43 protein-coding genes and 1 pseudogene are annotated in these 49,870 nt (G+C 41.9%); 18 read left to right on the forward strand and 26 right to left on the reverse strand.

Going from position 1 to position 49,870, the window contains the following annotated elements:
• Positions 1-794: 794 nt before the first annotated feature.
• Together CHX27_RS08335 and dprA are read right to left on the reverse strand one after the other, a co-directional pair.
• Positions 795-1,175 (reverse strand): GxxExxY protein, encoded by a 381-nt coding sequence (locus CHX27_RS08335; protein WP_094486309.1) that lies wholly within the window; start codon positions 1,173-1,175, stop codon positions 795-797.
• A 10-nt stretch (positions 1,176-1,185) separates the two neighbouring features.
• Positions 1,186-2,286, reverse strand: a complete 1,101-nt coding sequence (gene dprA, locus CHX27_RS08340; protein WP_094486310.1) for a DNA-processing protein DprA — start codon at positions 2,284-2,286, stop codon at positions 1,186-1,188.
• A gap of 82 nt (positions 2,287-2,368) precedes the next feature.
• Here dprA and CHX27_RS08345 point away from each other — a divergent pair, with 82 nt between their 5' ends.
• Together CHX27_RS08345 and CHX27_RS08350 are read left to right on the forward strand one after the other, a co-directional pair.
• Positions 2,369-3,322, forward strand: a complete 954-nt coding sequence (locus tag CHX27_RS08345; RefSeq protein ID WP_094486311.1) for an HU domain-containing protein — start codon at positions 2,369-2,371, stop codon at positions 3,320-3,322.
• Between the two features lie 89 nt (positions 3,323-3,411).
• Entirely contained in the window at positions 3,412-3,924 is a 513-nt protein-coding gene (locus CHX27_RS08350) for an acyl-CoA thioesterase (protein ID WP_094486349.1), read from the forward strand.
• On the opposite strand, the gene CHX27_RS08355 is transcribed toward CHX27_RS08350, so the two are convergent.
• Genes CHX27_RS08355 through CHX27_RS08375 form a run of 5 tightly spaced genes read right to left on the reverse strand, consistent with a single transcriptional unit; the run spans position 3,921 to position 8,687 of the window.
• Positions 3,921-4,703, reverse strand: coding sequence for an enoyl-CoA hydratase/isomerase family protein (locus CHX27_RS08355; protein WP_094486312.1), 783 nt, complete (start codon positions 4,701-4,703; stop codon positions 3,921-3,923). The genes CHX27_RS08350 and CHX27_RS08355 overlap by 4 nt on opposite strands.
• Complete coding sequence (locus tag CHX27_RS08360) at positions 4,700-6,124, reverse strand: sensor histidine kinase (RefSeq protein WP_094486313.1); 1,425 nt, start codon at positions 6,122-6,124, stop codon at positions 4,700-4,702. The genes CHX27_RS08355 and CHX27_RS08360 overlap by 4 nt, the downstream gene beginning before the upstream one ends.
• Positions 6,125-6,180: 56 nt before the next feature.
• Positions 6,181-6,729 (reverse strand): CopD family protein, encoded by a 549-nt coding sequence (locus tag CHX27_RS08365; RefSeq protein WP_094486314.1) that lies wholly within the window; start codon positions 6,727-6,729, stop codon positions 6,181-6,183.
• Positions 6,729-7,796, reverse strand: a complete 1,068-nt coding sequence (gene hemH, locus CHX27_RS08370; protein ID WP_094486315.1) for a ferrochelatase — start codon at positions 7,794-7,796, stop codon at positions 6,729-6,731. Before hemH ends, CHX27_RS08365 begins: the two co-directional genes overlap by 1 nt.
• Before the next feature lie 15 nt (positions 7,797-7,811).
• Positions 7,812-8,687 (reverse strand): helix-turn-helix transcriptional regulator, encoded by an 876-nt coding sequence (locus CHX27_RS08375; RefSeq protein ID WP_094486316.1) that lies wholly within the window; start codon positions 8,685-8,687, stop codon positions 7,812-7,814.
• A gap of 226 nt (positions 8,688-8,913) precedes the next feature.
• Here CHX27_RS08375 and hemA point away from each other — a divergent pair, with 226 nt between their 5' ends.
• The 11 genes and pseudogenes from hemA (at position 8,914) to CHX27_RS08430 (ending at position 18,644) form a co-directional block, all read left to right on the forward strand.
• The gene (hemA, locus tag CHX27_RS08380; protein WP_094486350.1) at positions 8,914-10,203 is read left to right on the forward strand and encodes a glutamyl-tRNA reductase; all 1,290 of its coding nucleotides are present in this window, start codon (positions 8,914-8,916) and stop codon (positions 10,201-10,203) included.
• 11 nt (positions 10,204-10,214) lie between these two features.
• The gene (gene hemC, locus CHX27_RS08385; RefSeq protein ID WP_262494585.1) at positions 10,215-11,129 is read left to right on the forward strand and encodes a hydroxymethylbilane synthase; all 915 of its coding nucleotides are present in this window, start codon (positions 10,215-10,217) and stop codon (positions 11,127-11,129) included.
• A gap of 4 nt (positions 11,130-11,133) precedes the next feature.
• Positions 11,134-11,826, forward strand: coding sequence for a uroporphyrinogen-III synthase (locus CHX27_RS08390; RefSeq protein ID WP_094486317.1), 693 nt, complete (start codon positions 11,134-11,136; stop codon positions 11,824-11,826).
• Complete coding sequence (gene hemE, locus CHX27_RS08395; protein ID WP_094486318.1) at positions 11,819-12,844, forward strand: uroporphyrinogen decarboxylase; 1,026 nt, start codon at positions 11,819-11,821, stop codon at positions 12,842-12,844. The genes CHX27_RS08390 and hemE overlap by 8 nt, the downstream gene beginning before the upstream one ends.
• 25 nt (positions 12,845-12,869) lie before the next feature.
• A complete protein-coding gene (locus tag CHX27_RS08400; protein ID WP_094486319.1) occupies positions 12,870-13,703 on the forward strand; it encodes a BRO-N domain-containing protein in 834 nt (277 codons plus the stop codon).
• The gene (hemF, locus tag CHX27_RS08405; RefSeq protein WP_094486320.1) at positions 13,704-14,606 is read left to right on the forward strand and encodes an oxygen-dependent coproporphyrinogen oxidase; all 903 of its coding nucleotides are present in this window, start codon (positions 13,704-13,706) and stop codon (positions 14,604-14,606) included.
• A 93-nt stretch (positions 14,607-14,699) separates the two neighbouring features.
• Positions 14,700-15,011: pseudogene (locus CHX27_RS08410) on the forward strand (four helix bundle protein); the annotation flags it as partial.
• A 54-nt stretch (positions 15,012-15,065) separates the two neighbouring features.
• A complete protein-coding gene (gene hemB, locus CHX27_RS08415; protein WP_094486322.1) occupies positions 15,066-16,058 on the forward strand; it encodes a porphobilinogen synthase in 993 nt (330 codons plus the stop codon).
• Positions 16,055-16,438, forward strand: coding sequence for a c-type cytochrome (locus tag CHX27_RS08420; protein WP_094486323.1), 384 nt, complete (start codon positions 16,055-16,057; stop codon positions 16,436-16,438). The genes hemB and CHX27_RS08420 overlap by 4 nt, the downstream gene beginning before the upstream one ends.
• Positions 16,439-16,452: 14 nt before the next feature.
• Positions 16,453-16,923 (forward strand): methylated-DNA--[protein]-cysteine S-methyltransferase, encoded by a 471-nt coding sequence (locus tag CHX27_RS08425; RefSeq protein ID WP_094486324.1) that lies wholly within the window; start codon positions 16,453-16,455, stop codon positions 16,921-16,923.
• 122 nt (positions 16,924-17,045) lie between these two features.
• Positions 17,046-18,644 (forward strand): Ig-like domain-containing protein, encoded by a 1,599-nt coding sequence (locus CHX27_RS08430; RefSeq protein WP_094486325.1) that lies wholly within the window; start codon positions 17,046-17,048, stop codon positions 18,642-18,644.
• Here the strand turns inward: CHX27_RS08430 and CHX27_RS08435 are convergent.
• The 6 genes from CHX27_RS08435 to CHX27_RS08460 form a co-directional block, all read right to left on the reverse strand.
• Positions 18,641-19,405 carry a nitrilase family protein gene (locus tag CHX27_RS08435; protein ID WP_094486352.1) on the reverse strand — a complete coding sequence of 255 codons (765 nt, stop codon included), beginning with the start codon at positions 19,403-19,405 and terminating at the stop codon, positions 18,641-18,643. The genes CHX27_RS08430 and CHX27_RS08435 overlap by 4 nt on opposite strands.
• An 84-nt stretch (positions 19,406-19,489) precedes the next feature.
• Positions 19,490-20,002 carry a discoidin domain-containing protein gene (locus tag CHX27_RS08440; protein ID WP_094486326.1) on the reverse strand — a complete coding sequence of 171 codons (513 nt, stop codon included), beginning with the start codon at positions 20,000-20,002 and terminating at the stop codon, positions 19,490-19,492.
• 18 nt (positions 20,003-20,020) lie between these two features.
• Positions 20,021-20,860, reverse strand: a complete 840-nt coding sequence (locus CHX27_RS08445; RefSeq protein ID WP_094486327.1) for an endonuclease/exonuclease/phosphatase family protein — start codon at positions 20,858-20,860, stop codon at positions 20,021-20,023.
• Between the two features lie 108 nt (positions 20,861-20,968).
• Positions 20,969-21,712 carry a succinate dehydrogenase/fumarate reductase iron-sulfur subunit gene (locus CHX27_RS08450; protein WP_094486328.1) on the reverse strand — a complete coding sequence of 248 codons (744 nt, stop codon included), beginning with the start codon at positions 21,710-21,712 and terminating at the stop codon, positions 20,969-20,971.
• Positions 21,713-21,749: 37 nt separating this feature from the next.
• Positions 21,750-23,750 carry a fumarate reductase/succinate dehydrogenase flavoprotein subunit gene (locus CHX27_RS08455; protein WP_094486329.1) on the reverse strand — a complete coding sequence of 667 codons (2,001 nt, stop codon included), beginning with the start codon at positions 23,748-23,750 and terminating at the stop codon, positions 21,750-21,752.
• Positions 23,751-23,762: 12 nt separating this feature from the next.
• The gene (locus CHX27_RS08460) at positions 23,763-24,428 is read right to left on the reverse strand and encodes a succinate dehydrogenase cytochrome b subunit (RefSeq protein WP_094486330.1); all 666 of its coding nucleotides are present in this window, start codon (positions 24,426-24,428) and stop codon (positions 23,763-23,765) included.
• 218 nt (positions 24,429-24,646) lie between these two features.
• Between CHX27_RS08460 and CHX27_RS08465 the strand changes: the two genes are divergently transcribed.
• Both CHX27_RS08465 and CHX27_RS08470 read left to right on the forward strand, forming a co-directional pair.
• Complete coding sequence (locus CHX27_RS08465) at positions 24,647-25,939, forward strand: aminopeptidase P family protein (RefSeq protein ID WP_094486331.1); 1,293 nt, start codon at positions 24,647-24,649, stop codon at positions 25,937-25,939.
• A complete protein-coding gene (locus CHX27_RS08470; protein ID WP_094486332.1) occupies positions 25,936-26,730 on the forward strand; it encodes an alpha/beta fold hydrolase in 795 nt (264 codons plus the stop codon). Before CHX27_RS08465 ends, CHX27_RS08470 begins: the two co-directional genes overlap by 4 nt.
• Positions 26,731-26,917: 187 nt before the next feature.
• Here CHX27_RS08470 and CHX27_RS08475 read toward each other — a convergent pair whose 3' ends face one another.
• From CHX27_RS08475 to CHX27_RS08490, 4 genes are all read right to left on the reverse strand, one after another.
• The gene (locus tag CHX27_RS08475) at positions 26,918-29,677 is read right to left on the reverse strand and encodes a PD-(D/E)XK nuclease family protein (RefSeq protein WP_094486333.1); all 2,760 of its coding nucleotides are present in this window, start codon (positions 29,675-29,677) and stop codon (positions 26,918-26,920) included.
• A 365-nt stretch (positions 29,678-30,042) separates the two neighbouring features.
• The gene (locus CHX27_RS08480; RefSeq protein ID WP_094486334.1) at positions 30,043-31,455 is read right to left on the reverse strand and encodes an OmpA family protein; all 1,413 of its coding nucleotides are present in this window, start codon (positions 31,453-31,455) and stop codon (positions 30,043-30,045) included.
• A 102-nt stretch (positions 31,456-31,557) separates the two neighbouring features.
• Positions 31,558-32,751, reverse strand: a complete 1,194-nt coding sequence (gene kbl, locus CHX27_RS08485) for a glycine C-acetyltransferase (protein WP_094486335.1) — start codon at positions 32,749-32,751, stop codon at positions 31,558-31,560.
• A gap of 101 nt (positions 32,752-32,852) precedes the next feature.
• Positions 32,853-35,975 carry a UvrD-helicase domain-containing protein gene (locus tag CHX27_RS08490; protein WP_094486336.1) on the reverse strand — a complete coding sequence of 1,041 codons (3,123 nt, stop codon included), beginning with the start codon at positions 35,973-35,975 and terminating at the stop codon, positions 32,853-32,855.
• Positions 35,976-36,104: 129 nt separating this feature from the next.
• Between CHX27_RS08490 and CHX27_RS08495 the strand changes: the two genes are divergently transcribed.
• Positions 36,105-36,713 carry a superoxide dismutase gene (locus CHX27_RS08495; RefSeq protein WP_094486337.1) on the forward strand — a complete coding sequence of 203 codons (609 nt, stop codon included), beginning with the start codon at positions 36,105-36,107 and terminating at the stop codon, positions 36,711-36,713.
• 252 nt (positions 36,714-36,965) lie between these two features.
• Here the strand turns inward: CHX27_RS08495 and CHX27_RS08500 are convergent, their stop codons facing one another.
• The 6 genes from CHX27_RS08500 to CHX27_RS08525 all read right to left on the reverse strand — a co-directional run bounded on the left by CHX27_RS08500 (position 36,966) and on the right by CHX27_RS08525 (position 44,716).
• Complete coding sequence (locus tag CHX27_RS08500; protein WP_094486338.1) at positions 36,966-37,523, reverse strand: OmpH family outer membrane protein; 558 nt, start codon at positions 37,521-37,523, stop codon at positions 36,966-36,968.
• A gap of 214 nt (positions 37,524-37,737) precedes the next feature.
• Positions 37,738-38,571, reverse strand: coding sequence for a class I SAM-dependent methyltransferase (locus tag CHX27_RS08505; protein WP_094486339.1), 834 nt, complete (start codon positions 38,569-38,571; stop codon positions 37,738-37,740).
• Complete coding sequence (locus tag CHX27_RS08510; RefSeq protein ID WP_094486340.1) at positions 38,568-39,053, reverse strand: hypothetical protein; 486 nt, start codon at positions 39,051-39,053, stop codon at positions 38,568-38,570. The genes CHX27_RS08505 and CHX27_RS08510 overlap by 4 nt, the downstream gene beginning before the upstream one ends.
• 17 nt (positions 39,054-39,070) lie before the next feature.
• Positions 39,071-40,942 (reverse strand): tRNA uridine-5-carboxymethylaminomethyl(34) synthesis enzyme MnmG, encoded by a 1,872-nt coding sequence (mnmG, locus tag CHX27_RS08515; protein ID WP_094486341.1) that lies wholly within the window; start codon positions 40,940-40,942, stop codon positions 39,071-39,073.
• A gap of 29 nt (positions 40,943-40,971) precedes the next feature.
• Complete coding sequence (ybeY, locus tag CHX27_RS08520; protein ID WP_094486342.1) at positions 40,972-41,391, reverse strand: rRNA maturation RNase YbeY; 420 nt, start codon at positions 41,389-41,391, stop codon at positions 40,972-40,974.
• Positions 41,384-44,716 (reverse strand): hypothetical protein, encoded by a 3,333-nt coding sequence (locus tag CHX27_RS08525; protein WP_094486343.1) that lies wholly within the window; start codon positions 44,714-44,716, stop codon positions 41,384-41,386. Before CHX27_RS08525 ends, ybeY begins: the two co-directional genes overlap by 8 nt.
• A 223-nt stretch (positions 44,717-44,939) precedes the next feature.
• Between CHX27_RS08525 and gltX the strand changes: the two genes are divergently transcribed.
• A complete protein-coding gene (gene gltX, locus CHX27_RS08530; RefSeq protein ID WP_094486353.1) occupies positions 44,940-46,454 on the forward strand; it encodes a glutamate--tRNA ligase in 1,515 nt (504 codons plus the stop codon).
• Positions 46,455-46,502: 48 nt separating this feature from the next.
• The gene (locus CHX27_RS08535) at positions 46,503-47,483 is read left to right on the forward strand and encodes an SPFH domain-containing protein (protein ID WP_094486344.1); all 981 of its coding nucleotides are present in this window, start codon (positions 46,503-46,505) and stop codon (positions 47,481-47,483) included.
• 218 nt (positions 47,484-47,701) lie between these two features.
• Here the strand turns inward: CHX27_RS08535 and CHX27_RS08540 are convergent, their stop codons facing one another.
• From CHX27_RS08540 to CHX27_RS08555, 3 genes are all read right to left on the reverse strand, one after another.
• On the reverse strand, positions 47,702-48,250 hold the full coding sequence (locus CHX27_RS08540) for a hypothetical protein (protein WP_133063442.1): 549 nt from the start codon (positions 48,248-48,250) through the stop codon (positions 47,702-47,704).
• 305 nt (positions 48,251-48,555) lie between these two features.
• Positions 48,556-48,915, reverse strand: a complete 360-nt coding sequence (locus tag CHX27_RS08545) for a hypothetical protein (RefSeq protein WP_094486346.1) — start codon at positions 48,913-48,915, stop codon at positions 48,556-48,558.
• Positions 48,916-49,226: 311 nt separating this feature from the next.
• A partial coding sequence (locus CHX27_RS08555) for a hypothetical protein (protein WP_207758950.1) occupies positions 49,227-49,870 on the reverse strand: 644 nt, incomplete at its 5' end.

Genomic DNA, 49,870 nt, shown 5'->3' on the forward strand with positions numbered 1-49,870 from the left:
TTCGGTGTTTTCTGTGCGCAGTGTTTGCTCACAGAACACGCAGATGCACATAGACGTGCAAGTAAAATTCTGTGTGTCTCGGTGCTTTCTGTGCGCAGTGTTTGCTCACAGAACACGCAGATTTACACAGACAGGCAAGTAAAATTTCGTGAGTTTCGGTGTTTTCTGTGCGCAGTGTTTGCTCACAGAACACACAGATTCACACAGACATGCAAGAAAAATATCGTGCGTTTCGGTGCTTTTTGTGCGCAGTGTTTGCTCACAGAATACACAAATTCACACAGACATGCAAGAAAAATTCAGTGCGTTTCGGTGTTTTCTGTGCGCAGTGTTTGCTCACAGAACACGCAGATTTACACAGACAGGCAAGTAAAATTTCGTGAGTTTCGGTGTTTTCTGTGCGCAGTGTTTGCTCACAGAACACGCAGATTTACACAGACATGCAAGTAAAATTCGGTGCGTTTCGGTGTTTTCTGTGCGCAGTGTTTGCTCACAGAACACACAGATTCACACAGACATGCAAGAAAAATATCGTGCGTTTCGGTGCTTTTTGTGCGCAGTGTTTGCTCACAGAATACACAAATTCACACAGACATGCAAGAAAAATTCAGTGCGTTTCGGTGTTTTCTGTGCGCAGTGTTTGCTCACAGAACACGCAGATTTACACAGACAGGCAAGTAAAATTTCGTGAGTTTCGGTGTTTTCTGTGCGCAGTGTTTGCTCACAGAGTTCGCAGATTCACACAGACATGCAGGGAAAACTCCGTGGGTTTAATTATTTTCTGTGCGCAAGCGCTAAACGATGATTCTTATAAGTGATTCTTTATCGACTAGATAGCCCGCGTTAAAATTCACCAGCAAACCAACTTTACATCCAGAAAGTCGCAGATACGTCATCAACTGCTTTTTATGGACGTTTTGTAAATTTTCTACCGATTTTATTTCAACAATCACCTTGTTTTCAACGAGTAAATCAATCACATAGGCTTCGCCTAATAACTCTCCCTTGTACATTAATGATTTTGTGTACTGCCGGCTAACCGACAATCCCAAATCCTTTAACTCACGCGCCAAAGCGGCTTCATAAACGCGTTCAAACAATCCCGGTCCGAGTTCTCTATGAACTTCAAAAATAGCAGACCGAACTATATACGTAATTTGATTAATTTCTTCCATGATGTAAATTTTAAATGGCTTCGAAAAATTTTCCTGGCAGCGGCAGCACCAATCCTTTGAGTTCTAGTTCTAAAAGCAATACCGCAGTTTTATGCACAGGTAAATCGCAGTGAATAGCTAAATCGTCGAGCTGCAACTTTCCTGTTTTGTAGAGTGTATCGTACAGCGTTTGTTCGTCGGGTTTTAGCTCAACAAACAGTTGTTTTTGAACAGCCGGTGCGTTCTTTTTTTGTTCCCAATTGAGCAAATACACCAAATCGGCAACCGATGTAAGTAAAGCTGCTTTCTGACATTTAATTAAGTGATTACAACCTGCGCTGAATTTATCGTTTAAACGACCCGGAACTGCAAAAACATCGCGACTGTAATCAAAAGCGAAGTTTGCCGTTATCAACGAACCGCCGCGATCGGCCGATTCAATTACAATGGTAGCGTCGGCCAAACCTGCAACAATCCGATTTCGACGAACAAAGTGCTCTTTGTCGGGCGCCACATCGCTGAAAAATTCGGTTACTAAACCTCCGTTTTCTGAGATTGGTCGAATAAATTTCTTGTGAACTTTTGGATAAATATCGGCAAGCCCGTGCGCTAAAACGCCAACGGTTTGTAAACTGTTTTGTACAGCAAACTGATGTGCTGCAATATCAACTCCATAAGCAAATCCGCTAACAATCAATGGGTTGTATGGAACAAGCTCTTGGATAAATTCTTTTAAAAATCCGCTCCCATAATTGGTCATGCGTCGGGTACCCACGATACTGATAACTTTTTGTTCGTTTAAATTCATTTTCCCTGAAGTAAACAGCAAAACTGGTGCATCCGAACATTGCCGAAGTCGATTCGGAAATGCTTCGTCGGAAATAAACAGTGGAGTTACGGCGGTTTCTTGCATGTAAACAAGCTCTTTTTCGGCTTGTTTTAAAAGCGATTTGTTTTTGAGGGCTGAGATTCGGAAGTTGCCGATGCCGTGAATTTGGGCAAGATCTTTCGCTTTCGCGGAAAAAATATCGGACGGATTTTCGAAGTGCGAAAGCAACTTTCTGGCGATGACATTACCAATGCCTTCGGCCTTTAGCAAAGCTAAAACGTAGAGTAATTCTGAATGGCGCATAGTAAAATATTGAAGCACAAGATACAAAAACAAAAACAGTTGTTAATAAGATTTTGAAACAAAATAGCACATCAATTCTCGAATGCGTATTTTTGTTTTTATGAAGATTGAACGATTTATTTCTGAGTTGTTGTACCGCTACCAGTGCGTAACCGTACCTGGTTTTGGTGGTTTTATTGCCGAAATCCAGTCGGCAGTGATCGATCCTGAAAAAGGCTTGTGCATTCCGCCCAAAAAGACAATTTCGTTTAATGTTAACTTGCGTCATAACGACGGATTACTAGCAAGTCATATCGCTAAAGCAGAAAAAATTAGCTTCGATACGGCACTGAATTTAATTCGCGCTGAAGTAGCTTTCGTGGAAGATCAATTAGCTGCGAAACAACGCGTTGAACTTCGAAATATTGGCACTTTAGAACAAACAAATTTCGGAGCGATTCGTTTCGAACCGGCAAACGACGTAAATTACTACACCGCCGCATTCGGACTTTCAAACATTCGAATTCCGCAGCGATATGTTGAAGAGATTCAAAACGCTTCGACAATTGTCCTCGAATCTCAACCGAAAGTAATCGAATTAGAACGGCAAAGTCGCTCACACTTCAACGCTTGGAAATACGCCTCGGCTGCCGTGCTACTTTTAGGAGTAAGCGGTTTCTTTGGCAACCAAGCTTACGACACTTACGTGGAAGAAAAAACCGCGGAAGTTCGCGCCTCCGTTCAACAAAAAGTAACGCAAGAAATCCAAAAAGCAACCTTTGTAATTGCGAGTCCGTCGGAAACATTATCGCTTCCCGTGTCGACTCCCGATTTTAAATATCACGTAGTTGCAGGTGCTTTTCGCGACCAGAAAAATGCAAATGCCGTTTTAAGCGACCTGAAATCAAGAGGTTTTGAAGCACGTTTGCTTCCAAAAAATCGCTTCGGATTAACACCTGTTTTATTTGGAAGTTACACCAAATACGGCGAAGCAAAAGCTGCATTAACGCACATTCACCAAACGCAAACGCAAGATGCGTGGTTATTGGTAGAATAAACCAAACCTCTTCGATTATCCAAACTTAAACCTTTCTTAAAGCAGCCTTTGAGAAAGCCTACATTTCTATACTTTTGCCGAAAAAAACAGTGGTAGCTAAAACACCTTCCGAATCGTTAACGGTATTAACCGACCTTGTTTTACCGAGCGAAACCAATCCGTTGAACAATCTTTTTGGTGGCGAATTGTTGGCGCGTATGGATCGCGCTGCGAGTATTGCCGCCCGACGTCATTCGCGTAGAATTGTCGTAACAGCATCGGTAAATCACGTGGCTTTTAACCGCGCCATTCCGTTGGGAAGTGTGGTAACTGTAGAAGCTAAAGTTTCGCGTTCGTTCAAATCGTCCATGGAAATTTTCATCGACGTATGGATTGAAGATCGCGAGTCTGGACAACGCAACAAGGCGAACGAAGCTATTTACACATTCGTAGCCGTAGACGACACAGGACGTCCGGTTGAAGTTCCACCAATCAAACCTGAAACCGAATTAGAAATTCAGCGTTTTGAAGCCGCTTTACGCAGAAAGCAATTGAGTTTAGTGCTTGCTGGGAAAATGAAACCCTCTGAAGCTACGGAACTGAAAGCTATTTTCAACGACTAATTTCCAGTAAACACCGCTTTTCTTTTTTCAAGAAAGGCTGATGTTCCTTCCTTAAAATCTGCTGTTCCAAAACAGGTTCCAAACAACTTTATCTCTGTTTCGAATCCGTTCTGGCTGTTATCATAGCCGGCATTTACCGCTTGAATAGCTGCACGAATGGCCGCAGGAGAATTTGCTGCAATTTTAGACGCAAGTGCTTCTGCCTCGACGAGCAACTCCGATTGATCGACTACTTTATTCACTAAACCTAATTGATGGGCCGCTTGTGCATCAATCATCGAAGCCGATAGAATTAACTCCATTGCTTTGCCCTTCCCTACTAATTGAGCCAAACGCTGCGTTCCTCCGTAACCAGGAATTACACCTAAAGTAACCTCCGGCAATCCCATTTTGGCGTTGGTCGAAGCGATACGTATGTGTGCCGACATAGCCAACTCCAAGCCACCGCCCAAAGCAAAACCGTTTACGGCTGCAATTACAGGTTTCGACAAGCGTTCAACAAAATCAAACAACAAACGCTGACCTTCGGCTGCCAATGCTGCACCTTCGCTCACATTAAAATCGGCAAATTCCGAAATATCTGCACCAGCTACAAACGCCTTTTCGCCGCTTCCGGTTAAAATAATTACACGAACATCTGCTTTTTGTTCTGCGTAAGCGAAAGCCTCGTGCAGTGCTTGAATCGTCGCTTTATTGAGTGCATTAAGTTTTGATGGTCGGTCGATGGTAATGCGAAAAATAGCGTCGGTTTGACTAGTTTGTAAGTTTTCGAATGTCATAGCTTTACGAGTTTTGTGATGGGTAAACGCACGTAAAATGTGCTTCCGTGTCCCAATTGTGTTTCAAAAGTAATGGTTCCTGAATAATTTTCGATAATGTTTTTGATGATGCCCAGTCCGAGTCCCATGCCACTGGTTTTGGTGGTAAATTTGGGTTCAAAAATACGGTCGCTGTTTTCGGGCGGAATGCCGGTTCCGTTATCTGAAACCGAGATTTCAACCTCGTTACCCGCACGCCGTATCCGCACTTGTATTTTCTTTTCGGATTGTTCTTCGGGTATGGCCTGAATGCTGTTCTTAACCAAATTCGTGATGATGCGAATAAGCTGCGTTCGGTCCATTCGAGTAATGATTTTCTCGTCGGGCAGTTGCAATTCGATGTAATCTTCATTAAAGATATCGAGCGCCAACTCCACGACTTTTCCAACATTTAACGTCTCATTCTGTTGCGCAGGCATCGAAGCAAAATTGGAAAAAGCCGAGGCAACCGAACTCATGATGTCGATTTGCTGAATCAGTGTTTTCGAATAATCGTCCATTTTCTGACGAATATCTGGGTCGTTCGGGTCGAAACGTCGCTGAAAACTCTGTACCGTTAAACGCATGGGCGTAAGCGGATTTTTAATCTCGTGCGCAACTTGCTTGGCCATTTCGCGCCAGGCTTGTTCGCGTTCGCTTTGCGCTAATTTGGCCGCGCTATCCTCTAATTTGTCGACCAGCGTATTGTATGCGTTTATGAGTAGCGAAATCTCTCGACTGGAATCGTCCAAATCAATTTTCTCGTTTTTCTGATTCAGATTAGTCTCCGTTATTTTATCTGAAATCCGCTTCAAAGATTTTGTAATGAAACTCGACAAAAAGTAAGCCAACGCAAAGGCAATCAGCAACATAAACGAATAAACTTGACTCAAACGAATCAAGAAGTTTTTCAATTCGCGGTCGTAAAAACCGTCGTCTTCGATATACGGCAGGTTTAAAATACCCAGTGGTTTGAATTTCAAATCTTTAATCTGACTATACGACGAACGGTATTTTTTTCCTTCAATAGTACGTACATCTACATAGCGTTTTTCGAGCGAAGCACGCATGATACGAAGAATGTAATCGGGTATGGGTGGCGAAGCTTGATCGACCGAAAACGCACCTTTCGACGACTTTAGTAACTTTCCGTCGAGGCTGTAAATGTTGATTTGCAGCGCATGAATGTTACTCAATTCGTGAATCTTATCTTTAAAAATCAGTGCTAAATTTTCTTCGGTAAGCGGATACGTCGTGTTGGCTAAAATGTAGTTGATGTGTTCTTTGATGGCATTTTCTTTCCGTTCCAAACGCTCGCGGTGATAATCTTTTGCCTCGCGTTTAAACTGAAAAATAGAGATCGACGCCATAAGAACTGAAGCAATAAGCGTGAGTACGATCATCGAAAGAAAGATTCGAATCCGTAGCGACACCCTTTTTATCTTCACCGACTTTAGCATTAGGTTCCTCGTTTTGCGCGCAGATTTTTATAAAATTTGAATCCTAACATCAGCAAAAGCGATACCACAATAATACCAACTACTCCAAAAATCCAGTTAAAAGCGTTTTTCAACACCACTAGAAATACAACGGCAAACAAAATAAGTGTTGCTACTTCATTCCACAGTCGCAAAAAATTCGAAGAATGGGGTTTTTCGCCGCGCTGAAGCTTGCGATAAATCTGATGGCATTTTAACTGATAAGCATATAAAAGTGCTACAAACCCAAGTTTTACTTGCATCCAATCGGTTTCTAACCAAGCTCGTCCGACGGGAGTGAAAAACAGCATCCAAAAAGCGAAAATCGATGCTAAAACTGCCGAAGGCCATGTTATGATATACCACAATCGATACGCCATTAATTTATATTGTGGTTGCAAAATTTGACGTTCTATTTCCGATTTATCGAAAACTTCGGTCTGGTACACAAAAAGCCGAACAATGTAGAACAACCCAGCGAACCAGGTTACCACAAAAATGAGATGCAATGCCTTTAAATACTCGTACATTAGGCCGTTACTTCAGCGGTTCTTGGAGCAAAAACTTTCCCTGTTGCTGCCCAATCATTTATCCATTCGGCAACCGTAGCACACCAAGTATCGTCGTCGTTTAAACACGGAATTGCCATGAATTCTTCGCCGCCGTTTTCTTTGAATTCGTGATTGGCTTCCATTGCAATTTCCTCCAATGTTTCCAAACAATCCGATACAAAAGCCGGCGTAACTACCGCTAATTTCTTGATTCCTTTCGCCGGCATTTTATTGATTTCAACGTCGGTATACGGATCCAACCACTTGTCGCCCGCCAAACGCGATTGAAACGACTGGCTGTATTTGTCTTTCGGAAGTTGCAGCAATTCGGCTACCTGACGCGTAGTTTCGTAGCATTGGTGACGGTAACAAAACTCGTGCGCTGGCGATTTTGTGGCGCAGCAACTGCTGTCCATTTTACAGTGCGATTTCGTAACGTCGGTTTTGCGAATATGACGCTCCGGAATGCCGTGGTACGAAAACAGCAGATGGTCGTATTCAAAACCTGCTAGTTTTTCGCGAATACTTCTTGCTAAATTTTCGATGTAACTTCTTTGGTTGTAGAAAGCCGGAACGTGGTGCAGATGCAAATCCGGATACTTTTCAGCAACCAACTTCTGCGCTAATTCTACGATGGTTTTGGTGCTTGCCATCGCATATTGTGGATACAACGGAAACAGCAAAACTTCGGTTACGCCTTGATCGCGAAGTGCTTTCAAGCCAGAATCAATCGACGGCTGACCGTAGCGCATCGCCAAAACAACGGGAACCTCGGCTTGTGCAGAAACTTTCTTGTGCATTCGTTCTGAAAGAACAATTAGTGGCGAACCTTCATTCCACCATATTTTTTTGTATGCTTCCGCAGAACGTTTCGGACGCGTTTGCAAAATAATTCCACGAACTAACAACGCACGCAGTAAAAACGGTACGTCGATAACATATTTGTCCATTAAAAATTCGTCTAAGTATGGCTTCACATCCTTAGGCTCTGGGCTTTTTGGAGATCCCAGATTTACCAATAACACCCCTCTTTTAGATTGTTGCATTGTATATGATTTTTATTAAGAAACTGTTGGATTAATCGACATTAAATATTTCTTGGGCGTAGTAGCGAATTTCTTTTTGAAGGCCGCGATAAAATGACTTCCCGTGCTGTAACCAATCTTCAATCCTACTTCGTTTACATTGTACGAACCCGAATCTAGAAGTTGGCGCGCATAGTCCATTTTATAATCAAACAAATAGCCGTAAACGGTGTCGCCGTAAATTTGCTTGAAGCCGAGTTTTAATTTCTTTAGCGTAAGACCAACTCGATCGGCAAGTTCTTGCAATCCGGGCGGCTCGGCCATGTTTTGGATTACAATATCTTTCGCTTTTTTTATTTTCATGACGTTCTCTTCGTCGAGTAAAAACGGACATTGTTCTGCCGAAGGATCTTCCGTTTTATTGAAATACAAACTCAGCAATTCAAACGCTTTACCGCGATAGTACAAATTTTTAATCGACGGATGTAAGTTGTAATGAAAAAGCTGGCTGAGTACGATAGCCATCGACGGACTCACACGCGACTCGCCGTAATATTTCTTATCCCGATTTTCGACAGTAAGAAAGTTAATGTGTTGTGCATCGGTAGAAAACAGCGAGTGGAATTTTTTTATGGAGAGAAACGCCGATAGAATCCAGCTGTCTGGGGATATCTTCAAATGCAAAGGCAATTCTTTTTGTGGATTATACAGTAAATACGACTGTTCTTCCACTAAATTCAACTGATAAGAACCTTCATTAAAGTGAAGCACAGCCGTTCCCTTCAAACAAAAATGAAACTGAATAAATCCCAAAGGAATGGCTTTTTGTTCTATTACGGTTTCAGTGGAATGATTCTGAAATCGCAATAGAAAAAAATCGTTCTCAATTTTTATCTCTTCAAATGAACCCATAGCGATGTTTTTTCGTAAGTAGCCTTAAAATAGAACAAGTGGTTTATTTAGAATAATTCTACATAAAGCGTTTTAAAAGGCTTGTTACTGCTGCAAAGTTAGTTGAATTTACGATAAATATTGCGATGTGGTTTTGAAAGGCTACCAGCGATTAAAATGGAACTTGCAGCGTTATTTTTTAGATTTTGATAAACTTATTTTTGTAACCGAATTGCGTAAACTATTTATGGAGCAGATTCACACACCGAAACATTCATCATTCTATGTTGTTGGCCTAAACTACAAAAAAGCCGATGCAGAGATCCGCGGTCAGTTTACCGTTCCTGCCGATGCGCAGCCCCTGTTGTTGGCGCAAGCGAAAGCCGCTGGTATCGAATCGTTGATGATTAATTCTACCTGCAACCGGACCGAAATTTACGGCTTTGCAGAACATCCGTATCAGCTCATAAAACTCATTTGCGACCATTCTAACGGTACCGCCGAAGCCTTCCAAAAAGTAGGTTACGTATATAAATCTAGCGATGCCGTAACTCATGTTTTTCGCGTTGCAACTGGCTTAGATAGCCAGATTTTAGGCGATTTCGAAATCATTTCTCAAATTAAATTCGCTTGCAACCAGTCGCGTTCTTTCGGATTAATCAATACTTTTCTCGATCGTTTAGTAAATGCCGTCATTCAGGCGTCGAAACGCATCAAAAACGAAACCGATCTTTCTACAGGTGCAACATCCGTTTCTTTTGCAGCAGTTCAGTATATATTGCGCAATGTTCCCGAAGTAAGTCAGAAAAATATTTTGTTGTTCGGAACAGGGAAAATCGGTCGAAATACCTGCGAAAACCTCATCAAACACACAAAAAATAAGCACATTACGCTTATTAATCGCACTAAAGAAAAAGCCGAGCGTATTGCCGGAAAATTCAACCTTACGGTTAAGGATTTTAGCGAACTACAAGCGGAAATTCAACAGTCCGACGTGCTTGTTGTAGCTACTGGAGCCCAAAACCCGACTGTAGATGTCAATATTCTAAACCTTAGAAAACCGTTACTGATTCTGGATTTATCCGTTCCGAAAAACGTCGATGCCAACGTATTGCAAACCCAGGGTGTTTCTTTAATTCACATGGATGAATTGTCGAAAATTACCGATGATACTTTAGAAAAAAGACGCGCTCAAATTCCAGCTGCTGAACGCATTCTAGAAGAAGTTAAACAAGAGTTTTTGGAATGGACAAAAGTGCGAAAGTTTGCGCCAACCATCAGTGCACTCAAACAAAAATTGCAAGAGATTAAAAATTCGGAAATCGATTTTCAATCCAAAAAATTAAACGGATTTAACGAAGAACAAGCCGAAATCATCAGCAATCGCATTATTCAAAAAATTACCACGCATTTTGCTAACCATTTGAAAGACGACGACACTTCCGTGGAAGAAAGTATCTTCTTGATCAACAAAATTTTTCAATTAGAACAAACCCCAGAAACTGAACAAAAAGCTTCTGTTTCGTTTTCAAATTAAAATTTAGAAAATTGCCCGAATCAAAAACCATCAGAATAGGCACTCGCGACAGTAAATTAGCGATGTGGCAAGCACAAACCGTACAAGAAAAACTGCACAAACTCGGGTACAAAACCGAAATTGTTGCCGTAAAATCGGATGGCGACCTAAAGCTCGACAAACCGCTGTACGAACTCGGAATTACCGGAATTTTTACGAAAACACTAGATGTTGCCTTACTTCAAAACACGGTGGATATTGCAGTACATTCCATGAAAGATGTACCAACCGCACTGCCGCAAGGCATAAGCACATTTGCCGTTCTCAAACGCGCGCAAGTGCACGATATTTTTGTGGGAAACCCGAATGCAAAATCAAATACTATTGCTACAGGAAGCTTGCGCCGACGCGCACAGTGGTTGCATAAGTTCCCGAACGACAGCACAACCGACCTGCGCGGAAATGTAGTTTCTAGATTACAAAAATTAGAGAATTCCGACTGGAAAGGTGCCATTTTTGCCCTCGCCGGACTCGATCGCATCAATGTACTTCCCGAAAAATACGAAATCCTTGATTGGATGTTACCCGCTCCTGCACAAGGCGCAATGGTAGTTTGTGGCCGTTCCGACGATGATTTTTCGCGCGAAGCACTCCAACATCTAAACGACGAAAACACCGCTTTGGCTACTAAAATAGAACGCGATTTTTTAAGAACACTCGAAGGAGGTTGTACGGCTCCTATTGGCGCTTACGCAGAAATTCAAGAAAATACGGTTGTTTTTCACGGAAATTTAGTTTCTCTCGACGGAAAAGAAAAAGTGGAAATTCGGAAAACTATTTCTCGAGACGAAAGCAATCATGCCGGTTCGCTTTTCGCAGAAGAACTTTTGCAGTTGGGCGCTAAAGAACTGATGCAACGCATTAAACAACAACTTTCTAAATCGTAATTCGATGATAAGTGTGTTTTCTACCAAAAAACTGTCGGCTGCGCAAAAGAGCACTTTGCTGGCTTGCAATATTACGTTGGTAGAAGCCGATCTTATCCAAATAACCTATCTGCAAACAGCAGTAAATACGGTAAATCCTGCGGTTATTTTTACGAGTCAGCATGCGGTTCAAGCTTTGATTTCTCAGAATTTAGTCGACAAATTAAATGGAAAAGTTATTTTCTGCGTAGGCGAAAAAACCGCGGAAAAACTCAATCATTTAGGTTTTAATGTTGCAAACGTTTCACATTCTGCGGCAGCTCTAGTCGAATCGTTGAAGTTATTATCGTTTCAATCTTTCACTTTTTTCTGCGGCAAACAACGATTGGATACAATTCCCGAATTTCTGGCAACACAAACCGAAAATTCTAATTTTTACGAATTATACGAAACCACCGAATTTCCATTAAAGGTAAACCGCAGTTTCGATGCCTTATTGTTTTTTAGTCCGAGTGCGGTAAAATCGTTTTTGCAATACAATCCCATTTCCACGGAAGTGTGCGTTTGCATTGGCGAAACCACCGCAGCTGCTTTGGAAAACCGAACTGATAAAATTGTACTTGCCAAGGTGCCAACAATCGAAAATACGATTTATGCGCTTTTAAAATATTTTAAACTAGCGCCGTCAAGAGCGGCAAAAAACCAGATTCATGATTAAAAACGACTTATTTCTACGAGCACTTAACGGTGAAACGGTAAATCGTCCGCCGGTTTGGATGATGCGTCAAGCGGGAAGATATCTGCCAGAATTTATGGCTTTACGCGACAAATACGATTTCTTCACACGCTGTCAAACCCCTGAATTAGCTGCAGAAATCACCGTTCAACCTATTCGCCGATTTGCGCCTGATGCGGCTATTTTGTTCTCCGACATTCTTGTGGTTCCGCAAGCGATGGGTATCGAAGTATTGATGAAAGAAAGCGTGGGTCCGTTTTTACCAAATCCAATTCGAACACAAGCCGACGTTGATCGTGTATTTGTTCCCGATGCAACCGAAAGTTTGGGTTATGTTTTGGAAGGAATCAAACAAACGAAAGTACTGCTTCAGGATGAAATTCCACTGATTGGTTTTGCGGGTTCGCCATGGACCATCTTTTGCTATGCTGTTGAAGGTCGCGGATCGAAAAGTTTTGATCAGGCGAAAGGATTTTGCTTTACCAACCCTGCCGCTGCGCACGAATTATTACAAAAAATTACAGATACAACCATTGATTATCTGAAGGCAAAAGTTGCCGCCGGCGTAAATGCTGTACAAATTTTCGATTCGTGGGGCGGGATGTTATCGCCAACCGATTATCAGGAATTTTCTTGGCAATACATCAACCAAATCGTTGAAGCGCTTGCTCCGCTTACGAAAGTTATCGTTTTTGGTAAAGGCTGTTGGTTTGCTTTGCAGGAAATGGGACGCAGTAAAGCTTCGGCTTTGGGTGTTGATTGGACATGCTCGCCGAGAAACGCACGTTATTTGTCTGGCGGAAATATCACTTTGCAAGGAAACTTCGATCCATCGCGATTGCTTTCTCCAATTCCAACAATAAAAGCTATGGTGAAACAGATGATCGACGAGTTTGGTAAAGACAAATACATCGTAAATCTAGGACACGGTATTTTACCAAACATTCCGATTGAACACGCTGGTGCTTTTATAGAAGCTGTGAAGGAATACGGTAATTAAGCAATTGTAGTTAAACATCGCAATCATGACCAGAGAAACCGCTATAAAACTATTTGAACAAAAGCAAATTCGTTCGCTGTGGAATGAAGAAGATGAAAAATGGTATTTCTCAATTGTTGATGTTATCGAAGTACTAACTGAAACTGCAAATTCGCGTAAGTACTGGAGCGTTTTAAAACTCCGTTTGAAAAAGGAGGGAAGTGAGTTGGCTACAAATTGTAGTCAACTGAAAATGATGTCTGCCGATGGTAAATTCTATAAAACAGACGTCGCCGATACCGAGCAGTTATTTCGGTTAATACAGTCGGTGCCGTCCAAAAAAGCAGAACCATTTAAGCTCTGGTTAGCACAAGTAGGTCGGGAACGGATTGACGAAATTGAAGATCCAGAGTTAGGGTTTGATCGATTAATGGAAACCTATCTAAAAAAAGGTTATTCAAAAGAATGGATTAATCAGCGTCTTAAAAGTATTGAGGTAAGAAAAGAGCTCACCGACGAATGGGCTGAACGTGGTGTAAAGAAAGGGCAAGAGTATGCAATTTTAACGGACGAAATCACTAAAGCTTGGAGCGGGCTATCAGTTAGGGATTATAAAAGCTTCAAAGGCTTAAAAAATCAAAATCTTCGCGACAACATGAGTAACTTAGAACTTGTGTTAAACATGCTTGCTGAAGCTACAACAACCGAAATTAGTAAGGAGAAGAAGCCTAAATCGTTTGCAGAAAATAAAAAAATAGCTAAGCAAGGCGGAACTATTGCTGGGAATACAAGAAAAGAGATTGAATCGAAAACAGGAAAGAAAATCGTTACCGCACAGAACGCAACAACCGCATTAAACAAAAAGAAATCATTGGAATAAATGAAAGACCAATTTTACCAATACATTCAAAAACTACAAGATCAAATTACGGCTAAATTAGAGGAAGTCGATGGTTTGGCGCGCTTTCGCGAAGACATTTGGTCGCGCCCGGAAGGTGGTGGCGGACGTTCGCGCATCATCGAAAACGGAGCGGTCTTCGAAAAAGGGGGCGTAAATATTTCGGCTGTACACGGCGAATTGCCCATTGCCATGCAGCAGTATTTTAAAGTTGGCGATGTAAATTTTTTCGCTTGCGGACTCAGTTTAGTGTTACATCCCAAAAATCCGTTGGCTCCAACAGTCCACGCAAACTGGCGGTATTTTGAAATGTACGACAAAGAAAACAACGTAGTCGATTCTTGGTTTGGCGGCGGACAAGATTTAACGCCGTATTACCTCTTCGATGAAGATGCGATACATTTTCACCAAGTTTGTAAAAACGTGTGCGATCAATTCGATGCCGAATTTTATCCCAAATACAAAAAACAATGCGACACGTATTTCCGTAACACACATAGAGACGAAGCGCGTGGCGTTGGAGGATTGTTCTTTGATTATTGCAAACCAACCGAAAATAGGACCCTTTCCGATTGGTACAATTTTGTTACCGCAGTCGGGAACTCGTTTTTAGAAGCTTATGTTCCGATTGTTGAAAGACGAAAGAATATGCCTTTTAACGCGGAACAACGTACTTGGCAGGAAATCAGACGTGGTCGCTATGTAGAATTTAATCTCGTTCACGACAAGGGAACGCTTTTTGGCCTAAAAACCAACGGACGTATCGAAAGTATTTTAATGAGCTTGCCGCCGCATGTACAGTGGGTTTACGATCACCATCCCGAACCAGGCAGCGAAGAAGAGCGTTTGCTTTCGGTTTTACAAACGCCTATTGATTGGGTGTGAGCGGTTAGCAGTTGGTAATTTGATAGAAATAAAAGAATATAAGCCAAAATCATGCGAGATTATAAAACACTTCATGTGTAGAAAAAATCTCCCGAACTTGTAAACTCTATCTATGCGATTTACACAAAATTTCCTAAAGAAGAACTCTACGTACTAACAATTCAAAAAAAGCGATCTGCTACTTCGATTCCAACGAATATCGCTGAAAGTTGCGGAAGAAGCACGGATAAGGATTTTTGTAGATTTCAGTATCTTGCGTTTGGTTCTGCAAATGAGTTGGAATACCAAATTATGCTATCTGCGGAATTAAAATTTATAGACAACACCGAAAGCCAACACTTGTCGGAAAAAATTGAAGAAATTAAAAAAATGCTCAGCTCTTTGATTAGAAAAATTAATAGTTAGCGGTTAGCTAAAAGCTGTATGCTGAAAGCTGTATGCTAAAAATAAAACTAAAATATGTACCCATTACATAGAGGTAGAAGATTACGAACCAACGAATCACTCAGAAGCATTGTACGCGAAACCAGCTTATCGCCAACTGATTTTATGTTGCCGATGTTTATCGCCGAAGGAAAAGACGTGAAATCGCCCATTCCTTCAATGCCTGGAATTTTTCGACACTCGTTGGATTATACTTTAGATGAAGTTAAGAAGGCATACGACCTAGGCATTCGAGCCGTAAATATTTATGTAAAAGTTTCCGACCATCTTAAAGACAATACCGGAAAAGAAGCTTGGAACGACAACGGACTCATGCAAGAAGCAATCAAACGCATTAAAGACGCGGTTCCGGAAATGGTGGTTATGCCCGATGTAGCACTAGATCCGTACTCTTCATACGGACACGACGGAATCATCACCAAAGGAAAAATCGATAACGATGCCACCAACGATGCCTTGTGTTTAATGGCCGTTAGCCACGCAAAAGCCGGTGCCGATTTCGTGGCGCCAAGCGATATGATGGACGGACGCGTACTCCGACTCCGACAAGCGCTCGACCAAAATGGTTACCACGACGTAGGAATTATGAGTTATAGCGCTAAATACGCCAGTTCTTTTTACGGACCGTTTCGCGATGCCTTAGATTCAGCACCTGTGAGTACAGAAGAAGCTCCACGAGATAAAAAAACCTATCAAATGGATTACGCCAACCGACTCGAAGCCATTAGAGAAGTGCTCAGCGATGTGGAAGAAGGCGCCGATATGGTGATGGTTAAACCCGGAATGGCGTATCTGGATATTGTACGTGAAGTTCGAAATGCCGTACTAATTCCGGTGTCGGTTTATCAGGTTTCGGGCGAATACGCCATGTTAAAAGCGGCTGCCGAAAAAGGCTGGGTTGATCACGATGCCGTAATGCTCGAACAATTGTACTGCATTAAGCGCGCCGGAGCTAATCTGATTTCCACTTATCACGCATTACACGCTGCAAAATTGCTCAACAAATGAAAAACTTATTATTAGCTAGTGCGCTATTATTTTTGGTTTCCTGTAATGAAAAGGCTTCTAAAACCAATTCAAATTACCCAGCCGGAACCGAACCTGAAGTAAACATCGTAGAACAAGGAAAGGTTCTTTTTGAAGGTCGCGGAAATTGTACGGCTTGCCATAAAGAAGATCAAAAAGTAATTGGGCCAAGCATTCGCGAAATGGCACAGATTTACAAAACCGAAAAAGCTGATATGCAGGCTTTTTTGCGCGGTGAAACGCCCGCAATCATCGATCCGGAAAAGTACGAAATCATGAAGGTGAATTTAGAAATCACCAAAGCCATGACCGACGAAGAGCGCGCCGCCCTAGAAGCATACATTTACAGTTTCGCTCCTTAACCTAAAGCTCTTTAATGCAACATGCTGCCATTTATAAGGCTCCGTGGGGAAATTTGTACGTTCAAGAAACGAACGGACACTTACAACAAATACGAACTTTTTCAGGTACCGATTCGGTTTCCGAACCCAACTCATTTCTGACCGCTGTTTTTCAGCAATTAGACGAGTACTTTGCTGGAAAACGACAAACATTCGATCTTCCATTAGATTTACAAGGAACCGAATTCCAAATGCAAGTCTGGAAATTGTTGAAGCACATTCCGTACGGAAAAACACTGTCGTACAACCAGTTAGCCACCGCTTACGGCAACCCCAAAACGATTCGTGCGGTGGCAGCGGCAAACGGAGCTAACCCAATTCTAATCGTAATTCCTTGCCATCGCGTTATTGGAAGTAACGGCCAATTAGTGGGCTACGCCGGAGGCATGACCGCTAAAAAGCAATTGTTGTTGTTAGAAGGCGCCCTACCACCGGAGTTGTTTTAATTTTAAAAGAATTTTAATCGCTGATCTCCTACTATTGAATTGTTGCAAAGTCTAAAGCGCGGAAGTGAGACGCTTCTTGAAAAATAGTCGTTACTTTGCCTTCCTGAAAAGGCGTTATCACCATGAAGAAAATCGCAGAATTAACCGCAATTGTTCTCTTATTGCTTTTGATTTTTAGCCGTTGTGCGAAAGTGGGCACCATTAACGGCGGACCTTTAGATTCGATTCCTCCTGTTTTAGTTTCGGCCTCTCCGAAAAACTTTTCGACCAATTTCAATAGTCAGGTTATTAAAATCCGTTTTAGCGAATACGTTAAATTCAAAGACGTTAGCAAACAATTGGTGGTTTCGCCGCCACTAAAACAACAGCCCACCGTTACACCTACCGTAGCTGCAAAAGAATTTACCATACGCTTTCGCGATACGCTAAAACCGAACACCACCTATTGTTTAAATTTCGGAAACAGCATCCAAGATAACAACGAAGGCATTTCGCTAGAGAATTTTAGATACGTTTTTTCAACCGGCAGTACCATCGATTCGCTTACGCTGGAAGGTCGTGTTTCCGATGCACTCGAACGCAAACTCGATCCCGGAATTAGCTTACTCCTTTACGATGCAAACGAAAGCTATAACGACTCACTTGTGTACAAACAAGCACCGCGTTATGTAACTACCACGCGCGACAGTTTGAACAACTTTAAGTTCGAGTATTTAAAAGCCGGTTCCTACAAACTTATTGCACTCCAAGAAAAAACTGTAAACTACAAATTAGAACCCGCTTCGGAGAAAATTGGATTTAGCAGCACTTTTATCGAAGTTCCTAATACAGAAAGTCAGCAACTACGCGTATCTAAAGCTAAAAGCACTTTCAAAGCTGTAAACGCATCGTCGGCTTCGGCAAACCGCCTACTTATTGGATATTCCGGAACGGCCGATCAAGTTCAAGCCGAAATTTTATTTCCAAAAACTGATTTAAAACCCGTGGTTACAAAAATTCCGGGCAAAGATTCGTTGCACGTTTTTATTCCGCAGGGCAAAAAAGACTCCATCGGCGTACGCATCCGTTCAGGTGCCTATCAAAAAGACTTCACGGTCAAGTCGAAACTCCAAGCATCCGATAGCCTATCTATCTCTGCTGTAAAAGCAGGTACTTTGGCGTGGCGAGAAGATTTCGAACTACTTTCTTCGACACCAATAGCGCGTATCAACAAAGAGCTCATCTCGCTTACGCAGAATGGAAAACCGATTGATTTTAGCTTAACGGAAGACTTCGCTAATTTGAAAACCACTGTAAAGTTCAAAAAGGAGGAAGTTGCCAAATACGTTTTACAAATCCTTCCAAAAGCCGTTCAAGACATTTACGGACAAGAAAACGATAGCCTTAAATTTAGTTTTGGAACTCGTGCTTTATCCGAGTTCGGAAATCTGACGTTATCGCTTAAAAACGCCCCTAAATCGCCGCTGCTGCTACAATTAACCAACGATAAAGGAAAAGTTCTCTACGAAAGTGTGGTTTCGGAAAGTCAACAAGTGTTTTTTGAAGGCCTAGAACCCAATAAATTTTATGTTCGCGTAATTGTCGACACCAACGGAAACGGCGTTTTTGATTCGGGAAATATTCTTGAAAACAAACAACCCGAAGAGGTCATTTACTTCCCCGAACTTCTCGACGTACGCGCTAATTGGGATGTTAATCAAGATTTCGATCTGAGGCGTTAGCGCAAGTCAAAGGCGTCGGCATCGTTTAAAAACCCAAGTTTTTCCCTTTGCTGTCGCTGAAATTCAAAATCGATTTCCACGATTTCAGTACGATCGTCGTTCAATACCTGTACTTGGGTATTTCCCAAACAATCGATAACCGCACTATGGCCGGGATACGACAAGTTTTTTCCATCAACACCAATCCGATTTACGCCAATAACTGCGCTCATATTTTCAATAGCCCGTGCTTTCAAAAGCGTGTCCCAAGCGGTAATACGCGTTTCGGGCCAATTCGCTACGTAAATCAATAAATCGTAGTCGTTGTTATTTCTGCTAAAAACTGGAAAGCGCAAATCGTAGCAAATCTGCGGCATGATACGAATTCCTTTGTACAGAATAATTTCCCGACGATTGCCCGCTTCGAAATTTTGCTGCTCGCCCGCTAGCGTAAACAAATGGCGTTTGTTGTAGTGTTGAACCGCGCCGTTGGGAAATATAAAAACCAATCGGTTGTAGAATTTTCCGTGTTCTTCGATAACTAAACTTCCTGTAATGGCGCAATTTTTCGCCTTTGCTAACTGTTTTAGCTCCATTATCGTTTCGCCATTCATGGTTTCGGCAACCGCTGTAGGGTTCATGGTAAAACCGGACGAAAACATTTCGGGTAGTACGATTAAATCGACGTTTGCGGGTAAATCGTTAATCTTTTGCGTTATATGCCGCCTGTTTTCGGTTGGGTTTTCCCAGAATAATGTGGTTTGTATTAGAGCTGTTTTCATTTTTTTAAATTGGATAAAATTCATTTAACCCTTCAAGAGTTTAAAACTCTTGAAGGGTTTACTTGGATGAATAAAATTAAAAATCTATTTTATTGTTATTTCATCAATAAAAATAAAAGCATCGCCACCAAAACCTGTGTGCCATTCGGGTAGTTTGCCAAAGTTATAGGCTTTGATTTTTACATATCGCGCATTTATTGGTGTTGAGATACATCGGAAATCTTTAATGCTGTTTTCTTCTTGTTTAGGATTTACGTCATTACTGCTAATTCCAAGTGAAGTAATATTGACATTATCCACGGAAGTGTAATATTCCACTTTTGTTGGCATTAAAATCCATGAACGTTGGTCTTGCAGATAATTGGAATGAATTTCGGAGATGGATTTAATTTCCTGCAAATCGACAACGGCTTCAAAATCCTGACTGTGGTAACCTTGCCAATCGCCTTTGCACCAATTGGTTGTGCCGAAAATGCCGTCTAGTAAACCGTTAGTACCACCCGCATGATACTGCGGATTGTATTTGGACTTAATGTCAATTGTGTACTTGTTGGGTTTTTTGAAGAAGGTTGCCGAGATGGTGTCGCTAGTTTTCATCAAACTTAAAGACTGCAATTAATTAAACGTCAATTCAACATAAACCGGCAAGTGATCTGAAGGGTATTTTAAATCTTTAGAGTCGCTCAAAACAGCATATTTATTCACTTTAAACGAATTTCCCTTTGATAAAAAGATGTAATCAATGCGTTTTGTGACTGCTTCATTATGTTTAAAAGCGTTGAAAGTACCACTTGGACCAAAAGGTTTTTGATCGGAAATATCTTGACTGTCGATCATCAATTTCTTTAAATTGATAATTCGTTCTTCTGTAGGTTCTGAATTGAAATCACCTAATAAAACGACAGGATAATTTTTGGTGTTGAGCGCTTTGATTTTTAAGAGAATTACTTCTATTCCTTTGGTTCTGGCTATATCGCCTTGATGGTCTAAATGAGTGTTGAAAACCCAGAAGGTTTGCTTTGTTTCTTTATCTTTTAATAGAACGTAAGTACAAATTCTATTGAGTGCTGCATCCCAACCTTTTGAAATAATTTCGGGAGTTTCAGAAAGCCAAAAGGTATCGCTGGTAAGTACTTCAAATCGGTTTTTCTTAAAGAAGATATTAGACGATTCGCCTTTTCCGTTGCCATCACGACCTATTCCAACATAGTTGTATTCTGGCAAAGCCGATTTAATATCGATAACTTGATTGGGCAACGCTTCTTGAATTCCGAAAATATCGGGGTCATAAAAACCCAATTGTGAACAAAGAAATTCTTTTCGGTTTTGCCATTTGTTTTCTCCGTCAGATTCGAGATCTAAACGAATGTTGTAGGTTATTAGTTTTAAGTCTTGCGCAAAAAAAAGCCCATTACAAAAAATAATGAGCAGAATTGAAAAGGATAAATTTTTCATTGACTTTCAATGTTCGTGTTGGATTTGTAAAGATCGAATCTTTAGTTATTTACAATAAAAAACGCACCCAAACTAATGGATGCGTCTCAAAAATGTACGTTGTAAATCTTATTTTAAACTTGCCGCTAGGTATTCTCTGTTCATTCTTGCGATGTTCTCAAGCGAAATCCCCTTCGGACATTCCACTTCGCAAGCGCCTGTATTGGTACAGTTTCCGAATCCTTCTTCGTCCATTTGGCGCACCATGTTTAATACACGATCCGTGGCTTCTACGCGTCCTTGTGGAAGCAAAGCAAACTGACTTACTTTTGCAGACACAAACAGCATAGCTGACGAGTTTTTACACGTTGCTACACAAGCGCCACAACCAATACAAGTTGCCGCATCAAAAGCGCGATCGGCGTCATGTTTTGGAATTGGAATCGCGTTCGCATCAAGCGTATTTCCAGAAGTATTTACCGAAATAAAACCACCCGCTTGTTGAATTCGATCAAAAGCCGAACGGTTTACAGCCAAATCTTTAATCACTGGAAACGCTTTCGCGCGAAACGGCTCGATGAAAATCGTATCGCCGTCTTTAAACTTACGCATGTGCAACTGGCACGTGGTTACACCGCGGTCGGGTCCGTGTGCTTCGCCATTGATGTAAAGCGAACACATCCCGCAAATTCCTTCTCTACAATCGTGATCGAAAGCAACAGGATCTTGGTCTTTTTGAATAAGATCGTCGTTTAAAACGTCTAGCATTTCCAAAAACGACATATCAGGCGATACATTATCGATCGCATAATCGACCATCTTGCCTTGATCTTGTGCGTTTTTCTGCCTCCAAATTTTTAGATTAAGTTTCATATCTTATCTTTTTTGCCTTGCGGCTGTTTGGTATCAATTATTTGTAGCTACGAGTTACGAGTTTTACGTTGTCGTAAACTAATGGTTCTTTATGTAAAACGGCATCAGCTGGTTTTCCTTTGTATTCCCATGCAGCTACGTATGCAAAATTTTCATCGTCGCGAAGTGCTTCGCCGTCTGGAGTTTGATACTCTTCACGGAAGTGACCACCACACGATTCGTTTCGGTGCAGCGCATCTTTCGCGAAAAGCTCGCCCAATTCAAGGAAGTCGGCAACACGCATCGCTTTCTCTAACTCTTGGTTAAAGCTGTCGAGTGTTCCAGGAACTTTCACATTCTTATAGAAATCTTCACGCAATTCGGCAATTTCTTTGATGGCTTCGTTCAAACCTTTCTCGTTACGAGCCATACCAACTTTATCCCACATAATTTTTCCTAAACGTCTGTGGAAATGATCAACCGGTTGCGTTCCTTTGTTTGAAACGAATTTCTCTAATTGGTTGCGAACCGATTTCTCTGCTTCTTCAAACTCCGGTGTATCTGTTGGGATTTTTCCTAGCTTAATGTCTGGCGCCAAATAATCCCCGATAGTGTAAGGAAGAACGAAATAACCGTCGGCTAATCCTTGCATCAAAGCCGAAGCTCCCAAACGGTTTGCTCCGTGATCAGAAAAGTTAGCTTCACCGATGGCGAAACAACCTGGAATCGTGGTCATCAAATTGTAATCTACCCAAACGCCACCCATAGTGTAGTGTACCGCTGGATAAATCATCATCGGTGTTTCGTACGGATTCTCATCTACGATTTTCTCATACATCTGGAATAAGTTCCCGTATTTAGCTGCGATTACTTCTTTTCCAAGTTTTAGAACTAATTCTTTGTTGTTTTCGTCGAGGTGGCGAATACGCGCTTGATCTTTGCCGTAACGCTCGATGGCAGAAGCGAAATCAAGATACACAGCTTCACCTGTTTTATTAACTCCATAACCGGCATCGCAACGCTCTTTTGCTGCACGCGAAGCAATATCACGCGGAACTAAGTTTCCAAACGCTGGATAACGTCTTTCCAAGTAGTAATCTCTTTCTTCTTCAGACAACTGCGTTGGTTTTTTGCGTCCTTCGCGAATAGCTTTTGCGTCTTCCAGTGATTTTGGAACCCAAATACGTCCGTCGTTTCGCAACGATTCCGACATCAAAGTAAGTTTCGACTGGTGATCACCTGAAACCGGAATACAAGTTGGGTGAATTTGCGTGTAGCACGGATTTGCGAAGTATGCTCCTTTTTTGTGCACTTTCCAAGCAGCGGTTACGTTTGAACCCATAGCGTTGGTCGACAAGAAAAATACGTTTCCGTAGCCACCACTTGCAATAACAACTGCATGTGCTGAGTGGCGTTCGATCGCGCCAGTCATTAAGTTTCTTGCAATGATACCACGCGCTTTTCCGTCAATTACTACCAACTCAAGCATTTCATGACGCGCGTACATTTTTATTTTTCCGCGTGCAATTTGGCGGTTCATGGCCGAGTAAGCACCCAGTAGCAATTGCTGTCCGGTTTGTCCTTTAGCATAGAACGTACGAGAAACGAGCGTTCCACCAAACGAACGGTTGTCGAGTAATCCGCCGTATTCGCGAGCTAGTGGCACACCTTGCGCAACACATTGGTCGATAATGTTTGTAGAAACCTCAGCTAAACGATATACGTTAGCTTCGCGAGCGCGGTAATCGCCGCCTTTTACCGTATCGTAAAAGAGTCGGAACACCGAGTCACCGTCGCCCATGTAATTTTTTGCCGCGTTGATACCGCCTTGTGCTGCGATAGAGTGAGCGCGACGTGGCGAATCTTGAAAACAAAACGCTTTTACGTTGTAACCTAATTCGGCTAGAGTGGCCGAAGCCGAACCTCCTGCCAAACCTGTTCCAACCACGATAATGTCTAGATTTCGTTTGTTGGCCGGGTTTACAAGGTTGATTTTATTTTTGTAGTTCGTCCATTTCTGATCAATTGAACCTGCGGGTATTTTAGAATCTAAAGCCATAGCAAAAACTGATTAAATGGTGAAATGATGATATAAAGCAATTAGCGCAAAGCCCGCTGGTACCAAAATGGCAAAAGCGTATGCAAATCCGCGCAAACTGCGGCTGTATTTATTGTTGAATCCGATAGATTGGAACGACGACATAAACCCGTGGAGCAAGTGAAGTGCCAGCAACACAAAAGAAACCACGTAAATACCTACTCGAACCGGATCAACGAATTTCTGACGAAGTTCTTCGTAATAACGCGTCGGATCTTCTGGTTGCACATTGATGTACTTCACGTTCATTTCGTGAACCCAGAAATCGTAAAAATGCAAACCTAAGAATGCCAAAACAACAATTCCGGTGATGACCATATTTCTAGACATCCAGGAAGCGTTCGCGGCGCCGTTGTTCTTCACATATTTTATCGGACGAGCTTTTTTGTTTTGGTAGTCGAGATATAATCCCATGCAGAAGTGAAAAATTACACCGAAAATCAAAATCGGTTGCAATACAAATTGCACTACGGGGTTGTAACCCATGAAATGAGAAATCTCGTTAAAAGTATCTGGCGATACTACCGACATGGAGTTGATAAAAAAGTGTTGTCCTAAAAATAATATCAAAAATAATCCGGAAAGCGCCATGGCTACCTTTCGAGCTATCGACGATTTGAGCATACCATTGTTTGACATCGTGGGTCAGTTTAGTGTTAAAATCGCACAAAAGTACTGCAAGCCGACCTATACTACAACGTTTACTTTGTTATTTATACCCGTTTTAAAATGATTTTAGCTTTTGTTGAACGCATTTCGAAAAAATATCTGCTCACTACTGCGAAATCGTTGGCTTGGCAACGCCTGAATCGAGATTTTTGGGTAAGTTTACAACCCTATTCTTACACGTAAACGCTATGAAATATCTACCTATCGACAAGAACTTATTTGTAAAGAACCGCCGCAAGTTTACCAGCCAGATGAAACCATCGTCGGTAGCGGTATTTAATTCTAATGATATTTATCCGGTTTCGGCCGACAGCACCTTGCCCTTTGCGCAACACCGCGATATTTTTTACCTCACGGGCGTTGATCAGGAGGAAAGTATTTTACTCTTGTGTCCGGACGCTCCATATGAACACCTGCGCGAAATTTTGTTTTTGCGCGAAACCAACGAACATATTGCCGTTTGGGAAGGCGAAAAGTTAACCAAAGAACGTGCGTACGAGGTTTCGGGAATCAAATCGGTTTTTTGGTTATCGGATTTTGAAAAGGTATTGAAAGAAGTGATGACCTATGTGGAAATCATGTACATAAACACCAACGAACACTACCGCCAGAATGTGGAAGTTGAAACCCGTGAAGACCGTTTTGTGAAGTGGTGGAAAGCAAAATATCCGGCACATCAGGTGGCAAAAAGTAATACGATTTTGCAGTACATCCGCTCGATTAAAGAGCCGGAAGAAATTGATTTGATTAGACACGCCTGTTCGATTACCGAGCGCGGTTTCCGACGTGTATTGCCTTTTGTGAAACCCGGCGTCACCGAATACGAAATTGAAGCCGAGTTTTTGCACGAATTTGTGCGTAACCGTTCCAAAGGATTTGCCTACACGCCCATTATTGCTTCGGGTAACAACGCCAACGTGCTGCACTACATTGAAAACAACCAGATTTGCCGCGAAGGCGATTTGATTTTGTTGGATTTGGCTGCCGAATACGCAAATTACTCGAGCGACATGACGCGCACCATTCCGGTTTCGGGAACGTACAATGCACGTCAGAAAGCTGTATACAACGCTGTTTTGCGCGTAAAAAACGAGGCAACCGAAATGCTGACTCCCGGCACGCTTTGGAAAGAATATCACAAAGAAGTGGGAAAACTCATGACGTCGGAATTGCTCGGATTGGGTCTTATCGATAAAGCCGATGTACAAAATGAAAATCCGGATTGGCCCGCGTACAAAAAGTATTTTATGCACGGCACTTCGCACCATTTAGGACTCGATACACACGATTACGGACTGTTGCACTTGCCTATGGAAGCCAATATGGTTTTCACGGTAGAGCCTGGAATTTATATACCTGAGGAGAAATTTGGTATTCGTTTGGAAGACAATGTTGTGGTACAAGAATCGGGTGCGCCACTTAATTTAATGGCGAATATTCCGATTGAAATTGAAGAAATTGAAGAATTAATGCGCGGATGATTCGAACGTACAAAGGCGTTTCGGTAGGATATGAAATTGTTGGTCGCGGACCGGCTTTAGTTTTGTTGCACGGTTTTTTAGAAGACCGATCGATGTTTGAACCGTTTTTGGAATTGTGGAGTAAAACCTACAAGGTAATTGCCGTTGATTTGCTCGGACACGGCGAAACCGAGTCGAAAGGCTACGTGCATACCATGGAAGATCAGGCCGATATGGTTGTGGATTTACTGGACCAACTCAAAATAAAAAACGCGGTTTTCCTCGGTCATTCCATGGGTGGTTATGTGGCTTTGGCTGTTGCCGAATACTATCCGGAACGCGTAAAAGCCCTGATCATGCAAAATTCGACTGCTGTGGCCGATTCGGAAGAACGAAAGATAAATCGCGATCGGGCGATTGCTGCCGTAAAACAAGATCACCGCACTTTTGTGTACTTATCGATTGCTAATTTGTTTAGCGAAGCGAGTCGCGAGCGTTGCAAAGAAGAAATTGCACGACTGCGCGAAAAAGCCTTGCAAACACCGGTACAAGGTATTGTTGCAGCTTTGGAAGGCATGAAAATTCGGAAAGACCGTGAGGTGATTATTCACTTTGCGCCGTTTCCGATAATGTACATCGCTGGAAAACTAGATCCGGTCTTGCCGCTGACTGGAATTCAAGAACAGTTGCTTGGCTCTTCGGCCGAATTGGTCGTGTGCGAAGAGGGACATATGTCGCACATTGAAGATCCGGAACGATACACTGCGGCCGTGAGCAGATTTTTGAAATTGGTTAAGAAACTGAAATCTTGATAACGATTGCCCGCAGCCGCGATTGCAGTGGAAATACGGGCCGTGCAAGGGCGTGTGGAGGCTTTTTGGGTGCTGCGACCAACGGAAGCTGTATGCAAAAGCTGCCGGAACCGCCGTTGCGCGCCCAAATTGAAACGAAAAGCGCGAAAAGCTGCCCAAAAAACCACTAAAAATCGTTCGGTAAAATTTACTTTTTTTCCTTCTTTCGATCGGCGGTAAACGGAACGTCGGGATTGAGCATTTCGCTAATCACGTACGTCATGGCTTGTTGATACTGGTCAAAAACCGCTTGATCGATCACGGTATCCGAGGCGGCAAAGTTTTTAAGTTGCAGCACAATGGCGCCTTCTTTTGGGCTTCGCAACGAAATAATTCCAGCCTCGAACGTTTTAAATGGCGTTCCGCTGGCGGCTGCAAAAGCGTAGGTAAGCAGCTGTAAAACCTTGCTTTCTTTAAGATTGGCTTCGTGTTGTGCGGCGGCATCGAACTTGAGATAATTTCGATCTACGCGGCCCGTTTTGTAATCGAGCACGCGAATGGTTCCGTTTAGCTCATCGATACGATCGACTTTACCGGAAACGCGCACTGGAAAATCGAATTCTGGCACGGATAAATCGGCAGAAAGTTTTTGTTCTAAAAGTCTAATAATCAATGTATTTCCAGTAGCAACTAAGGCACGTTCGGCCTCGAGATAGGATTTAATGGTGGTTCGAGCAAAACTAATTTCGAGGAAATTTTGTCCGAAAGCCAAATCGCCTTCTTTGAATAAAATCTCGGCTTCTTTTTGCAGCAATTCGGGGAAAAGTGCGAGCGCTTTGTCATAGAAATTGGTTGTAAGCACCTGATTTAGATACGGTTCGTAGAGCTTTTCGAATACGTTATGAATGATCGTCCCGAGCGTATTTGCCGCGATGTTCTCCTCGACTTCGTCTTCGGGTCGCAAGCCGAGCAGGTACTGTTTGTAAAACTCGAGCGGACTTCTCAAATACGAATCGACTGCCGATGGAGACAAACCGTGGGCGAGCAATTGCTTGATTTGATTGATTAGTGTGGGCGTTTTAATGATTTCTTGAGGCGCTTCGGCTTTGGCTTCAACGAAAGTGTTGAAAATACGTTCCGTTATTTGGTGGTTGGGTGAGGGATCGAAAAGCAATTGCGTGATAAAGCGGCTGCGTTCGGCACTTTCGAAGCCTTCGGTATCGAGATTGTAGATGAGATCTACGTGTTTGGCACGTTGGAGCAAGTGGTAAAAGTGGTAGGAAAAAATAGCGTCTTTTTCGCGATAGGTTGGCAATCCGCGTTCGCGTTTCACATCGTGCGGAATAAAGCTATTAAAACTCTTTCCTGCGGGCAGTTTTCCTTCGTTTAGACCCAAGACTAGGACGCGTTCGAAATCGAGCGTTCTAGACTCTAAAATACCCATAATTTGGAGTCCTTCGAGCGGTTCTCCTTCAAAAGAAACGGTGACGGTTTTAAGCAGTTGTTTTAGAATTTGAATGGCTTGGTCGATATCGAGTGTAATTTGTTGCTGTGCGGTTTCGAGGTATTCGGACCATTTGGCCACAACGCGTGCAAATTCGAAGAGATAGCTCAGTTGCAATCTGCTTTCGCGTTGCTCTACGGAAAGCGTGGGTTTGAGCAAGTTGATGATCGTGGTGAGATACGCGGGCAGATTACTTCCGTTGGGTTCGATATCGGTTAGGATGGCGCGTAGGAGCGGATCCTCGGTGCGTTGAAGTAGCCTGTTGCTGTTGCAGAAGGCAATGTTATTTTCGGTTAAATACTGCAAGATTTTGTTGGCTTGCCTTCCGGAAATGAAATTGTGCGACAGTACGCGAAGCAAATCGCGGTGGTAAATACTGCCGCCTTTTCGTTGTTTTGCGGCAAGTTGCATGCGAAGAATATCTTTAAACAACTGTACTACCGAGGACTTTTCTAACGGCAAGCCCATCGTAATATTCAGTGTTTCGATATGCGAGGGTAGCGCAGCTAAGAGCGGTTGCAGCAGCGATTCGTCGGCTAAGACTACTGCTATTTTAGAAAGATGTTCAGGATTTTGCTGAACCCATTCGTTCAGGATTTGCGCGGCAATTTTCACTTGTCCGATGCGTCCGGTAGTTCCGAGGCAATTGATTTCTTTGTGTTGACTGAACGCATCGGTGATAAAATTCATGTTTTGTGATCGAAACTGCGGCCAGGTTGTGGCGTAGCGTCTCAGAAATAGTCCTGCGTCGTGTGTTTTATCGGCGAATAAGGTTTTATCGATATCGAAAAAAATCTGTGCTTTGCCAAGTTCCATCAGACTTTTGATGATGCGTTCTTCGGCGGCATTTAAGGCGTTAAATCCAGCGAAGAAGAAGTGTTCGTTGGTATTAGCTGCAAACGCTTGGATTTGCTCGGTTGCGAGGCGATATGCCAATCCTTGATAAGCGAGATTGAGCTGCAGTAAGCGTTCTTTGAGCGCATAATAGTATTTTGGAAGTTGGTTCCAAAAGTTGAGATAACGTTTAAGCAGCGGCGTATCGTCGGGGTTTGCGCCCCACTTTTTGATGTCGTCTATGGCTTTCAGGTAGTCGAATATCGCGTCTGGATTGAGCAGATAGCGGTCGATTTCGTTGAAATCGGCTAGTGCAGTTGGTGCCCAATTGGCGAAAAACGAGAAATCTTGAATGTTTTCGTGGCTAGTAACGGACTTGTAGACGTTGTAAAACTCGAGCAATAAGTTGAGTTCTTCTATAGGATTAGCTCCACTAACCTTTGAAATGAATTCTTCGACGCTCCAGATTTCGGGTGCAAAAACGGGAGTTTGGCAGTTGGCTCGCAGTTCGCGAAGCAGAAAAATTTTGGCGCGTTTGCTGGGAAGAATCACTATGGGCCATTCTCCTATTTTCTCGCGGTGTGCGAACATTTCGGCACTTAAAAGTTGTAGAAAGGTATTAGCTGCCATTGATTTTGCTGCTTTGGATAGAAAAAAGATTATTCGGGTTGCACTTTAATAGTGCCTTGTTCACGTGATTTTACGGTCGAAAGCACGTTTTCAAATTTAATACGTATGGAAATCAATTCAGAAAAAGCGTACAAAACAAACTTAACGATTTTGAAAGATTACTTTGTTCCGCGGTTTTCTCGGAATTTAAAATCAAGCGAAAGCTACAAAAAGTAGAGAAATAGAGCTTGAAAAGCTATTGTTTTTATGATGTAGAAAAGGAAGGTGAAAACCTTGAACAGCTTTGGTTAAGAAACGGAAATCTTAAAAAAGCGCATAAAAAAAGGCTGCATATAGCAGCCTTTTAGTACTTTATAGTAGTGGAATTAGTTTACTAATTTCACCTCAACACGACGGTTGTTAGCTTTTCCTTTAGCTGTTTTGTTAGAATCGATTGGCTTGCTTTCTCCAAAACCAGCAGAAGTTAATCGGCTAGCGGCAACACCATTTTCGATCAAGTAATTTTTAACAGCTGCAGCGCGCTCCTCAGATAATTTCTGGTTAGCAGCATCTTTACCATCGCTGTCGGTGTGACCTTCGATAGAGAATTTTGCAGTTGGATATTGTTTCAAGATTGCAGTGATTGACTGAAGTACTGCGAAAGTTTCTTGCTTGAATGAAGACTTACCGCTATTGAACAAGATTGTTTTAGCGTAAGCGTTTAAGCGGTCTACAGCTTCAGAAGTGATTGCTACTTCTGGGCAACCGTTGTTAGAAGCTACACCTTTCACGTTTGGACACTTATCGTCTTTGTCAAGAACTCCGTCTCCGTCTGTATCAGGGTAAGGACAACCTTGGTTATCTCTTGGACCTTTGGTAGTTGGACACTTATCGTCTTTATCGGCAATTCCATCGCCATCTGCATCTGGACAACCTTTCAATGACTTAATACCTGCAACATCAACACATGCATCTTCGCTGTCTTGAATTCCGTCGCCATCAGTATCTGGACAACCAGCGAATGCAGCTAAACCAGCTACGTCAACACATGAATCGTCTTTGTCAAGAACGCCGTCTCCGTCTGTATCCGGACAACCATTAAGGTTTTTAGGACCTGCTACATCTGGACAAGCATCGTATTTGTCGTAAATACCGTCGTTGTCAGTATCAACTCCACCAAATCTAAAAGTCAAACCAACTAAATGTTGGAAATGCGTTGGAATACCTGTTGCACGGTCGGCGTTTGCGCGGTTGTCTGCAAATGAATATTTGTAAACTGCTTGCCAAGAAAGACCTACAGTTTCTGCAAACCAGTAAGTTAAACCTGCACCACCGTTCAAGGTAGCTGCGTCGAAATCACCAACCCACTGGTAACCACCACCAATGCTCAATGTAGGCTCAATAACCTTAGATTTGATTAATGGCATGAAGCTATAACGGATGTGTCCGTCAAGTGCATAATATTCTAAATCTCCAGGATTTACCGCCACATAATCCATAGGATTTACATCAGACTGATAAACCAATTTAGTGATTCTGTTTATAGAACCCGTTGCACCAACAGAGAAACCATCCGCCAAATAGCGGTTTAGGCTAACGTAAGAAACAGAGGGAAAGATATTCCAGTTGTCTTTTACTTTGAAGGGTTGATCAAAAACACCACTTCCATTAGCGCTAGTTCTCGTGTCAACAGCATTGACACCAAACGACAATGCCCAAGGGTTGTCACCATCTTGCGCCTGAGCGCTGAGGCCTAGTACTAACAACGAAGCAGCAAAAAACTTGTTAAGATTTTTCATACTTGAGTTATTTAGTTACGTAATTAGTTCTGGCAAAAGTAAGTTGATATTTCTTATAAAAAAAGTATCTGTTAAAAATCGTGAAAGAATATAAAAATTCTTTTAAATTATAGAAAGTTCTTTCCCAACTTTAGTAAATGCCTGGATCGCTTTATCTAGATGCTCAACAGTATGTGCTGCCGACAATTGAACGCGAATTCTTGCCTTCTCTTTGGGAACAACTGGGAAGAAAAAGCCAATGACGTATATCCCTTCTTCCAGCAGTTTTGCAGCCATATTTTGTGCCAATTTTGCGTCGTATAACATCACTGGAACAATTGCCGAATCGCCATCAATGATGTCAAAACCTGCTTTTTTCATTCCATTCTTGAAATAATTTGTGTTAAATTCCAACGTGTCGCGTAAGCTTGTATCGGTCTTCAACAGTTCAAAAACCTTTAACGAAGCGCCTACAATTGCTGGTGCCAACGAGTTAGAAAACAAATACGGGCGCGAGCGCTGACGTAAAATTTCGATGATTTCTTTCTTTGCTGTTGTATATCCGCCCATCGCGCCACCCAGAGCTTTACCTAAGGTACCCGTTATGATATCCACACGACCCATAACGTTTTTTGCTTCCAGCGTTCCTTTACCAGTAGCTCCGATAAATCCCGCTGCATGACATTCATCCACCATCACTAAAGCATCGTAACGCTCGGCCAAGTCACAAATCTGATCTAAAGGAGCAACCAGTCCGTCCATCGAAAATACACCGTCGGTTACTATCAATTTAAATCTGTGGTTTTTCTCGGTAGCTGCAATTAGTTGTTGTTCTAAATCAGCCATGTTGTTGTTTTCGTAGCGATAACGTGCTGCCTTACACAGACGAACACCATCGATAATCGAAGCGTGATTAAGACTGTCGGAAATAATGCAATCGTGTTCGCCCAACAGCGGTTCGAAAACTCCACCGTTTGCATCAAAAGCTGCAGCGTACAAAATGGTGTCTTCCGTTCCGTAAAAGTCGGCAATGGCTTGCTCTAACTGCTTGTGAATGTCTTGAGTTCCACAAATAAACCGCACCGACGACATTCCAAAACCGTGCGTATCTAATGCATCTTTTGCTGCTTGTACCACTTCTGGATGCGACGACAATCCCAAATAGTTATTCGCACAGAAATTTAAAACCGTCTGACCTGTTGAAATGGTTATTTCTGCCCCTTGTGGAGATGTAATAATGCGTTCTTGTTTAAACAATCCGTTCTCGCGAATTTGCTCAAGCTCTGCTTGCAAATGCTGTTGAATTTTGCCGTACATACTTTTTTTATTTGTCTGCCAAAGTTATGAACCTAAGTTCGATTTAAAAATTTTATCGGAACTGCTTTCTTTGCGCGGTTAGCAATATATTCTTTGTCGCTTTAGGGAACTAATACAACCTCCAGTTCTTCCGAAGTATAAACCAAGGCTTTCTTTACAACTTCTAATCCCATTTCTTGCAAAACTGCTGCATATGAGTCCAATTGTTTCGCGTGTTCACCGCGTTTACTTCCGGTTTTGTAGTCCAATAATGCAACCTGATTTTTATTCAAAAAACTCACGCGATCAGGTTTTAAGATCGGTGCATGAGCTGAAAGTATAGCCTGTTCGGTTATGGTTTTAACGTCGCGACTAAAAAACTCGCTTAAGTCGGGATGCGCAACTATTTTCTGCATTTGTACGCTGATCGGCGCTAACTCGTCGGTTGTTAACTTGCCCGATTGCACGGCTTTTTCGATCACGTTTTGCACGTCTTCTTGCTGTTTTACTTCGGCTAATAATTCATGCAGTAAAATCCCTGTTGCCAGCGCTTTCTCGGCAGCTGATCCCCACAGCAGTGCGGCTCGATCGGCAATTTTTATGGCATTTCGCTGTTCTTTCTGAGGTGTTCGCGATAAATAATCCACAGAGATGCTGTCGGTAGTGGCTGTTTTTGAAGTTGTATCATCTCCAAAAATAAACGATTGCGATTCTAACGCTTGCATACCAGAATCGGTCGCAAAATTGGTCAAAATAGTTTCAATGTTAAACGGATTTGAACTCGATTTCGGCGGCGGAACTGTCACAATATGTAAATGTTCCTCAGCGCGAGTAAACGCCACATAATACTGATTCATTTTATCCGTTTGTCGCTGTTGCTGTACTTCTGTGAAAACAGCACCAGCCGTGTCGTTCAATACGTCCAATTTTGCGTTCGAATCGATTAAGGTGAGCGGTAATTCTATGTCTTCTGCTTCGTTCGGAATCCACAACTTCTCTGGTGGAGCATTTCGCGGTGTAGCAACAAAGGGGTAAATAACAACGGGAAATTCGAGTCCTTTTGACTTGTGTACCGACATCAACTTCACGGCATCCACTCCCGGTGGCGGCGCTACAGCAACTTCCAAACCTTTCTTTTCTTCTAAAAACTCCAAGAAATCTTGCAAACCTGTGAGTCCTCTCGCTTCACATTGCAAAGCTAAATCGCCAAAAACCTGCAAATACGCATCGCTAAACGCGTGTTGTTTTTGCGCTTCTAACCAAACCGTACACAGGTGAATTACTTCAAAAATACTCATCAAGCGCAGTGTGTCGAAATTTGCTGGAAAAGCAACAGACTCTGGGAAATCAACTTTTTTCATTTCGCGCCAGTGTGCCAGATTCGAAGCGATATACGCGTCGACAGTCAAAGCTGTTTGCAATTGGGCTAGCTGGTACAAAAATTCAAACTGGCCGTTAGTATCCTCGGGATTGTACAAAAGTTGTAGCAAGGCTTTTATCAACTTAACATCGGGCGAGGCTTTTATTTGCAGCGATTCGGCGCTCAAAATCGGTATGTTATTCTCTAGTAAAACCTCGGATATCTTGTACAATTCGGCATTCTTATTACTGAGAACGGCTATATCTTGGTATTTGAATCCCAAACTTAAAAAATGGCGAATCGAATCAATAACCACATTTTCGTGTTCGGCAATTTCAGATACCGTAACTCGAACACTACCGCCCTGCTTGCTGTTTGGCTTCTGCGATGCTGTTTCGCTGTATAGTGCTTTGGTGGATTCACTGGCTAGAAACTCTTTCGAATAATCAAAAAACGCGTTGTTAAAAGCAATGACGTTACTAAAACTTCGGTAATTGGTATCGAGTACAAAAGTTTGTACATCATCGTTCACAAAAGGTTTATTGGTCTGGTTGGCAAGTCCTTGCAACAATTCTGCTCGCCCACCGCGCCAACGATAAATGGCCTGTTTCGGATCACCAACAATCATTAAAGTTCCTTTGGTACCGTCTTCCGACATGCCGGCTGTGGTATTGTCGATTAACGGAACCAAATTGTTCCATTGCAGCACCGAAGTATCCTGAAATTCATCAATAAAAAAATGATCGTACTTCCCTCCTATTCGTTCGTAAATAAATAGTGCCGGTTGTTGTTGTAAATTATTGGCAATTATTTCGTTGAATTCAGATAGTGGAATTTCGTCTCGCTCGCGCTGCACTTCTCGAAACTCTTTGCGAATTTGCAACAGTAAAGACATCCCAACAATCTTATCTACAATTAATTGAAATCTGCTTTTTCGCGTACGGAGCTCATAAATCAGTTGCATTTTAGCAAGCAGTTTTTCTAAATCTGAAAGCAAGGCCGGCGTATCAAATCCTTTTTTAACGCGAAGCGATTCAATACTCTCGAACTTTTTGTCGAAATACTTGTCGTCTTGCGTTTGTATTTGCGAAATAAACTTAGAATTTGCTGCTATAAACGGACCCTGCTCCCACAGTCGGTCGAAATCGGCTTTTACCTCGGCCGCTCGTTTGGCGAGCTCTGCTTTTGCTTCCGAAATTTTCTGCCGAAGTTGCTTCTGAAAACTGCGGAAATCGAACATACTGAAATCGCGCAATTCTTCTAATCCCGATTTAAAATCGTCTTTAGTAATTACTTCGGCATCGCGATACAGCTGTTGCTGAAACATCCGATGACTGTTGCCTTCTTCAACATTATTCTCCAGATGTTCCAACAAAATTTCGGTCAAAATGGGATCGTTTCCTGCATCGTTAATCACTCGTTCTACCGCCTCTTGCAAAATGGTTTTGGTGTCGAGCGTAACATCGAAATTTACCGGTAAATCGAAATCGACAGCAAAAGCACGGATAACTCGATGTGTAAATTTATCGAGGGTCATGATGTCGAAGGAGGCGTAATTGTGCAACAAGTTCTTGACGATGGCGTTGGCATGCTGCTGAATTTCTTGCTCCGATTTTCCTATTTCACTGCTAATTAAAGCGCGGTATTCTCGCATTTTGTCGGACGGTTCATCGAGCGAAAAGGCGTATAAACTTTCCAAAATCCGACTCTTCATTTCGCTGACGGCTTTGTTGGTAAACGTAACCGCCAAAATGCGTTTGTAGGCATCAACACGCGGGCTACATAGCAGGATTTTCAAATACTCTTTAACGAGTGTATAGGTTTTACCCGATCCGGCCGAAGCGTAGTAAATTGAAATTGATGGAGTTTCAGAAATTGTCGGCATGTTTTAAGCAGTTTTCTAAACGCAGATTTTTTTTTCACAAATTAGCTAAAATATAACTTTACTTTACCAATAAGCCCGAGATTTATTACCTAAATTTGAAGTCCTTTTGTTAAACTTAAAAACAACATTATGGCTTTTGAATTACCAAAATTACCTTACGATTACAACGCTTTAGAACCGCACATCGATGCGCGCACGATGGAAATCCATCATACAAAACACCACAATGCCTACACAACCAATTTGAACGCTGCGATTGCGGGAACTGATTTAGAAGGACTTACAATTGAGAACATTCTAATCAATCTCGACAAGAAAAATGCTGCTGTTCGCAACAACGGAGGCGGTTTTTACAACCACAATTTGTTTTGGACTGTATTGTCGCCAAACGGCGGTGGTTTACCAACGGGCGATTTAGCGGCGGCTATTGAGCGCGACTTTGGAACTTTCGACGAGTTCAAAGCAAAATTTGCGAAAGCGGCAGCAACACAATTTGGCTCAGGCTGGGCTTGGCTTTGCGTGAAATCAGACGGAAAACTTGAAGTGTGTGCAACGCCAAATCAAGACAATCCGTTGATGCCGGAAGTGGGCTGCGAAGGAACGCCAATTTTGGGATTAGACGTTTGGGAACACGCGTATTATCTGAACTATCAAAACCGTCGTCCGGATTACATCGAAGCGTTTTTCAACGTAATTAATTGGACGGAAGTAGCACGCAGATACGCACTCGAAAAATAAGTTAAATCTTTGATTTTCTGAAATTTAAGAACCGTCTCTTCATTAAGGAATGAGGCGGTTTTTTATTTGGGCAGTTGCCGGCTACGTCCTTACGAAACAATTGCGGAGCGCCGGCACCGCGCCATTCGCTATATCCCCGTCTGACGTCGGGGGATGCCGCTGCTGTCGCTACTGCGGAAAATCGTTCCAAAAAAACGAGCATAAAAAAACCCAGATTGCTCTGGGTTTATATTCTTTAGCTACGTGAAAAGTTTATTTTTTCTCCGCTGTTTCTTTCGCTGGCGTAGCTTTGTACTTCTCGTTTAGCAACTTAACAATTTCTTTGGTGATGTCTTCTTTCTCATCGCCGTACAAAATCGTAGCCGTTTCACCCGTTCCAAAAATGTATTTGTAACCGTTTTTCTTTCCATAGTCTTTGATAAACGATTTAACGTTTTTCACCAACGAGTCCATCTCTGTACCCATTTGTTGCTGTAACTGCTGTGCAACTGCTTGTGCAGAATACTGCAATTCTTGTTGGCGACGTTGTAGCTCCGCTCCTTTTTGTTGCGCCCAAGCTTCGCCATTTGCACGTGCACTTCTCTCGAAGTTCTCGGCATCAGCTTTAAAATTTTGTTCGGCTACTTCAAACTTTCGACCGGCTTCCTCCGATTTACTTTTGTACTTCGCTTCGATATCTTTTGCTTCTTCATACTCTTCCATCAATTTTGCGGTATCGATGTACGCATATTTAGCCTCTTTTACTTCTGCGGTTTTCGAACACGCAAGTGCTAAGAGTCCGAACGCAAGAATTACAACTACTTTTTTCATTATTCAATTTTAAAATCGCACAAATGTAGAAATTTTGAAATGCAACGAGATGTTTTTATTAGTATAAGATAAATTTATAAAAAACAAGGGTGTTATTAGAATCGTCTATTAAAAACGACTTAAATAAATGCGTTTTAAGGCGCTTTCGACATTTCCTAAGGTAAATTATCGTTTAAATCCGCAATCGTTGAATAGCGGTTAAATAAACGGCTTTTTACGATTTTTGCGCGATGTAAATGAGGCTCGAGTATTCTTTATTACCTAAAGCTTTCCAGTTTGAGCGTAAGCCAATCCAAAATGCTTTAAAGATAGAGCTGCGTCCGTTTTTATATTTTTCGGAAAGCAGTGCAATATAAAAAGCGTCAAAAATCATGGGTTTAATCGCGCGCATTTCAAAACCGCTTTCTCTCAATATTTGTTGCATCCCCACTTGATTGAAATGCCAAAGGTGTCTTGGAACATCGTAAGCGGCCCAAAAAGCGCCGTAATATTTTGCGTCGAACGATTTATAATTCGGAACGGCAATAACCAGCAAGCCGTCTTTATTCAACAGCTCGTAGCAGGTTCGCAGGTGTTCTTTTGGATCGGGTATGTGTTCGAGTACATGCCACATGGTAATTGCATCGAATTGCTCTCCGGAAACTTGCTCAATTTTCTCGAACAACTTTACACCTTTGTCGGCCGCATGCTTTCGTGCAATTTCGCTTGGCTCTACGCCTTTTGCCTGCACATTTACTGTTTGCAGTAGTTTTACAAATGCTGCTGTACCTGCACCAACATCTAAAACCGTTTTTAAATTTCGTTTGTACTGAAACAACAAACGTACTTTTTTAGATAGCATGTACTGTTTGACCGACTGATAAATCTTGTTGACGAAGCCGCTATTATTATCGGTGTGCGAAATATAATCGTCGGATTCGTAGTATTTGTCGATATCGGCAGGTTTAGGAAAGGTTTCCAGAGCTTGTAGCGATTCGTTAAAACGCAGCTCAAAAACTTCTTTTGAAACGCTGAAATCGGTAACGCGTAAATTTTCGGTAGCGCTCATAATCGGAGGTATTGTTTTTTGAAATCATTTAAGAAAGCAATCATTTCCTGATAAATTATATGCGATTCATCGAGCGCATCGTTTCCGGCAGCATCTACAGCACTAATGGCTACGAAATGGTTGGCTGCCATTTGATCGGCGGTAATATCGTCGACCAAACCGGTGTATTTAAAATTGTATTTTTCAAAATAGCGATCAAAATCGTTTTTGCTGTAAAAGAGCAGCCGAATAGGTTGGCCATTTACGCTCACATCTACATCAAAGTCTTCGCCTGTAACGCCAAAGCGAGCGCGCATGTAGTTTCGGAAATGCAGTTCGTTGTTTCGGTTCTCAAATATGAATGCATTTAAAGCTTTGTTGGAAACGGTCTTTCCTTCTACGGCAATAAAATAATCGTCTACTAATGTCGATTTACCGGCTCCGCATCCGTTAACTAGAAAAAGTAAAAATGCGCTAAGGCCTACAAACAGTGCTTTTCTCATTGGTGTTCCACGTGAAACTATCTTCCCATGTGCACAAGCAAAACCGAAATATCGCTGGGCGATACGCCGCTAATTCTCGATGCTTGGCTTAAAGTGATTGGTTTGATAGCCGTTAATTTCTGCCGTGCTTCAATCGACATAGATTTGAGTTGCATATAATCAAAGCTTTCGGGGATCTTAATATCTTCCAGACGCTGAAGCTTGTCGGCTTGATTGCGCTCCTTTTCTATATACCCCGAATACTTCACAATAATTTCGGCTTGTTCTAGTATCTCATCATCCAAATCTTTGTCTGCTAAAAACGCCTGTACTTTCTCGAGTTCGCGCATAGCAGCTAAGTCTATTTGTGGACGAGAGAAAACTTTAAACATTTTATCGCTTTGAACAATCTCTGCGGATTCGCGTGCAACCAATATCGGATTAACCTCTGCTGGCGTAACACTCGTTTCTTTGAAAAAAGTCACTACATCTTGGGCTTTCGCATACTTCTCTTCCATTCTGCGTAAGCGCGATTCACTAGCTAAACCGATATCAAATGCTTTTCGCGTTAAGCGTTCATCGGCATTGTCCTGACGTAGTAAAGTTCGATACTCTGCACGCGAGGTAAACATACGATACGGCTCTTCTGTTCCTTTGGTAATCAAATCGTCGATAAGTACGCCAATATAGGCTTCGTCACGTTTCAAAATCAACGGCTCTTGCTCGCGTAACTTTAAAACAGCATTAATCCCTGCCATGAGTCCTTGTGCCGCCGCTTCTTCATATCCCGTAGTTCCGTTAATTTGTCCCGCGAAATACAAATGATCAACCAACTTTGTTTCGAGCGTATGCTTAAGCTGCGTTGGCGGAAAATAGTCGTATTCTATGGCATAACCCGGTCGGAGAAATTTCACCTTCTCGAAACCAACAACCGAACTTAGCGCCTTGAATTGCACGTCTTCAGGTAACGAAGTCGAGAATCCGTTTACGTACATTTCCCGTGTTTTCCATCCTTCAGGTTCAATAAACAATTGATGGCGCTCTTTGTCTGCGAAACGATTTATCTTATCTTCAATCGATGGACAATAACGCGGGCCGATACTTTTTATACGTCCGTTAAACATGGGCGAACGATCGAAACCGCTGCGCAACAAATCGTGAACCAGCGGCGAAGTATATGCCATGTAGCAACTCTTTTGCTCCTGTAAAGGCTGCGATAAATTGCTGTAACTAAACTTTTGCGGATACGCATCTCCCGGTTCTTCTTGCAGCTTACTGAAGTCGATTGAACGTGCATCCACTCGCGGCGGCGTCCCTGTTTTCATGCGCCCGCTTTCAAAACCACGGTCTTTTAAAATCTCCGTAATTCCAAAAGCAGCCGACTCACCCGCTCTACCTCCGCCAAATTGTTTCTCGCCAATGTGTATCAATCCGTTTAAAAACGTCCCATTGGTTAGCACAACAGCACGGCCTTTGATTTCGATTCCCAAGCTTGTTTTCACACCAGCAATAGCGTTGCCATCAAACAACAAACCTGAAATCATTTCTTGATAGAAATCTAGATTGGGCGTGTTTTCCAGCATGTCCCGCCACTCTTCCGCGAAACGCATCCGGTCGCTCTGCACTCTCGGCGACCACATAGCGGGTCCTTTCGACTTATTGAGCATCTTAAATTGAATAGCCGTTCGATCTGAAACGATTCCAGAATATCCGCCCATCGCATCAATCTCGCGAACAATTTGTCCTTTCGCAATACCGCCCATCGCTGGATTGCACGACATCTGCGCAATAGTTTGCAGATTCATCGTCACCAACAAAGTCTTCGCTCCCATATTTGCAGCAGCGGCAGCGGCCTCACAACCTGCGTGCCCAGCGCCAACCACAATCACATCGTATAAATCTTTAAACATAATTTAGTGTTCCACGTGGAACAATTAAGTTAGTGTTCCACGTGGAACATTTTTAATGCTTCGTCTTCCAGTGCTCTCATCTGAGCTTCATCCTCTTCCGTCTTATCTTTGAATCCACATAAGTGCAATACGCCGTGGATAATTACTCGACGTAGTTCTTCGATAAATTCTACTCCGAAATCTACTGCGTTTTCTGCTACGCGCTCGGTCGATATAAACACGTCTCCGCCGATCTCATTACCTACCGTGTAGTCAAAAGTGATAATATCTGTTAGCGTATCGTGGTTCAAAAAACGCTGATTCATATCTAACAAATACTCGTCGGTGCAAAACACATAACTGATTTCACTAATCGACTTCCCGTGCTTATGCGCTACACGTAGAATCCAATCGGTAACTAATTTCTCGTCTGTTAACTCAAAGTCTGTTTCACTGTGAAACTCAATCATTGCTAAAATAGTTTTGAACCTTCTTTCCGTAAATGGCGCGCAAAGGTAAGGCTTGTCTGTTTAATATTTCAATGCTGTTTAAATAGTCGCGTAAGGCTGGACTTATCTCAGGCGCGTTATTTGAAAACGACTTCTGATTGGTTTGCGATTGTCGTTTATTGTCTTCGCCTTGTTCGCGAATTGCTTTCTCTAGCTTCAATAATTCTTGTTTAATCGCTTGCACTCGCTGTTGCAAATTATTCTTGAAACCTTGATTCAATAATTGCTTTTCTAACTCTTTCATTTGGTTCAAGGCGTTTTGTCCAGCACCTGTCATCCCATTTCGCTCCAATTCCTTCGATAAAGCATCCCTCAATTGCTGCTGCTGTTTGTAAATCTCCATGATGGCTTTCGCATCTCCTTCTCCGTCTTCTCCCGATTCACCTTCGCCTTTACCAGAGCCCGACTTACCACCTTCTTTGCCGTTCGGCTGACTTCCGCCTTGCTGCTGCCCATTCGGTTGGTTTCCTTGATTTTTATTTCCCTGTTGTTGCCCCATCTTCTCACCCAATCCTTGTTGCTTCTGAATAATGTCGGGCAACTGACCGTCTTTGCCCGAACCTTGACCCGGACTAGGCGTACCCTTGCCACCACTGCCCGAACCGCTCATACTCATTTGCATGCTATTCAATGTTTCCGAAAGCATGTCGGCTAATTTATTACTGCCAGAAACTACGTACTGCTGATGAAACGTTCCGCGGCTTACATTACCTTCTACCAATTGCTCCAAAGACTTTTCAATGTTGTAGGTAATTTCTCCGATCTCCTTATTAACATCTTCCGCAATTCTAGGGTTGCGTAAACTAAGTGCAAACAAGCTATCATCAACATGCTGGAATTGCTGCTTTAAATCTTGTTGCTTCTTAAGTTGCGTATTGTATGAGGGCGAAGAACGCTGCAAGCTTTGAAACTTCTTCATAAGAGATTCCTCAGAAAACGAAAAAGACAACAGATTGTCCAAAATCTGACGCAGCGTTTTTGCATCTTCTTCGTTAGATTCCGATTCGCCAGACATCATCGACTCCGCCATCGTTTGCGACATTTCCTTCATCTTCTTAGCCGCAGCTTTCTGCTTAGGCTTTGCGCCCGACTGATTCTCTTGCTTAAGCGACTCACCGGCTTTATTCATGTCTTCCTTAACCGACTCTTCCTTCTTTTGATCGCTTGGAATTTCCAACGGAGCTTTTAATTCTTCATTATCTTTCTTCAATTGCTCCAACTGCTTTTCTACATCTTCGAATTCTTTCTTTAAATCCTCTTGCTTTTTATCTTCATTCGGAACTTGCTCCTCGGCGAGCTGCTCCTGCTTTTGAGCTAATTCATCCAACTTCTTGGCGATTTGTTCAGCCTTTTTCTTAACATAAAAACGCTTAGTCATTTCAACCAGTTGCTTCAGGTTTCTGGTTTGCGATTTCGTCATCTTTTCAAGCTTATCCATCTTCTCCAACAAATCTTCCTGCTTCAACTTATCGCCAAGCTCTTTTAATTCATCAAGAAGCTTCTGCGTTTCTTCAGACACTTTCTCACTTTTCTCAAGACGCTTTTCCAAATCCTTTTTCTCCTCATCGTTCTTACCCAACTCCGACTTCTGTAGATTCTCTTTTAACTTCTCGGCAAACTTCTGCATCTTCTCTTCCGTTTGCTTTTGCTTCTCGATAAAGTCTTCTAACTTCTGTCTGTCTTTAAAGGATAAATTATCTTTTTCTCTGGATAATTTCTGAAGCTTATCCAACTCACTCAACTGCTTGCTTTGTTGATTAGTGCTTTTCTCTAAATTGCTAATTGCCGATTTCTGATCTTGCAAAAACTGATCATTTCGTTCGTCAGTTGTCATAATTCGTTGCGAAAAAACTTCAGATCTCGCCGACTTTGCACCGTTTACACCGTCGTTATCAAAAATCTCAAAATAATATTCGTAGCTAACGCCTTCTACAACCGGTAAAGTAGATGGAAATGTAAACACAAAACGATCGTATAATCCAGACTTAGCACTAAAATTAAAACGCCGTTCCTCTTGAGGCTTTCCCGCTGGATAATAAACGATCTGAAACTTTCCTAAACCGTGATCATCTGCAAGCTCTCCTACTACAACTTCTTTCGCAACACCTAACGAATCGGGTGCATGCTTGGCATTGATTGTAGGATATTGATCTTTAACCACTGAAATCTGATATTTCAAACGCTCGTAATCAGAAACTCGCTGATTGGCTGTAGTGATCTCGTAAGATAAAGCATCACGCAGCTTACGGCTATAACTAAACGTTTGATCATTATTGGAAAATGCTTGCTTTCCATCTGGAACGTTGAAATAAACTGCCGTTGTCGCTTTTGTATTTAAAATCCACGAAACCAAAGTTCCTTCTGGAACCACGGCATTGCCAGTCCCCGAAACTAATTCGGCACGCTTTTGCAAATAGGCAGGATACTGCAAACGCATTTTGAAATCGACTATACTTGGCACTTGCGCAACTTGTAATATATACTCTTTCGATTGAAAACCGTTTGCTTCCAAAACAAAGGTAACTGCTTCTTGTAGGGAAGTGAATTCATACGTAAAAACACCCGGCTCTTCACTATCCATTAAAAAAGTGCGTTCACCAATCAATACCGAAACTTGTTCCGGAACTACCTTACCTACTGTTTCTGCACGCAGCGTAAAACTCTGACCTTCTACTCCCAAAAGTGCACTTGTTATGACGAACTTAAAAGGAGCTGGCTTAGCAAAATACTCCGAATAGCGAACCACGCGATTTAAACTTCCGGAAAGCACAGATGAATTACCTGATATAAAAAAATAAGCAACAATAAGAATCGGCAGTATAGCCAGCGGTAAATATCTTTTTGTTTTCGAAAAATCGATGGCATTAGTGAACGGAACCGGCGCCAAAGTAGCTGCTTTTTGATCGATCGATGCCAAAAGTAATTCCGACTTCTGAGGCTCGGCTGTTAATTGAAGGAAATTCAGCAGGCGGTCGTCGACATTTGAAAAGTGTTTTCCAATAATCGCAGATGCTTGCTTGTAGTTAATTCCCTTTCGGATTTTAAACAACTTTGCTAAGGACCAGGCTAAGTATCTTGCAAAAAGAAAAACTTCTACTGCAACAAACATCCAAAAAATTACGGTTCTAGAGGCTGAATCCAGCCAAAGAAAATATTCGATCAAAGAGGTAAATAGTAAATACAACAAGCCTAAGCCCACAAAGAAAATGGCTCCACGTAATACCTCGTTGAAGTAATACTTACGGATAAAATCCTCTAATTTATCAAAGATGATTTTCTGCTGCATCGATTACGTACTTTTTAACCGATAAAAGTAGCATTTTCGCTGATTCCGTATTGTTAATTCCACGCTAAGCTTCTTGTAACAATAACATACTGATAAATAATAATTTAGCTAATAAATATCACGGTTTAAAAACAAAATCCGACTTTGAAAACGTTTCCCAATTTATAATTTCGCCGAAGCAAGCGCCATAAAAACGGGTTGATTATCTTTGCATCCTAAAAAAATCGCTATGTCTGTTCGCGTTCGTTTTGCTCCTAGTCCGACTGGACCATTACACATTGGTGGTGTTAGAACCGCTTTGTTTAACTATCTTTTTGCAAAGAAAAATAAAGGAACTTTTTACCTGCGTATTGAAGATACCGATCAAACTCGATTTGTTCCCGGAGCGGAAGAATACATTTTTGAAGCTCTAGAATGGTTGGGGATTTCACCGGATGAAACGGTTGGGAAAAATGAAAAATTTGGACCGTATCGCCAGAGCGAGCGCAAACATTTGTACAAGCAATACGCCGACGAATTGGTTGCCAAAGGCTTTGCCTATTATGCCTTCGATAGCGCTGAAAGTTTAGACACACTGCGAAAAAATGCAGAAAAAGAAGGAAAAACTTTCATCTACGGACCAACCAGTCGCAACGGCTTAGAAAATAGTTTGAGCCTTTCGGCAGAAGCAGTTAACGAACGTTTACAACGTGGCGATGCTTACGTTATTCGTTTCAAAACTACTGCCGATACGGAAATTTATACCCAAGACATCATCCGCGGACGCATGCGTTTTGAAACCAATTTGCTCGACGATAAAGTCTTGTTTAAAAGCGACGGTATGCCCACATATCACCTTGCAAATATTGTAGACGACCATTTAATGGAAACCACACACGTAATTCGTGGCGAAGAATGGTTGCCTTCCCTACCCTTGCATTTTAGCTTGTATGAAGCATTTGGTTGGCAACGTCCGGAATTTGCACATTTACCGCTCTTACTTAAACCACAAGGAAACGGAAAATTATCTAAACGAGACGGTGATAAATTTGGTTTCCCTGTTTTTCCGTTAGATTGGGTTGGAGAAGACGGAACAAAATCGGCGGGGTATCGCGAAGGCGGATTTTTCCCCAAAGCCGTTGTAAATTTTCTTGCACTTTTAGGTTGGAACAGCGGTACGGATCAGGAGATTTTCTCTTTGGAAGAATTAAGCGAATTATTTGATTTAGAACGCGTTCACAAAGCTGGAGCAAAATTTGATCCGGAGAAGAACTTGTGGTTCAATCACCAGTACTTACAAAAAATTACGGACGAAAAAGGCGGTGAATTATACCAAAAAGAATTGGCTTTACACGGCTATGAAATTCCGATAAACAGCGCTGTTCGTGCCTTTACGCTCATAAAAAATCGCGCCAACACAGTAAAAGATTTTTACACGCTAACCTCGTATTTGTACGAAGCACCAACGACCTACGACGAAAAAATGCGTTTAAAATGGACCGTTGAAACTACCGATTACATTGAAGAGTTGGTGGAAGTTTTACAGCAATCGACCAACGACGATAGCTATGCAATCGAAGAAGAAGTCCGTGCACATTTCGCCAAATCGAACGCAAATATGGGACGTATTTTACCTGGAATTCGTTTGGCACTCGTCGGCGAAATGAAAGGACCGCACGTGTTCGACATCATTGAAGTGATAGGAAGAACCGAAACCGTTAAACGTTTGCAAACGGGTTTACAAAAAATACCGTTGTAAGCTGTAACTAAATGACAGCTACTGCGTATCATTACGAAAAGCAGTATCATGTCTATCACTCTCATTGTAATCCTTGTTTTAGGATTCTTCATTTTTCTATCGGCTTTCTTCACCGTAAAGCAGCAAACTGCGGTGGTAATCGAGCGTTTCGGAAAGTTTTTAAGCGTACGCAACTCGGGTTTGCAGCTAAAAATTCCGCTAATTGATCGAATTGCCGGACGCGTGAATTTGCGTATTCAACAGCTGGACGTCATCATTGAAACAAAGACCAAAGACAATGTTTTTGTTAAGATGAAAGTTTCGGTGCAATTCAAAGTCATTCAAGATCGCGTTTACGATGCGTTTTACAAGCTCGAATACCCGCACGACCAGATTACGGCCTACGTATTCGACGTTGTGCGCGCAGAAGTCCCTAAATTGATTCTAGACGACGTTTTTGAGCGTAAAGACGACATTGCAATTGCGGTTAAGCGCGAATTAAACGAAGCGATGGCCACATACGGTTACGATATCATCAACACGTTGGTTACCGATATTGATCCGGATATCCAGGTGAAAAACGCCATGAATCGAATTAATGCCGCCGATCGTGAGAAAACGGCAGCTGAATTTGAGGCCGAAGCATCACGCATTCGCATCGTTGCTAAAGCTAAGGCCGAAGCGGAGAGCAAACGTTTACAAGGACAAGGTATTGCCGATCAGCGCAGAGAAATTGCTCGTGGTTTGGTAGAGAGTGTCGATGTTTTGAATAAAGTGGGAATTAACAGCCAGGAAGCATCGGCATTGATCGTGGTGACCCAACATTACGATACCTTACAATCGATCGGCGCAGATACGAATTCGAACTTGATTTTGTTACCTAATTCGCCTCAAGCGGGCAGCGATATGCTGAATAATATGGTGGCTTCGTTTACGGCTAGTAATCAAATTGGCGAGTCTATGAAAAAAGGCGGAAAACGCATTAAAGATGCCGACGTTCCTTCCGAACCGCCCACGTATCCAGCTGCAGAACCGGAACCGGAAGCGTAAAACTCTTACATCCACCGAAGCAATTTGGTGGTTTTTTTTGGGCAGCTGTCGGCCGTTATGTAGTGGAAATTCTTGAAACGGCCGCCACCGGGTTTTTGGCTATACTCCTCGCCTACCCACTTCGTGCCTCAGCGGCTAGGCTGTGGGGTATTTGCCGCAACCCCTGCTGCGGAAAATTGTGCACATAAATGTGTCTGTAAAAAAAGTAAAACCGAAATTTATTTTGTTTCAGTAGCCTCCCATTCTTTGAGCTTATCAAAGTTTACAACGATTACGGTGTACTGATCTTTAAAACGGTTGTATATTTCGAAAGCCTCCTGATTTACGCCGTATTTGTTTGCATAGCTAGCCGAATTAACAAAAATTCGAATCTTCTTCTGGTTCTGTATCGCCGCAAAATTTATACTACTATCACTAGCTTTGAAATGCTTAAGATACTCATTAATGCTTAGTTTCCCGAGCTTCAGCGGCATGCTTTTCTGGTATTCTTTGAGAAATGTAAGCGTATGATTTGCGCATAATTTTTCATTAAAATGCAATATTTCAAGGCCGTTTTCGTCGAACACGGTATTTTGCGGAACTGTAGTTTTATCGATGGAATCCAAACTTACGAGCGCCTGTAAACTCTTGGGATATATGAAATTAACGATGCCGTGGTTTTGGTAAAACGACTCTAAATTCGCAACGCTAGTTTTTTCCAATTTAATTGTTCGGGTAATGGTACACGAACAAGTAACAACGGCGATAAGCAGTAAAATTTTTCTCACGTCAGTTCAGATATTTGATTTGATGATTCGCGCTGAAATCGATTTAAAAATCACTACAATGATCTAATTGTCGCAACTTACAACTGGATAACAGTATAAATAACCGTTCAACAAAACAAGAATTACCTTAAAATTAATCGATTTAAAACTAACTTTTAGAGGTTTAACATTTACTTTTGAATAGTAAAATCTTTCTTCGACAATACGTTAGAAAGTTTGGAGGTTTGAGCGCAATAAATTACTCGAAGAAATTGTTTGAAAAGTTTTTAAAATAAAAAAAAGCCGACTCAACGCCGGCTTCTTAATTACTCTGTTTTCACTGCAATAACAACATCTTCTTTAAAGTGGTATTCGCCTTTGCGATAAATTTCTTTGTTGGATAAAATTACCTCGTAAGTGTACACACCTTTGGGCAGATTTAAAAAGCATTCTTTACCATCTACAGGAATAATTACCTCTTTTTTGATATCGTCTTGCGTAGCATCCGAAACGCCGTAAATTTTAAACGTAATGCGTTCGGTAAGTTTGTTTTTTATACAAACCTGGTCGATTACGGTCTTGTTTGCATTGTTGTTTTTTGATAGGGCAAAAATGCTAAGACCTGAACTGATGATTTCAGCGCCACGAAGGATGTTTGTGCCAGTCGATTGGGCGCTAGAAGACATAATTGTCAGTGAAATAACAATTACAAGAATAACTCGTAAAATATGCACTTTAAACTGTTTTAAAGATAAAGGTATGATCTTAAAAAAATAGTAACAGACACTATTAGTCCAATTCCAAGAAGTATTACTTCCGATCTCTTGAACCTTCCCTTTTTGTATTTAGTCCATGTTTTAAGGGATACAAAAACCAGACCCGATGAAAGAACTAAAAGTTTAATCCAAATGTTTATATCTGGAAAGATATATAGAACTGCTAGTACAACAATACAAACAATTAAGGCACTAATGTCTCGTTTACTATCCATGTTTTGTTATTTTTTTTGATTTTTAATACAACGTTTATACTCTATACGTGCGTTCGCATCAGCCGTTGCATGAACAGTAGCTACTGCTCCATGACAAATTATTCCTGCAAATACCGTTATATCGGCTGTTGAACAAGTAAGATGACCTAAAACAGCAGCAGCAAAATTCATTATAAGCGTGTTTTGTAACTCATCTTCACAATCACCGTTGGTCACCGCGATTATAGGTTCTATAACTGGATTTAATTCCGGAATTAATAAATCCTGCAATTGCCTAGACGGTATTGTTGACAGCTTATACTTCGCCTCAAGTGATGATAATCTACTTCGTTGAGTAGCTAAATGACTTCTATAACCAGATTCAGTCATAGCGATTGCAGCAAGAAATTTTCTTAACTCTGCCTGATCTCCGTTACTCAATAGATTTGGATTAACTAAGGAAATATCCGCTTCATTAGCATTCTTAACGAGATTATACTCGGAACTTACGTAATCTTTAAAAGCTCTCTCGTTTCTTAAACCTGATAAACTTTGTGCATTAGCGAACATTGCATTGGCGATTAACAACAAAAACAAAATTTTTTTCATGACTTTAAAAAATAAAAATTTTTTAGTACACGACAAAAAACATAATTGATTAAAAATCAATA

Source organism: Flavobacterium aurantiibacter, from assembly GCF_002251775.1.
GTDB lineage: Bacteria > Bacteroidota > Bacteroidia > Flavobacteriales > Flavobacteriaceae > Flavobacterium > Flavobacterium aurantiibacter.

Coding starts and splice junctions, on each gene's coding strand:
- CHX27_RS08335 (WP_094486309.1), bottom strand. CDS start 1,175: ATGGAAGAAATTAATCAAATTACGTATATAGTTCGGTCTGCTATTTTT.
- dprA (WP_094486310.1), bottom strand. CDS start 2,286: ATGCGCCATTCAGAATTACTCTACGTTTTAGCTTTGCTAAAGGCCGAA.
- CHX27_RS08345 (WP_094486311.1), top strand. CDS start 2,369: ATGCGTATTTTTGTTTTTATGAAGATTGAACGATTTATTTCTGAGTTG.
- CHX27_RS08355 (WP_094486312.1), bottom strand. CDS start 4,703: ATGACATTCGAAAACTTACAAACTAGTCAAACCGACGCTATTTTTCGC.
- CHX27_RS08360 (WP_094486313.1), bottom strand. CDS start 6,124: ATGATCGTACTCACGCTTATTGCTTCAGTTCTTATGGCGTCGATCTCT.
- CHX27_RS08365 (WP_094486314.1), bottom strand. CDS start 6,729: ATGTACGAGTATTTAAAGGCATTGCATCTCATTTTTGTGGTAACCTGG.
- hemH (WP_094486315.1), bottom strand. CDS start 7,796: ATGCAACAATCTAAAAGAGGGGTGTTATTGGTAAATCTGGGATCTCCA.
- CHX27_RS08375 (WP_094486316.1), bottom strand. CDS start 8,687: ATGGGTTCATTTGAAGAGATAAAAATTGAGAACGATTTTTTTCTATTG.
- hemA (WP_094486350.1), top strand. CDS start 8,914: ATGGAGCAGATTCACACACCGAAACATTCATCATTCTATGTTGTTGGC.
- CHX27_RS08390 (WP_094486317.1), top strand. CDS start 11,134: ATGATAAGTGTGTTTTCTACCAAAAAACTGTCGGCTGCGCAAAAGAGC.
- hemE (WP_094486318.1), top strand. CDS start 11,819: ATGATTAAAAACGACTTATTTCTACGAGCACTTAACGGTGAAACGGTA.
- CHX27_RS08400 (WP_094486319.1), top strand. CDS start 12,870: ATGACCAGAGAAACCGCTATAAAACTATTTGAACAAAAGCAAATTCGT.
- hemF (WP_094486320.1), top strand. CDS start 13,704: ATGAAAGACCAATTTTACCAATACATTCAAAAACTACAAGATCAAATT.
- hemB (WP_094486322.1), top strand. CDS start 15,066: ATGTACCCATTACATAGAGGTAGAAGATTACGAACCAACGAATCACTC.
- CHX27_RS08420 (WP_094486323.1), top strand. CDS start 16,055: ATGAAAAACTTATTATTAGCTAGTGCGCTATTATTTTTGGTTTCCTGT.
- CHX27_RS08425 (WP_094486324.1), top strand. CDS start 16,453: ATGCAACATGCTGCCATTTATAAGGCTCCGTGGGGAAATTTGTACGTT.
- CHX27_RS08430 (WP_094486325.1), top strand. CDS start 17,046: ATGAAGAAAATCGCAGAATTAACCGCAATTGTTCTCTTATTGCTTTTG.
- CHX27_RS08435 (WP_094486352.1), bottom strand. CDS start 19,405: ATGAAAACAGCTCTAATACAAACCACATTATTCTGGGAAAACCCAACC.
- CHX27_RS08440 (WP_094486326.1), bottom strand. CDS start 20,002: ATGAAAACTAGCGACACCATCTCGGCAACCTTCTTCAAAAAACCCAAC.
- CHX27_RS08445 (WP_094486327.1), bottom strand. CDS start 20,860: ATGAAAAATTTATCCTTTTCAATTCTGCTCATTATTTTTTGTAATGGG.
- CHX27_RS08450 (WP_094486328.1), bottom strand. CDS start 21,712: ATGAAACTTAATCTAAAAATTTGGAGGCAGAAAAACGCACAAGATCAA.
- CHX27_RS08455 (WP_094486329.1), bottom strand. CDS start 23,750: ATGGCTTTAGATTCTAAAATACCCGCAGGTTCAATTGATCAGAAATGG.
- CHX27_RS08460 (WP_094486330.1), bottom strand. CDS start 24,428: ATGTCAAACAATGGTATGCTCAAATCGTCGATAGCTCGAAAGGTAGCC.
- CHX27_RS08465 (WP_094486331.1), top strand. CDS start 24,647: ATGAAATATCTACCTATCGACAAGAACTTATTTGTAAAGAACCGCCGC.
- CHX27_RS08470 (WP_094486332.1), top strand. CDS start 25,936: ATGATTCGAACGTACAAAGGCGTTTCGGTAGGATATGAAATTGTTGGT.
- CHX27_RS08475 (WP_094486333.1), bottom strand. CDS start 29,677: ATGGCAGCTAATACCTTTCTACAACTTTTAAGTGCCGAAATGTTCGCA.
- CHX27_RS08480 (WP_094486334.1), bottom strand. CDS start 31,455: ATGAAAAATCTTAACAAGTTTTTTGCTGCTTCGTTGTTAGTACTAGGC.
- kbl (WP_094486335.1), bottom strand. CDS start 32,751: ATGTACGGCAAAATTCAACAGCATTTGCAAGCAGAGCTTGAGCAAATT.
- CHX27_RS08490 (WP_094486336.1), bottom strand. CDS start 35,975: ATGCCGACAATTTCTGAAACTCCATCAATTTCAATTTACTACGCTTCG.
- CHX27_RS08495 (WP_094486337.1), top strand. CDS start 36,105: ATGGCTTTTGAATTACCAAAATTACCTTACGATTACAACGCTTTAGAA.
- CHX27_RS08500 (WP_094486338.1), bottom strand. CDS start 37,523: ATGAAAAAAGTAGTTGTAATTCTTGCGTTCGGACTCTTAGCACTTGCG.
- CHX27_RS08505 (WP_094486339.1), bottom strand. CDS start 38,571: ATGAGCGCTACCGAAAATTTACGCGTTACCGATTTCAGCGTTTCAAAA.
- CHX27_RS08510 (WP_094486340.1), bottom strand. CDS start 39,053: ATGAGAAAAGCACTGTTTGTAGGCCTTAGCGCATTTTTACTTTTTCTA.
- mnmG (WP_094486341.1), bottom strand. CDS start 40,942: ATGTTTAAAGATTTATACGATGTGATTGTGGTTGGCGCTGGGCACGCA.
- ybeY (WP_094486342.1), bottom strand. CDS start 41,391: ATGATTGAGTTTCACAGTGAAACAGACTTTGAGTTAACAGACGAGAAA.
- CHX27_RS08525 (WP_094486343.1), bottom strand. CDS start 44,716: ATGCAGCAGAAAATCATCTTTGATAAATTAGAGGATTTTATCCGTAAG.
- CHX27_RS08535 (WP_094486344.1), top strand. CDS start 46,503: ATGTCTATCACTCTCATTGTAATCCTTGTTTTAGGATTCTTCATTTTT.
- CHX27_RS08545 (WP_094486346.1), bottom strand. CDS start 48,915: ATGTCTTCTAGCGCCCAATCGACTGGCACAAACATCCTTCGTGGCGCT.